The organism is Glutamicibacter sp. Je.9.36 (genome assembly GCF_051129975.1).
Lineage (GTDB): Bacteria > Actinomycetota > Actinomycetes > Actinomycetales > Micrococcaceae > Glutamicibacter.
This window is the reverse complement of the sequence record NZ_JBCPSN010000003.1, coordinates 173,015-230,077: the sequence shown is the minus strand read 5'-3', so window position 1 is coordinate 230,077 and position 57,063 is coordinate 173,015. Positions and strand designations below refer to the sequence as shown.

Here is a 57,063-nt window from a genome sequence, read left to right as displayed (position 1 = left end):
CTTCATCCAGGTACTGGGTGGTGAGCAGGATCGTGGTGCCGGACTCGGCCAAGTCGCGGATCACCTGCCAGGTCTCGCGGCGCGATTGGGGATCCAGTCCCGTGGTCGGCTCATCGAGCAGGAGCACCGGCGGGTTGCCGGCCAGTCCCATGGCGATATCAAGGCGCCTGCGCATCCCGCCGGAGTAGGTTCCTGCGGGCCGGTCCGCTGCGTCGCAGAGGTTGAAGCGCTCCAGCAAGCCGTTGGCGATGGACCGCGGATTCTCCAAGCGGAGCAGCCGCGCGATCAGCAGCAAGTTTTCGCGCCCGGTCAGGACCTCGTCCACTGCGGCGAATTGCCCGGTCATGCCCAGCGACCGGCGGACCTGGACCGGGTTCTCGCGCACTGCAGCTCCGCAGACCCGGGCGGTTCCCGCATCGGCGGGAAGGAGGGTAGCCAGGATCTGCACGAGCGTCGTCTTGCCGGCGCCATTGGAACCGAGCAAGGCGAAGATGCTGCCGGGCTGCACGGTGAAGTCCAGGCCGCGCAGCACGGGCAGCTTCTTGAATGACTTGGCCAATCCGGTGACCTCGATGGCCGGTTCCGGGGCCAATGCGGTATTCATGTCATTGCTCCTTCGATTCGTTCTCTGCTTCGGAAATGGTGTCGGCCAGGCGGGTGCGTTCCTTGTCGGTCCAGCGCTTGCCCCCGTAGGCCTGGGCGAAGTCATCGGCGAATTCCGCCGGGTCCTGGCCAAGCAGTTCGCGCAGCGCGGTGCCGTTGGCGGCTGCTCCTTCGAAGAGGTCGGCCAGGTCCGAATACATGGAGATCATCGTTTCGGCGTCGGTGACCCCGCTCTGGTTCAGCAGGTAGCGCTGCACTCCTGCAGCGGCCTTGGCATAGGGCTGGGGCAGGGCCTTGAGGCGTGCCATGCTCTGCTTGTACTGCTTCTTCTGCTCCAGTGAGCCGGTGAAAGATTCAATCCATTTGGCGACCATGATCAGTGCCCTTTCTGCGGGGTGCTCGGGTGGGGGAGGTTGTTGATGCGGGAGACGAGTAGGTTCCAGGTGGTCCAGAAGTCGTCGAGCTGCTGCTTGCCGCTGGGGTTGAGGGTGAAGACCTTGCGGGGAGGCCCTTTTTCGGACGGGACTTTCTCCACCGAGACGAGGCCTTTCTGCTCGATGCGCACCAGCAGCGCGTAGATGGTCCCCTCGGCCAGATCGGTGAAGCCGCGTTCGCGCAGTTCCGTGGTGATCTCGTATCCGTAGGCCGGGCGTTCGGCCAGGATCGCCAGGACGATCCCTTCCAAGGTGCCTTTGAGCATCTCGGTCATCTGTGTGGCCATGGTGCACCCCTCTCTACTTAGTGTCATTGAGTACAAGTAGATAGTAGAACTAAGTAGCGGTATTTAGCAATACTTAGTACCAAGATTTTCCAGATATTTTTCGGGGCCTCGGAGAACCGCCATTTGACCAGTGGCAAGATGGCGCAACCGGAAATCCGGTATGCTCCTGGAAGCTGAGCCGGTACTGGATCTATGGGGATGAGGCGCCATGAAGGATGCGAGATGGCATTGGGAGCTGGTCCATGCCGAGCGTGCGCGGTTGGCAGGATTGCTGGGCAGCTTGGCTCCGGAGCAATGGAACGCCCCATCGCTGTGCGCGAACTGGCAGATCCGCGATGTGGCGGCGCACCTGGCGGCCGCCGGATCCACCTCGACCGCCCGCTGGCTGGTGAATATGGCTCGTTCCGGATTCAATGCCGACCGGCACAACGAGCGGCTGCTGCGCTTGCAGCTCGGGGACGGCGCCCGGCAAACGCTGGAGAATTTCAACCGTTCTGCCAGCAAGTCCATTGCCCCGCTGAACTCGGTGACCGGTTTGCTGGGCGAAGTGGTAGTGCACGGGCAGGACATCGCCCAGGCACTCCATCTGATCCTGCAGCCTGAACCCACGGCACTGCGAGCGGCGGCAGGATTCTTCGCCTCCAAGGACTTCGCAATCAATAGCAGCACCCTGGTCAAGGGCTTGCGGATGTCGGCGGCGGACGACGCTTTCAGTTGCGGGAACGGTCCCGAGGTGCATGGCGAATTGCTGGATCTGGTCCTGGCGATGGCCGGAAGGGAACAGGTCCTCCCGCGGCTTCAGGGCGCAGGGGTCGGCGAGCTGGCACGCAGGATCACGGCACAGCCGCGGAAATAGCAAGCATCGCGCCGCACGATGACTGTACGGCGCGATGCTGGGGAAGCTGGCAAATCAGCCAGCGGGAATGAGGGCGGTGGCCAGCGGGTTCTCCAGATCGCCTGCGTAGAGCAGGCCTCCGGACTGGTCGGCGAGATCCAGCATCTGCTGGTTGTTGCGCAACTGCAGGCGGTTCAAGCACGACAGCGGGAAGCTCTGCGCGAAAAGTCCCAGCTGATCAAAGCGTTCAGCGAACTGCGGATGCTGCCCGCGATAATCCAGCAGCCGTTGAACTACGGTCTTCCAGAAATCTGCTTCGGAAAGCAGTTCTTCGGCATCCAGCAGCGGCGCGAGGAAGCGGAAGAACGAATCAAAGACATCCGTGAAGACCGACAAAACCGGATCTCCACCGGTGCGTACCCGGCGAATCTCCTCCGGGAGTTCCACCCGGTCCGAGAGCACGGCAATCTCTTCGCCCAGATCCTTGAGCAGGACCTTATTCACGGCACCGTTCTCAAGCACCATGATCACGTTTTCGCCATGCGGCATGAACACCAAATCATAGGCAGCCAGGCAATGCACCAGCGGAATGAGGTAGGCATCGAGGTAACGGCTTAGCCAGTCGGCCGGTGCTAGCCCGCTGCGGCGAATGAGGGCGCCGGCAAAGGACCTGCCGGACGCATCGACATGCAATAGGCTGGCCATCGTAGCCAACTTTTCTTCCGGGCCCAGCAGGCTGATCGGGGACTCCCGCCACAGCGCAGCCAGCATCTTCCGCTGCGGATCGCTCTTGCCGGTGGCTGCTTCGAACTGCGGGTTGCGGTAGCCTACGGCCGCAATTTCACGCAGCAGGGCGACCGGCTGGGTCGAGAGCACCGGGTCCTTTGCGAACAACTCGCCCAACCACTGGTTGATCGCGGGAGTCACCTTCATGTACTCGGCACTGAGCCCGCGCATGAAGCCCATATTCAAGATCGACATTGCCGTCTTGACGTAGTGGCGTTCCGGGTTGGACAGGTTGAAGAAGGTGCGGATCGACTGCTGCGCCTGGTACTCGTCAACGCTGGTGCCCAGCCAGATCAATTGCTTGCGGGCAATATCATTGGCGAACGTGATCGACAGGCGGTTCTCCCATTGCCAAGGGTGCACCGGAATGAAGATGTAGTCCCCGGCTGCATAGCCGGTGCCGAACAAGGAGGCCTCCAGGGCCGCATCCAAGCGCTGGCGCTCGGCCGGATCCAGCTCGGTGGCCAGCAGCCCTTCGTAATCCAGCGAATCCACGGCGTCGAATTGTGCTCGGGACTTGTGGGCGGCAGCCCAGCCAAGGTGCAGGGCGGAACCGGTTTCGGGGGCGTACCTCAGGTAGTCGGTGCGCCCGATGCCCATTCTTCCGTTGTTGGCTATGAAGCACGGGTGGCCCTCGGTCATGGAAGATTCGATGAGCTGGAAGGATTGTGCGGCTGTGCCGTCGAACCGGGCCAGCTGTGCTGAATTATGGGTTGCATGAACCTGCTTGTAGCAGTGGCTGGCCAGCGTGGATGAGAGCTCTTCAAGGTAGGTGGGCAGCTGAACCGGGGAAAGCGTGAGTTCCTGGCAGAAGTGGGTGATGAACTCAATGGCGTCCACCTCTGCCTGCTGCCAGCTGCCGTCAACGAAGTGGTGGTGTTCCACGGACTGCGGTGAAACCAACCAGTGGTTCAGCTGGTACCGCTGGGCGCTGAAGCTGTAGCGGTGGGCATCCTTCTGGACTGAGTAGCGGTTTTCTCCATGGCCGGCAGGCTCCAGGAGGCGCTCATGCGAAAATTCGCCCAGGGCTTTGGCCAAGACATGGCGATTGGCGATGTCCCAACGTGCAGGGGAGAGGAATGAGGATTCCAAGCCGCGGCCGGTAGCGGTTTCGAAGTCCTGGCGAGTGCAGATGGACAGCAGTGCCTGCTTGAATGAGCCGTCTGCCTCGGAAAGCTCCACTGGACGTATCGGGCGGAAGCCAACGCGGGCATTCAGGGCATGGATGGCTTTGTTGCGCAGGTCAGGTTCCACGATGATTCGTTCGGTTCCGGGCAGGGCGAAAGCCTGGACCATGGCCGAGGAGAGAGCTTCGAGGGTGAACCCAGGCTGCGGCTCGGTGGCTGCCGGAGCCAGGAAGTGCAGTCCACGGTCGCCGCGGACGCAGTTGTACGCATCGGCCAGTGGCGATGCTGCTGGGTCATAGAGCTCGACAAGGAATTTCTCGTCCCCTGATGCGTCAATGCCGAAGAGGACTTCGTAGCCTGGGGTGCCAAGCAATGTGCGGTATTCTGCTTCGATTTCCTTTTCGGTTGCGTTGGCCATGCCCCAGAAGGAGGCATGCGCGGTGGCAATCCACGAATGCAGCAGCGCAGTGTCCCCGGGCAACGTCACGGAACGGAAAGTGTAGTTGGTCATCGGAAGTTCCTTAGGCTCGTGCGCTGGCAGTGGCGGAAGTGGGCAAGCCGCTGAGTTCGGCGGCGCCGAATCGCTGGAAAGCGATCCGTCGCTCGACCGGGTAGACCTCGCGTCCAGCCAAGCGGTTGATAATTACTGAATTGCGGTAGGCTCCCATGCCCAGATCCGGAGCGGTGAAGCCGTGGGTGTGCAGTTCAGCGTTCTGCACGAAGATGTCCTGGTCCAACCCGATGGAATATTCGCGATCTACATTGAAGCGGCCATCGGGAAGGTAATCGATGCGTTGGCTGATGCCTTGCAAGAAGTCCGGAGTGCCTGCGCGGTAGCCGGTTGCCATGACAAGGTGGTCGGTGAGGAATTCCAGGTCTTCTCCGGTGCGTTCATGGCGCAAGCTGATGGCCAGGTGATCCGTGTCAGCGCCGATGCTCGTGGCCGCGCAGCCGGTACGCAGGTGCACATTCGCTGCGCCATTGACGCTTCGCTGGTAGAGCTCCTCGTGGATTTCGTTGATCAATTCCGCGTTGATCCCCTTGTAGAGCCCCTTTTGCTCTGCTGACAGGACATCCCGCTGATCCATGGGCAGGGCATGGAAGTGGTCGATGTATTCCGGAGATGTCATCTCCAAAGTGAGCTTGGTGTATTCCAGCGGGAAGTAGCGTTCTGAACGCGTTGCCCACACCAGATGATCCTCTTCTGGCAAGCTGCGCAGAAGATCCAAGAAGATTTCTGCGGCGCTCTGGCCGCTGCCGAGCACAGCAGTTACTTTCGGGCCGGAACTAGCGGTCCGGGAGGATAGGAGTTTCTCGCGGTGGAAGGCGTAGTCGCTTGAGTGCACCACGTTGCCGGTGGCTTGTGCTTCCGTGGTGAGAACCGGCGGCAGATAAGGCTGGGATCCGGTGCCCAGCACCAATTTGCCTGCGGTGAAGCGGGTCAGTCCTGCGGCAGTGAGCACCGACAACCGGTAGACCCCGTCGTGGTATTCGGCTTCGAGCACCCGGTGCCCGAATCGTACGCTTTGAATATTTTCTGCGGCCCACGCCAGGTAGTTGGAATACTCCTCGCGCAGCGCGTAGAAGTCTTCGCGGATATAGAACGGGTAAAGCCGCTGTTTTTCCTTGAGATAGTTCAAGAACGAATGCTTGCTGGTCGGGTCCGCCATGGTCACCAGATCTGCCATGAAGGGAACCTGGAGATGGGTTCCGGGAAGCATCATGCCAGGGTGCCAGACGAACTTCTCTCCGGCTTCCAGAACTGCAACGTGCAGATCATCCAATCCATCGGCCAAGGCGGCAAAACCCAGATTGAAAGGGCCAGCGCCAATAGCGATGACGTCAAAGTGCTCGGTAGGTTCAATCATTTCTTCTCTCCAAGGGTGCGTTCGGCCAGCAGTCCGGAACCAATCCGGCAGATAGCGTCGAGGATCTCGCTGATATCGGCCAGGGTCGTATTCGGATTGAGCAGCGTCAGTTTCAGCAGGCGTTTGCCTTTGACTGTGGTGGCGGCGATCATCGCTTCGCCGCTGGCATAGAGGCGTTGGCGGATCTGGTTGGCCAGGGCATTGTGCTCGTCCAGTTCCAGTGGGTGCTGTGGATCTTCAAAGGAGAAGACCAGCGTGCTCAGCTGCACGTCGGCTGCCATCCGAAGCTGGGCGCGCATGGCAACTTCCTGTTGAGCGTCTTCTGCCAAGGCGATGACCTGGTCGAACATGGCACCCAACCGGCTGGCCCCCAAAGAGCGCAACGTGACCCACAGCTTCAGCGCATCGAAGCGCCGTGTGGTCTGCAGGGACTTCGACACCTGGTTGGGGGTGGACTCGGCCTCCGCACGCGGGTTCAGGTACTCGGCATAGTGGGCGATGGATTCCATGGAGGCCGCCGAGCGGACCACCAAGGCGCTGGAGCCGATGGGCTGGAAGAAGGACTTGTGGTAATCCACGGTGACCGAGTCGGCCAATTCAATGCCGTCCAGCCGGTGGCGGTGGGAGTTGGAGACGAGCAGGCCGCAACCGTATGCGGCATCCACATGGAACCACGCGCCTACTTCTGTGGCGATAGCACGCAGCTCGGGCAACGGATCGATGGCCCCGAAGTCGGTATTCCCGCTGGTGGCGGAGATGGCCATGGGCACCAAACCGGCAGCGAGGTCTGCGTCCAGGCGCACGCGCAATGCATGCGCATCCATGCGGTGCTGGGCGTCCGTAGGGATCGCCACGGCCGCGTCGTAGCCCAAGCCAAGGAGCATCGCGGCGTTGCGAATCGAGAAGTGCGCATCTTCCGAGCAATAGATCCGCAGATTAGCCAGCCGTTCAGGCAAGCTGCCCCGCAGCTTTGCGGTAGCGGTGTTTCGTGCGATCAGCATGGCCTGAAGGTTGGATTGAGTTCCTCCAGAGGTAAAGATTCCGTCGGCCTGCCCGGTGCCGAAGCCGATCAGATCGGCGGTGAAATCGATGAGCTTGCGCTCGATCAGTGTTGCGCCAGCGCTCTGGTCAAAAGTGTCCATCGAGGTGTTGATGCTCGTGACGAAGTTCTCGGCGACCACCGCAGGGATCACGACGGGGCAGTTCAAGTGCGCCGCGTACTTCGGATCGTGGAAGTAGACCGCGTCGTTGAAATACAACTCATTCAGCTCGGTGAACGAGTCCTGGGTTGAACCCAATGGACTATGCAGGTCGACCAGGTCGATGCGTTCCTGCAACTGCTGCGGAGTCGGTCCGGTCGTCGGCGCGTTCACCGATGCCAATCGGTGGGCCACGAGTGAAATGGCTTCACGCGACTCGTTTTCGTAGACACGGGCGGTGTCTGCGCAGAGCAACGAATCATCGTAGATCGGCAATGGTAGATCAGGCATTTGCAGGGTAGGCAGTGAGGCACCCAAAAGCATGCTCCTCAGATAGAGACTATCAATAGTTGGTCAGGCTCACCTAACAAGAATCTATTAACAACACACTTCAATTAGTTAATGCAAGCCGAGTAATTCACTCTCTCCGCCGGGAGAAAAGTTTCTACATTTTCCTGCGGGTGGCGCCCGACTGTGATAAGTTACCCGCTGACCTGCATCTGAGCGGGGCTGAAGCTGGACCCCTGCGAGGTTGAAGTGGAGAGAACTTCTCGACTTCCAATGTCCCGGAATTATCACTAATCGTTTGATTGCACTTTCAAGCTAGAACTGTATGATCAAACAGTTAGAACAAGGGAGGGCAAGTGGTCACGGCAAGCCCAGGAAAAGTCCAGCGATCCCAGCGTCTGCTCCTCGGATCGAACGCAACGGACGCGGCAGGACGCTCACTTTCTGATATCACGATTGATCTGCTGTTCGTGGGTACCCTTGGCGCAACTGCCATGCAGATGGGAGTGCTCAATGCGCTTGGCTCCCTTTCCTTTGTGCTCGCGAGCATCCCCGCGGGCCATTTGGTCGACAAGTATTCCGCGTTGCGGGTCCTGCGTATCGGTCTCGGGGCCAAGCTTTTCCTGCTGGGGTGCCTAGCGGCACTGTCCTTCGCCGAGGAGCTAACGATCCCGCTGGGAATGCTGTTGTGCGCATTGCTCGGCTTCTGCAATGTTTTTTCCGAAACTTCCCAAACCACTGCCGTTCCGCAGCTCATCGGAGATGAGCCTGAAGTCCGAGCGGCGAGCATCAGCAAGCTGATCGCCTCGCTGGGAGCTGCGGACCAGTCAATGACCGTGATTGTCCCGGCCTTGGCGGGAACCGGCTTCGCGCTGTGGGGAGCGCCAGCGCTGCTGAGCATCTCGGCGGCACTGGGCCTGCTGGCAATGCTGATGGCGTTGCAGGTGCGTTCCTCTCGTCTGTCGCAAGGCCCTGGCCGCCGCCCCGGGCCGTCGACCGAAAAGGGCGGCATCCTGGCTGGCCTCAGGTATCTGGCCCGGCACCGCCTGCTCTTGGCAATTACCGTTGCAGTGATGTTCTCCAACTTGGGGCTGGCCATCGGGTCATCGGTGGAAGCGATCTTCATTATCAACGAGCTCGGCTTTGGCGAATTCGGGTACGGCCTTTTCGCCTCGGTGGGTGGCATTGGCGGGCTAATTGGAGCTGCTATCGCAGGAACGCTGGCTGGAAAATTCGCTCCGGCAACCTTGCTGATCTACACCGGTTCGATGCAGGCAGTTTTGGCGGGCTGCGTATTGGCCGCGGCTTATGCAACCGAAATGTGGTCCATGGTGCTGCTGGGAATTTTCGCGCTGGGATGGGGAATCGTCGTGCTGCTCTTCAATATTGCTGCCTCGTCCTGGATTGTGCAGATCGTTCCGGAGCAGCTGCTGGGCAGGGTCCTAAGCGCACGCCGGTTATTCACCTTTGGAGTAGTTCCCGTTGGCGGATTGGCGGGCGGCGCATTGGCCAGCGCGTGGGGGATTACCGCTGGACTGCTTGCCTGGGTCGTTGCCGCAACCCTCTCAGTTATTAGCTACCTAGTGATGCGCGGCCCCGCAAGCCGTTAGGCTGGAAAGCATACGCACCACGAAGTAAAGGCAACCGCGCACGTGAAACTAGTTATCGACGCTCGATACACCCGCATCACCCACCATGATGGCATTAGCCGGTATACCGCCGGGTTGATCGAGGCCGCCAGCAAGCTTGCCGAGGTCACGATGCTGGTCAACGACACCAGGCAGCTGGCAATGCTCCCCGATGTTCCGTATCTGAAGATTTCCGGGCCCACGAGCGTGCTCGAGCCATTCGTCGCCCTGCAGGTCAACAAGCTCAAGCCTGATGTCGTGTTCTCGCCGATGCAGACCATCGGATCGTTGGGGCGGAAATATCCCTTGGTCTTGACCTTGCATGATTTGATCTACTACTCGCATCCGCATGCACCGAAGTTCCTGCCTGCTCCGATTCGCGCTGGATGGTACTTGTTCCATCAGGTCTACTGGCCGCAGCGGATGCTCCTGAATCGTGCCGACGCGGTGGCTACCGTTTCCAACACCACAGCCGAACTCATGCGCAGGCATCGACTGACCAAGAAGCATATTGGACTGGTGTCCAACGCTCCCACCGGAAATTTTGCTCGTCGAGACCAAGCGAAGCGCCCAAAGAAGACCTTGGTCTATATGGGTTCCTTCATGGAATACAAGAACGTCGAGACACTCATCCGCGGTATGGCGCACCTGCCGGACTATGAGCTGCACCTGCTAAGCGGGATCAACGAGCAACGTCATGCTGAATTATCCAAGCTCATCCCCTCGCAATCCACAGTGGTATTCCACCGCGGTGTCAGCGATGAGGAATACGAGCAGCTGCTCAGCGAATGCACTGCCCTGGTAACCCTTTCGCGAGAAGAAGGCTACGGGCTTCCCCTGGTCGAAGCGATGAGCATGGGAACTCCGGTGATTGCCACCGATATGCCGATTTTCAGGGAAGTCGCGGATGACGCCGCGCTGTATGCTTCGGCAGATGATGCACAAGGCTTCGCGGACCAAGTACGCACTTTGGATGAGCAGGCTACCTGGAGACAGTATTCGCAACGCGCCGTGGAACGAGCCGGGCACTACTCATGGGAACAATCAGCCCAGCAGCTGCTGGAGTTGGCCAGATATGCGGCAGATCACAGAAAATAGTTTGCTGCTGCCTGGTGGATAAGCATCCGGTCTCGCCCGGAAAATGGCGGAAATTCGGGGCAGGGAACGCATGCTCCGCAACGGGAACTTCCGATTTGAAAACCGCACTTGGCCAGTGCTAAAGTATTACTCGTTGCATTCCTCCATAGCTCAATTGGCAGAGCATTCGACTGTTAATCGAAGGGTTACTGGTTCAAGTCCAGTTGGAGGAGCCAAAGAAACCTCCCAGCTCCGCAAGTAGCTGGGAGGTTTTGTTTTACCCAAAAGCGGTCGTTGCCATGCGCAAATTCAAAGCGAAAACCCAGCAACACCCGAACCACCTATAACCACAGGTGATTAGACGATAGACTTTCGAATCGTTAACAGTTACACCCACAGCATGAGATAAATGCAGTGGGTTTTACGCCTGAAGACTGAGTCGTATGCGGCAACCGGGGTGTTAGCGTTTGATGTACCGGTTGCTGAGCGATCGAGAATATGGAGAAACCATGTCTGAAGCTGAATCGACGCAAGCTGACGAAAGCCTTAAGTCGAGTGTCAAGAGTGCTAAGACGCAGGTTGATGGACTCAAGGAGCTTGTTCCACAACAGCTCTCGGACGAGATCAAACTCGCGACTACGGTACTCAAAGGCAAGGGAATCAGCATTGGCATGGCGGCGGCGCTCGCCGGAGCTGCACTGCTCGTAGTGCTGCTCTTCGTCATTGCTGTTGTCGTTACCCTGGTCAATGTATTGGCTCTCTGGTTGCCCGGTTGGGCAGCCGCATTGATCGTTGCAGGATTCTTCTTGCTGGTTGCTGCCATCTTGGGATTGGTTGGATATGCCAAGGTCAAGAAGGCACTGCCGCTGAAACCGGAAGCAGCTATTCGCGGACTCCGCCACGACTTGGGCGTGCTCAAGGACGGCAGCGCCTTCGATGTCAGCACTCTCGATGAGCCGCTGAAGAAGAAGTCGGCTGAGGATGACGAGAAGGCTGAAAAGAAGAAGGAACCGAAGCCTCCGGCACCGAGTGCCGATGAGCTGATCCTTCGCACCAAGCGTCGCCGCCGCCAGATCCAGGCTCTGCGTGACAACCTGGGCGAGAGCGTGCAAGCGCCACTGGCCAAGATCGACAAGATTCGTTCCTTCACCCAGGGAGCTGGGGAAAAGTTCTCCGGAGCAGCTGCCAAGGCGAAGGGATTCGTTCGCCCTTCCTCGTCTTCGTCGTCCGAAGACCAATCGGAGGCTGACAGAGCCGGCTCAAACCGCTTAGAGCAGGCACGACCGTATATCGTGATGGCAGGTTCCGGGCTGGCGCTGATGGCTGTAGTCCGCGCATTGTTCAAGCGCTCCTAGGTCTTTCGCCGACGGGGCCAGGCATTAGCCGTACCAAGCGTTCGCGTGCCCCGTCGTATGAAAACTTAGGCTAGAAAGGCACTGACATGGTTTGGATCGCTATTGCAGCGGCACTATGCAGTGCCTTTTGTCTTGCCTTTGGAGCGCACTTCCAATCGCAGGCAGTCCGCAGTGCTGTTGGCGGTCTGGACCTGACAATTAAGAATGTCGGGAAGCTGGCCCGCAACAAACGCTGGATGAGCGGACTGGGGCTGATGGCTCTTGGCATGGCCTTGAATGTTTTCGCGCTAGCCAGCGCGCCCTTGACGGTGGTGCAGCCAATTGGTGCCATTGCATTGGTGATCACTGCGATGGTCAATGCCAAGGAAACCGACCTGACGATGAATCGTCCCACCGTTTTGGCGATCATCAGCTGCATGGTGGGTTCGGTTGGCTTCGTGCTTCTGGCCGTCACTGCCACTAGCAGCAACCAGGAAGTAAACGACTACGAAGCGCACTTGATTGAAATGATCTTGGCGGTAGTCGTTGCCATCGTGGGATTGGCCACCATCTTCTTCCACAAGAAGCTCGGTGCGTTCTTCTTCATCCTCGGTGCTGGCGTCCTATTCGGATTCGTCGCCGTACTGGTTCGAACCATTGCAATCGCCGTGATGAATATCGGCGACGGCAGCTTTGTCCAGCTGCCTTGGCTGGCTGGCCTAGCGGTAGTTGTAGCTGGCCTTCTCGGCTCGTATTTTGTGCAAAAAGCCTACTCAAAGGGACCTCCTGACCTTGTCATCGCAGGGTTGACGGTGATTGACCCAATAATTGGCATTGCCATTGGAATCGGCATCCTCGGGGAGCTGCGTCCTGATGTTCCGGTACTGGTCACCGTGCTGATGCTGGTGGCTGCTGGTTTGGCTATCGTCGGTGTGACCGCACTGTCCAGACATCACCCGGATGTTATTGAACGCCGGAACCAGTCTGAAGCAGAAAAATCCATGCCTGATTCCAAATAGACTAAAGCTGCAGATTTTAATAGAAACTACAACGCGTGTGAACGCCGAAGGATGCTCGTGGCCAAGGAAAAACCGCTGACCATCGTCATTGCTGCTGACACTTATCCGCCAGACGTCAACGGTGCAGCGATGTTTTGCTACCGGTTGGCTACTGCGATGCATGCACGCGGCCACCGGGTGCATGTGCTGGCGGCCCGTGGAGATAAGGGCAAGACCTACACCGAGATCCGTGATGAAGCAATTGTGCATCGTCTGGAATCGCATTCGGTACCTACCCACGAGTACTTCCGCATCGTGTTCCCGTGGGAGGTCAATCGGCAGATCAGCAAGCTGCTCTCGGATATCAAGCCCGATGTAGTCCACGCCCAGAGCCACTATATGATTGGCCAGCGCACGATCGGATGGGCTCGCAAGAACAAGGTTCGTTCCATCGCCACGAACCACTTCATGCCGGAAAACCTTGACCCATTCCTGCCTTTCCCGCAGTGGTTCAAGCGAATTGTCGCGCAGAATTCGTGGAGAGACATGGGGAAGATCTTTGGGCGGGCAGACGCCGTCACGACCCCGACTCCACTGGCGGCCAAGGCAATGCGTGAGCGTGCCAAACTGAACCGGGTGCTTCCGCTGTCTAACGGGATCGAGATCGGCAACTACGAGCTGGCGGCAGGGGAAGAAATCATTAAAAACGAGTTCCCCACGATCTTGTTCGCAGGCCGTCTTGCCGTTGAGAAGAACATCAATGAACTCATCGAGGCATTGCCTTTAATGAGCCAGGTGCCGGATGCCATCATTGAAATTGTTGGCGGGGGAGAGCAACGCGCTCACTTGGAGAAGATCGCCGACGAATTGCAGCTGCGAGACCGTGTCCGTTTCCTTGGGCATGTAACTGATGAACAACTGCGCCAGGCCTACCTGCGTTGCGATGTGTTCTGCCAACCAGGCACCGCCGAACTGCAGTCATTGGTAACCCTGGAAGCTCTCTCGGCTTCCAAACCCGTCGTTCTGGCCAACGCGATGGCCCTGCCGCACCTAGTAGACGAAGGCATCAATGGTTACATGTTCACGCCGGGAGACCGGCAGGATCTGGCCAACAAGCTAGACCAGGTTCTGGTCCTGGATGAGCAGCGCCGTGCCAAGATGGGTGAAGCCGGGCATGAAAAGGTGAAGAACCACGCGCAGGAAAAGACGATGAACTCCTTCGAAGCCCTTTACCGCGGCCACGAAGTTTCCACCCATTAATAGGTTCATCGTCATCGGGTGCGTCAAATCGGTGTTTCGGCTAGTGATGCCCTAGAATATTTCGAGTGTGGTTACACCGCTTCGGCGATGGGCCCATGTGGGGAGTTAGCTCAGTTGGTTAGAGCAGGGGACTCATAATCCCTTGGTCATGGGTTCAAGTCCCATACTCCCTACCAAACAAGATCGTCCAGCAGCTTATGCAAAAAAGTTGCTGGACGATTTTTCGTTCCGGGGTCTGGAAACTGGAAGAAGCCAGTTCCCGGCCCATTGCGCGGTACCCACTTGCAACTCTCATGGCATCCAAGGAACAGGCTGCACGACTGGGCACGATCTCGCCAGGGGCTAGAACACGCAGAGGATCCGGTCTGCAAGACCCGCGACAGTAACCACAGCCCTTCATGGTGCAACGCCGGGAGCCTTCACGGTCATTCGTGCAGCGGCAAGAGAATTGATGGACGCATGTCGCGGATCAGCAACACCGGGTCAATATATTCGCCTTCGAGCCGCACGCCCCAGTGAATGCATCGGCCCGAGCAGTGCGCCCCGGTTGCTACCTGTCCCACCTTCGCGCCAGCCTCGACCCAATCGCCCACCGAGACTCCGGCGGCTACCGGTTCGATGCTGGTCTTGAATCCGGAACCGTGGTCGATGACCAGCACGGGTCGATCCACGATCACTGAAGCGTAGGCGACTTGGCCGCGCTGGGGCGCGAAGACCGAGTCTCCGGAGCTGGCAGCCAAATCCACGCCGCGATGACCGGGAAGCCAATTCTCCTCCGGCCTATCGAAGGGCTCCAGAATTTCCGGTTCGCCAGCTAGCGGCCAACGCCAGCCGTTGCCGGCGGCGAGTGCAGCTTGTGCTTGGACCGGTTGTGGCGCCGCAGTCAGGGGCGAGGCCGGAGGACCACTGAAGGCCAGCAGCAAAACCTGCAGCCCGGCGACTAGATACTTGGATTTCATCCTCTCAGGATGGACCCAATAGCCGGATCTTGAGCAGTTGGAAGAGCGAATTGTGGGCAAGCGAATGGGCTGCAGATCACCGATATCGCCGTGTAAAGCGTTGAGTTCTCTGTAGTACACTTGAAACAGCAGTGTCCTGTCACAGGTGTGTCCAAAACTGGGTGCGTCGGGCAGGGGATTGACTTCGCGTATGAGTATCCACAGCTTCATGAGCTGTGGCCTGAGGTTCCAGTGGTCCGAGAGAATCGGTGGACCGAAGGCGAGATGCCAAGCATCTATCGGTATTCATGCTAGGGCGGATATCCACAATGGCTATCTGCATCAACCCGAACAAACAAGAGCAGTTACCGCGGGCGCTTGCGCGCCCGGTCCGCCACTGCTGAAAGGAGTTGCGACATGCCAGTCGTAACCATGCGAGAGCTGCTTGACAGCGGCGTCCACTTCGGCCACCAGACCCGTCGCTGGAACCCGAAGATGAAGCGCTTCATTTTCACCGAGCGCAACGGCATCTACATCATCGACCTGCAGCAGTCGCTGTCGTTCATCGACCGCGCTTACGAGTTCGTCAAGCAGACCGTTGCCCACGGCGGCACCGTACTGTTCGTCGGTACCAAGAAGCAGGCTCAGGAATCGATCGCCGAGCAGGCTAACCGCGTTGGCCAGCCATACGTGAACCAGCGTTGGCTCGGCGGTATGCTGACCAACTTCCAGACCGTCTCCAAGCGCGTTCAGCGCATGAAGGAACTGGAAGAGATCAACTTCGAGGACGTTGCTGGCTCCGGTCACACCAAGAAGGAACTGCTGCTGCTGAAGCGCGAGCTGACCAAGCTGCAGAACAACCTCGGTGGTATCCGTAACCTGACCCGCACCCCTTCCGCTATCTGGATCGTTGACACCAAGAAGGAACACTTGGCTATCGACGAAGCACAGAAGCTGGGCATCCCAGTTGTGGCCATCCTGGACACCAACTGCGATCCGGACGAAGTTACCTACCCAATCCCAGGCAACGACGACGCAATCCGCTCCGTCAACCTGCTGACCCGCGTTGTTGCTGACGCTGTGGCCGAAGGCCTCATCGCCAAGAACAACAAGGCTGCCGGCAAGACCGAGGGTGCTGCTGAGCCAATGGCTGAGTGGGAGCGCGAGCTGCTTGAGGGCGAGAAGGCCAAGGCCGAAGCTCCAGCTGCAGAAGCTGCAACTGAAGCACCAGCTGCAGACGATGCAACTGAGGCACCAGAAGCCAAGTAGTCACCTCGGTGACTCCAGAAGTTTGCCTGGGCGCACTAGCGTGTAGCTCGGGGTGAACTTCACCAAGTCTTGTGGGACGGGCCGGAAATCCGACCCGTCCCATAAGCAAAATAAACTTGAAACTCCTAGCTGAATGGGATTGCACGTGGCAAACTACACCGCTGCTGATATCAAGGCACTGCGCGAGCGCACTGGCGCCGGCATGATGGACGTTAAGAAGGCACTGGACGAGGCTAACGGCGACGCCGAGAAGGCCATCGAGATCATCCGCGTCAAGGGCCTGAAGGGCGCTACCAAGCGCGAAGGCCGTTCGACCGCTGAAGGCCTGGTTGCTGCCAAGGTTGAAGGCAACGTCGGCGTCATGATCGAGATCAACTGCGAGACCGACTTCGTTGCCAAGAACGAGAAGTTCATCGCACTGGCCAACAAGGTCCTGGATGCCGCTGTGGCTTCCGGTGCTGCAGATGCAGAAGCACTGCTGGCTTACGAGCTGGACGGCAAGACCGTTGGCGACATCGTTATCGAAGAGGGCGCAATCCTCGGCGAGAAGGTTGTTGTACGCCGTGTTGCACGCATCGAGGGTGCCAAGGTTGCTTCGTACCTGCACAAGACCAGCAAGGACCTGCCAGCTCAGGTTGGCGTTCTGATGGCTGTTGACGCTGACAGCGAAGCTGCCGCAACCGTCGCACACGACGTTGCTGTCCACACCGCTGCAATGGCTCCTACCTTCCTGTCCCGCGAGGAGGTTCCAGCTGACAAGGTTGCCGACGAGCGCCGCATCGCAGACGAAACCGCTCGCGCGGAGGGCAAGCCAGAAGCTGCACTCACCAAGATCGTTGAAGGCCGCCTGACCGGTTTCTTCAAGGAAATCGTCTTGGTTGACCAGGCTTTCGCCAAGGACGCAAAGAAGTCCGTAGGCAAGGTCTTCGAAGAAGCTGGCACCAAGCCAGTTGCCTTCGCACGCTTCCGCGTTGGTGCCTAAGCTTTTACAGCTCTAAGCATTAGCCGTACGCATTAAGCGAACCGCGTTCAGGGCAACCTGAGTGCACAAGATCAAAGGGAGGTGAGCACCGAGAGAAAACTCGGTGACTCGCCTCCCTTTTCTTGAGCCCGGATCTCACGATAGCTTGGGATCTGGGAAGTAGTACCCCCAGCTTGATTCCGACCTCCAGGAGTAAGACACCTCATGCCAAGCACCCCAGAAACCAAACGACGCCGCGTACTGCTCAAGCTCTCCGGTGAAGTATTCGGCGGCGGCAAGATCGGCGTTGACCCGGATACCGTTCGCGGCATCGCCAAGCAGATCGCTGAAACCGTAGGCGAAGTAGAGGTCGCAATCGTGGTTGGCGGCGGCAATTTCTTCCGCGGCGCAGAACTCTCGGCCTCCGGCATGGACCGCTCGCGCGCAGACTACATGGGCATGCTTGGCACCGTCATGAACTGCCTGGCACTGCAGGACTTCCTGGAACAATGCGGCGTCGAAACCCGCGTCCAGTCGGCCATCGCCATGGCCCAGGTCGCAGAGAACTACATCCCACGCCGTGCCATCCGCCACATGGAAAAGGACCGCGTTGTCATCTTCGGCGCGGGCGCAGGCCTGCCGTACTTCTCCACCGACACCGTGGCCGCGCAGCGTGCCCTGGAAGTCGATGCTGACGAAGTTCTGATGGCCAAGTCGGGCGTCGATGGCGTGTACACCGCGGATCCGAAGAAGGATCCGACCGCCAAGAAGCTGGAGACCTTGACCTACAGCGACGCGCTGGTCAACGACATCCGCGTGATGGACCAGACCGCCATGACCATGTGCCAGGACAACAAGCTCAATATGCTGGTCTTCGGCATGGAAGGCGAAGGAAACGTGGCCGCGGCAATTCGCGGCGAGCGGATTGGCACCACCGTCACCGTCTAATCGGTGATCGTGGCTTAGGATTGAAGTAGATTTAATTTCCCGTAGCGGAAACACAGATGAAGTACTTGAGGAGTACCGGTGATTGACGAAACGCTGGCGGAAACCGCCGAAAAGATGGAACGCACCATTGAGGCCGCCAAGGAGGACTTCGCGACGATCCGTACCGGTCGCGCCCACCCAGGCATGTACTCGAAGGTCATGGTGGACTACTACGGTTCCCCGACCCCACTGCAGCAGTTGGCTTCCTTCGCAGTGCCAGAAGCACGCACCATCACCATCACCCCATTCGATGTGACCGCTATGCGCGCAATCGAAAAGGCTCTGGGCGATCCAGAAGTTGGGGCAAACCCATCTTCGGACGGAAAGATGATCCGCGTTGTCCTTCCAGTGCTGACCGAAGAACGCCGCAAGGAATACGTCAAGCTGGCCAAGGCCAAGGGCGAGGACGCCCGCGTTGCGCTGCGTAATCACCGCCGCAAGGCCAAGGACTCCATCGACAAGTTGGTCAAGGATGGCGAAATTGGCGAGGACGAGGGCACCCGTGCAGAAAAGGACCTCGACGCGCTGACCAAGAAGCACGTTGACGCAGTTGACGAGATCTTGAAGAAAAAAGAAGCAGAGCTGCTGGAAGTCTAATGCCAGGCTCGACAGACAACACTGAGGGCAACGCTTCGGCGGTGCCCTCAGTGGCATCCGGAGAATCCCAGCCCCTGACCCGACGTGAAGCTCGTGCCCAGCGCGAGGCTGCCGCCAAGGGGAAAAAACGCGGTTTCATGAAGAACCGCGCGGCCAGGGAAACTCCAGAACCTGCCACTGGAATCCAAGAAACGGTCGCGACTGAACCGGCCAATCCGGTAGCTGCTCCAATGGCCACGCCAGCACCGGCACCAGCCGTGGAGCAAGTTGCCGGCACCGATGGCGCTTTGCCGACCCCTCAGCCAGGGGCTGGCGCGAACCCGGCAGCCGAGACTTCCCCCAGCAAGGATGCAGCCGCTACGGCTGATACCGGGCAAGCGAAAGAGCGTGCCAAGGCAGCCTTCAAGGCCGATACGTCCAAGCCAGTGACGGCTCCGGGGCCGGTCGCTGCCCAGCAGGCCGGACCAGCCGAGGAACCGGCTGAGCCCGTGGAATCGGCGGAACCCGGCAAAGCCAAGATCTTAGCGGCCCCAGCTGCCCAGGGTGGTAAGCCAGCGAAGGGCGAAGCGACCAAACCGGACGCCGAATCAGCGGCGCAGAATCCAGCGCCTGCCGAGGGCAAGGTGCCTGCTCCACCGGTTTCCGACTCCACGGACCTGGCCGAGACCGGCCAGCCCGACGCGGCAGAAGCAGACATCCCTGCCGAACTGCTGGTAGGAACCCCGGAGCCGAAGAAATCGCGCGCAGGACGCAACCTGCCCGCGGCAATCGGCGTAGGCTTGCTGATGCTCGGCGTCGTCCTCGTTGGCCTGATGTGGTCGCAGCCGTTGCTGGTCATCGCGCTGATTGCGCTCAGCGGCATTGGCTGCTGGGAAGTTGCGAGAGCTACTACTCACGCCAAAACCGCGGTGCCTCAATTGCCGTTGTACCTGTCCTCGGTCTTGCTGCCGGTCAGTGCCATCTGGGGTGGGGTGGAAGCCCTTGGATTCAGCTACATTGCCTGTATCCTCATCGCTTTGCTCTTCCGGCTCATGGAAGGACTCAAGGGTGCTGTGGCCTCGGTGATGAGCAGCGTGTTCATCATCAGCTGGGTGCCGCTGCTGCTTTCCTTCGCCCTGCTGATTCTTGATTCCGAGAATGGCCAATGGCTCATTGCCACGCTTTTGCTGCTCGCGGTCGCCAACGACACCTTCGGCTACATCGTGGGTGTGCTAATAGGCAAGCATCCGATGGCGCCAAAGATTTCTCCGAAAAAGTCCTGGGAGGGCTTCGCCGGATCAATGATCGGTTCGATGGCTATTGGTGCTTGCGCAATGCACTTCTGGCTGGAAATGCCATGGTGGACGGGCGTCATCTTGGCGTTCTTCACCACCATTGCCGCGACCACTGGCGACTTCGCGGAATCCATGGTCAAACGTGAACTGGGCATCAAGGACATGAGCAACTTGCTGCCGGGCCATGGCGGAATCATGGATCGCTTGGACTCGATATTGTTTGTCATTCCTCTGGGCTACGTGATTTCGCATGTGCTGGCCTGGAGCGTCGAAGTCTTCTGACCGGTCCCGCCAGCGGGTGTGATCCTCTACTGGAATACACTGGCTGGTGTGGCCATTAAGCCAACTATTGGCCCAAGCCAATAGAATATGAGGGGTATCGCCTTACCGGGGTACCCAACTGATATCTCTCTAGAGAAAAAGGAACTGTCGTGTCGCAGCAGCAAGATGCTCCGTTTTCCCGCGTACCGGACTCGGAATTCGGCTACAACGCAAAGCAAGTTGATGCATTCCTGAGCCGTGCCCGCGCCACCTTCAACGGTGGAGGAAACGACGACAGTGTGGTCACCAGCCACCTGATCCGCCGCACCACTTTTGCGCCGCAGAAGGGCGGGTACCAGGCCCGCGAAGTCGATGGTGCGCTGGACCGCTTGGAAGATGTCTTTGCCAAGCGCGAGCGCGACGACTTGATTGCCCATCAGGGCGAGGAGGTCTGGCTGCAGCAGGTAGGCCGCCTGGCCGCGATCCTGCGTGGCCGCCTGCACCGTGCCAAGGGTGAGCGTTTCCGTCGCCCCTCGCGTTCCAACGCGTCGAGCTACAACATCGAAGACGTCGATCGCCTATGCGATCAGCTCATCGACTATTTCGAGAACGACGTGCCCATGGCCGTTGACACCGTACGCCGCGTGGAATTCCGCTCTTCACAGGGAACCGATGGCTACGAGGAATCGCAGGTCGATGCATTCCTTGACCGCGTGGTCGAGCTGATGGCTTCGATCGACTAGCAGCTGCCTCCAGCGCAAACGCATTGCCGCGCAGGGCAGTGGGAAATTCTTCCCGCTGCCCTGCGCGGCTTTTTGCATTCTTGGCGACGCGCTGGCCGATATGGCTAGGGCCGGGCTGGTTCATAGTGGGCCAACCAGTTTCGCAGCATTTCTTCGAGCACAGGACGATCAGCGGGGGACAGCTGGTCCACGAGGCGCTTTTCGTTGCGCATGTGGGCGGTAAACGCTTCATCGATTTTCTTCTTGCCGCTAGCCGTCAAGGAGATGCGGCGCCCACGCCGGTCATCACCGGATAGCGCGCGGGTGACCCAGCCGTTGCTGACCAGCTTGTCGAGCCGCTTGGTCATGGCTCCGGTGGTCACCATCGTCTGCTGTGCCAGCTCGCCGGGGGCCAGGGAGTGGGGTTCTCCTGCCCGCCGCAAGGCCGCGAGCACATCGAATTCGGCTTCGGTCAGCCCATGCTCTGCATAAACCGTGCAGAGCTCCTCGGTCAGGTGATTAGCCAAGCGATGCAGCCGGCCGATGATTCCCTGGGGAGCTGGGTCGAGATCCGGCCGTTGTTCTGCCCACTGCTGTTGAATGCGCGATACGTGGTCGTTTTGCTCCATGCCTTTATTATATCTTCCAAGGAAGCTAAAGTATCTTCCATGGAAGATACTTTGAATTCCGCGGGGCACCGGCTTCGAACGCTGGGCTGGGTAGCACTGACCGCGATAGCCCCGATCGCTTGGGGCTCCAATTACTATGTCACCAAGGAATTTCTTCCCGACGGCTCAGCACTCTGGGGTGCGGCGATCCGCGCATTGCCGGCGGGCTTGGTATTGCTGGGGCTAGCCAGGAAACTCCCGCACGGCAGCTGGTGGTGGAAATCCGCGGTTCTGGGAGTGCTGAATATCGGTGCCTTCTTTGCCCTGATCTACGTGGTGGCGCAACTGCTTCCATCGGGTGTCGCTGCTACGACCATGGCGATTTCTGCCGGTGTGCTCATGCTGTTCGCATGGCTATTGCTCGGTGAGCGTCCTGCACCTTGGCCTTTGGTTGGGGCCCTCTTGGGCTTCGTCGGCGTGGGCATCATGGTATTCGATGCACAGGCCGGCATCGATATCCTGGGGATCGCCTTGTCGCTGGTAGCAATGGTCCTGTCCAGTGCCGGGTTCATCTTGACCAAGCGATGGTCTGAAGGGATGCCGATTATCCGTGTCACCGCGTGGCAGCTGGTGGCCGGAGGGGCAGTACTGGTCCCGTGCGCGCTGTTCGTGCATGGAGCACCCCCGGAGCTTGACCTCCAGGCGATGGCGGGCTTCGGCTATGTCAGCCTCATTGCCACCGCGGCTGCCTATCTTGCCTGGTTCACCGGGCTGCGTCATCTCCCTGCATCGTCAGTTGGCCTCATTGGCCTGCTCAATCCAGTGACAGGGGTCCTGCTGGGAACATTGCTGGCAGCGGAAAGCCTCGGACTCCAAAGCCTGATCGGAATGGGCTTGGTTCTCGGCGGAGTCCTTCTGGGGCTGGCCAAGGGATCCCGGCGCAGATCAGCTTCGGCACGCGAAGCATCTGGCCGCGACGCGCCCGCCGGAGAATCCGTGGAGACTGGCTAGAACTTCGCCCGCCAGTCCGGGACATGGAGCAACGCCATGACGCGTTCAACGTTGGCGGGCACGCTCCGCTTGGTGCTGCGCGATACGAAGATCATCACCATGAAGGCCAAGGGAACGCTCCACGCCGCAGGCTGGCGCAAGAGGTGGATCCAGATCTCATCTTCCTGGGGCAGGAAGGCGCCGGTCATCAAGGCCAGCCCGCAGGAGATGCCGCCAGCCAGCAGGCCGGCAACAGCACCTCGTGCGGTCAGCGAACGCCACCAGATGCCCAAGAGCAGCAGCGGGCAGATGGTGGATGCAGTGAAGGCGAAGACGTTGCCAATGGCGCCCGCCAAGGCCAATGAATTGGTCACCACCGCGACCAGGACGGGCAGGGCGGTGGCCAGCACGGTAGAGATCCTGAAGCCACGCACGGTACCCGAGAAGAATTCCTGGGACAGCGCACCAGCCAGGGATACCACCAAACCGGAGGTGGTGGAGAGGAAAGCTGCGAATGCGCCACCGACGACAATTGCGGTCAAGGCATCGCCCAGGAATCCGTCGAAGAGGCGTCCGGGCAAGAGCAGGATGGTGGCATCGGTTTCATTGGTGGCACCGAGCTCCGGGGTGTAAAGCAAGCCCAGCACGCCCAAAGTCGTCGGCAAGAGGTAGAACGCGGAGAGCAGGCACAGCACAATCACCGTGGTGGTACGCGCAGCCTGGCCTGTGGGGTTCGTGTAGAAGCGCACCAGCACATGCGGCAACCCCAGGGTGCCGAAGAGCAATGCCAAGATGATGGATACCGTCTCGTAGAGGTTCATCGCGTTCACGGACTCCAGCTGCGCATACAGCGCCTGGGCATGCCCGGATGCCGAATGCTCGGGGATGGCCCGCCCCAGCAGGAAGATCGTGGGAATAACCAAGGCCGCCAGCTTGAACCAGTACTGGAAGGCCTGGACGAAGGTCACCGAGCGCATCCCGCCGGACAGCACCGTCACGCAGACAACCGCGGCGACAATGACCGGACCGGCCCAACTCGGGAATCCGGTAGCGATGGATAGGGTCAGGGCTGCTCCGTGCATTTGCGGAACGATATAGAGCCAGCAGATCACCACCACCAGATAGGTGGTGATTTTCCGCAGCATCGGCGAGCCTTCGAAACGGATCTGCGCGAAATCGGGAATGGTGTATGCCCGGGAACGTCGCAGGGGAGCGGCAACAAACAGGAGCAGCATCAAGTAGCCTGCGGTGTAGCCGATGGGGAACCACAAACCTGATTGCCCCGAGAGCACAATCAGCCCGGCAACGCCCAAGAACGAAGCCGCCGACAGATATTCGCCGCCAATCGCAGAGGCATTCCACCACGGGCGCACGGTGCGTGAAGCTACGTAGAAGTCGGAAGTTGTACGGGACAGGCGCAAGCCGTGGAAGGCAATCAGCATGGTGGTGAGGCAAACGATCACCAGGGAGGAAACGGACAGCAAGCTAGCCACGGCTGATGCTCCGATACCGTTCTTCATTGCGTCCCGCGGCCCTGTTGTAGAGCATTCCGGCCACGATGATCAGTGGATACATGCCGATGCCCAAAACCCACCATGGCAGGGGCAGGCCCAGCAGGTGGATGTCCTCGAAGACCGGCCAAAAGACGAGCAATGCACTGATGCCTACCAGCATCGCCAGCAGGCCCGCCGCCACGGCGCAGGCCAGCCGCAGCTGGGAGCGGATCAGCTGGCGGACATAGAATTCTTCTGCTGTGTGCTCGGGACGGTGGAGCGAGACAGTCAAGGATGCATCCTGCGGAGCCTGGACACGCACGCGTTTTGGACGCTGCTCAGCGAACCGTCCGGGCATGAGGGGCTCTCGCCGGCTGTTGTCTTGGGGAAGTCGCTCCACGGAAGGCCAGCAGCTTCCTACAGCGGGCGGACGCGGTTGGCAGCCAAGCGTTCGCGCAGGTATGGCAACGCGCGACGCGAAATCGGAAGTTCGGTGCTGTTGACCAGCACAGCGGCCTTGCCGGTCTGCAAGCGAACGGTTTCGATCTTATCCATGCACACCAGGTAGGAACGGTGGATCCGAACGAAACCGGACTCGCCCCACTGCTGTTCCAGATCATTGAGCGGAACCCGGATGAGATAGCTCGAATCCTTGGTATGCAGCCGGGCATAGTCTCCCTGGGCTTGCACGTAGGCGATATCCGCCCGAGGGATCAGCTTGGTGATGCCTCCCTGGTCCACCGTGATCATTTCCGGCTTGGCAGGGGTCTCCTCGACCAGCTCGCAGATGCGGCGAACGGATTCGGCCAGGCGCTGCGGGCGAATGGGCTTGAGCACATAGTCGATGGCGGCCAACTCGAATGCTTGCAGCGCTTGATCTTCATCGGCGGTGACAAAAACAATCAGTGGGGGATTGGTGAAGCGGGAGATGACGCGGGCAATGTCCAGGCCTGACAAAGCCGGCATGTGGATGTCGAGGAAAAGTGCGTCGACAGTATTTTCCTCCAGCGCCTTCAGCGCCGCGGCACCAGAGGTGGCGCGGTGAATTTTCCCGATGCGGGAATCCTGGCTGAGCAGAAAAGCGATTTCTTCTACCGCTGGAAGTTCATCATCGGCGACCACCACGTTAATCATGCGAAAATTCTACCGTTTATTGGATTTTTCTATGCATCCGAGTTGATCGTGTTGGGCGGACGGAACTTCGGGACACGCAAAGTGATCAGCGTTCCGGCCCCCGGCGCGGTCTCCACCACCAGTCCATTGGAATTGCCGTAGAGCTGGCGCATGCGCAGGTCGACGTTGCGCAGGCCTACGTGCATATTCGGGGTATCGCCAGCTAGCACACTGGACAGCTGCTCGGGATCCATGCCCATGCCGTCATCTTCCACGCTGATGACCGCGTGCATTCCGTCTTCGGTCGCCGTGATGGAGATGACTCCGCCATCTGGCCGGGCTTCGAGTCCATGGCGTACCGCGTTTTCAACCAGCGGCTGCAAAGCCAGGAAGGGAATTTGCGTGGGCAGCACCTCGGGAGCGATCTGCAAGGAGACCTTGATGCGCTCACCGAAACGGGCCTTTTCCAGCAACAGGTAGCGGTCAATCGCTTCCAGTTCTTCGGCCAGGGTGGTGAATTCACCGCGGCGGCGGAAAGAGTACCGGGTGAAGTCGGCGAATTCTATGACCAGCTCACGGGCTCGAGCGGGATCCGTATTGATGAACGAGGCGATCGCATTCAGTGAGTTGTAGATGAAGTGCGGGGAGATCTGAGCGCGCAAGGCACGCATCTGCGCTTCGAGCAGCATGGCCTTGGATTCATCGAGCTGGGCGGTGGACACCTGCGCGGATACAAAGACCGCCACCTCGGAAACTGCCCGAACGAAGCTGGCGCCGGCCCTGCGTGATAGCGCGGTCACCGTTCCCACGCTTTGATCTCCTACGGTGATCGGCGCGGAAACGAAGTCCATGCCGGAGGAACGTTCGACCTGGGTTTTGCCGGTTGCCAGCGCGCTTTTGGAAACCTTGGAGGCTGCTTCTTCGAGTTCCGCGGTGAAATCGGCCCCTGCATCGGTGGCCAGCACATGGGTGGTGTCGCTGATCAGCAATACCTGGCAGTTCAAGAGCCTGCGCAGCGCCTTGGCGCTTTTGGCCGCCCCGTCCTCAGTCAGGCCGCGCTCCAAATGGGGAACCGCAACGGACATGTGGTGCAACGTCTTGTAGGTGGCTTCCTCGACGTCGGTACCCATTTCCGTAGTGGAGCGGGAAATCCTGAAACCGATGTAGCCGACAAGAGCGATTCCGACCATCGCAATGGCGACGATCAGGGTGACTTGCAGCGCTGGAGACATGTATCCCATCTTAGGGCCCTGCCCGAACTGCCGACCGTTCAGCGCGCCACGCTGTGCCGTTGGGCGCAGAAAGCAGTCCGTTGAGCCACGAGCTGTGCAGGCCCCCTAGTCGCCAACGGGTTTATCGCCAATAGTGAACTTAGTCACAAAACCGATGTGCGCCCAGTCACATCATCAACTCGCTCAAGGAGGGCATCATGAGTGCCAACCCGGAACACGGCGTCGCTGCTGACGTTGATTTCGTCAAGGAGAGCCAATCCGAGGAATTCCAGGAACTGCGAAAGACCCACCGCAGTTTTGTTTTCCCGATGGCAGTCTTCTTCCTCGTCTGGTATTTCGCCTACGTGCTGCTAGCCGACTACTTCCACGACTTCATGTCCATCAAGGTTCTCGGCAATATCAACATGGGTATTGTTCTCGGGTTGCTGCAGTTCGTGTCGACCTTCGCGATCACCGCGGCCTACGTCAGTTTCTCGAATAAGAAGCTCGACCCCAAGGCAACCAAGATCCGTGAACGCCTAGAGCGCGAGGGAGTGAACTAAATGAACCAGCTCAGCATCCTGGCCCAGGCCGCGGGAGAGTCGACCCAGGTCGGCAACCCCTTGGTCAATATCGCCATCTTCCTGGCCTTCGTGGGCGTCACCATGGTGATCGTGCTCCGCGCCTCCAAGAACAACAAGACCGCTGCGGATTACTATGCGGGCGGCCGTTCCTTCACGGGAACGCAGAACGGCACCGCAATTGCCGGTGACTACCTCTCGGCAGCGTCCTTCCTGGGCATCGTTGGCGCTATCGCCATCCAGGGCTACGACGGCTTCCTCTACTCGATCGGCTTCCTGGTTGCTTGGCTGGTTGCCTTGCTGCTGGTTGCGGAGCTGCTGCGCAACACCGGCAAATTCACCATGGCCGATGTGCTGTCCTTCCGCCTCAAGCAGCGTCCGGTGCGCATCGCCGCGGCCATCTCCACGCTGGCAGTGTGCGTCTTCTACCTGCTGGCGCAGATGGCTGGCGCCGGTGCGCTGGTTTCCCTGTTGCTGGGTATTGACGAGAAGCTGGGCCAGTCGCTGGTGATCGTCATCGTTGGCGCGTTGATGATCCTCTATGTGCTGGTTGGCGGCATGAAGGGCACCACCTGGGTGCAGATCATCAAGGCCTGCCTGCTGATCGCCGGCGCGCTGATCATGACCGTGTGGACGCTGGCCATGTTCGGCTTCAACTTCTCCGACCTGCTGGGCAAGGCAGCTGAAGTAGCCGGCAACCCCGAGATCCTGAATCCGGGCATGAAGTACGGTGTTTCTGAAACTGCCAAGCTGGACTTCATCTCGCTGGCCCTGGCCTTGGTGCTTGGCACCGCCGGCCTGCCGCACGTGCTGATGCGCTTCTACACCGTTCCTACCGCGAAGGAAGCCCGCAAGTCCGTCGTCTGGGCTATCTGGCTGATCGGCGCCTTCTACCTGTTCACCCTGGTGCTGGGCTTCGGCGCCGGTGCACTGATTGGCCCGGATCGAATCCAGGCGGCTCCAGGCGGCGTGAACTCTGCGGCACCGCTGCTGGCCTACGAATTGGGCGGCACTGTGCTGCTGGGCCTGATCTCTGCAGTGGCCTTCGCAACCATCCTTGCTGTGGTGGCGGGCTTGACCATCACCGCGGCGGCATCCTTCGCCCATGACGTGTACGCGTCGGTGATTGCCAAGGGCAAGTCCACCCCGGAGAAGGAAATGAAGATTGCCCGCCGCACGGTCTTGGTTATCGGAGTCTTCGCTATCGCTGGCGGCATCGGTGCCCAGGGGCAGAACGTGGCCTTCCTGGTGGCATTGGCCTTCGCGGTGGCCGCTTCGGCTAACCTGCCAACCATCTTGTACTCGCTGTTCTGGAAGGGCTTCAAGACCCGCGGCGCAGTGTGGTCCATGTATGGCGGTCTGGGTTCGGCTTTGCTGCTGATCATCTTCTCGCCAGTGTTCTCGGGCTCGGAGACCGCAATGATCCCAAGCATCGATATGGTGATCTTCCCGCTGGCTAACCCGGGTATCGTCTCCATTCCGCTGGCCTTCTTCCTAGGCTGGCTGGGCTCGGTTACCGACAAGCGTGTCGAGGACATTACCAAGCAGGCGGAAATGGAAGTTCGTTCGCTGACCGGTGTCGGTGCCGAGAAGGCAGTCGACCACTAAAGCGAAGAATTCATAAAACTCAATAGCGAAGTTCCGGGAACCAGCCAGCAGGCTGGTTCCCGGAACTTTTTGCTGCCCTGTGCGCTACGCGTTATTGGCTAGCGAGTGCTGAAGCAAAGCGGTGGTGCGATAGGGGACGAGCTCGGCCATGGATAGTGCCGAGTCCGCACGATTCACTCCGTCTATATGCAGCAGCTGTCCATGGACCCGAAACAGCTCCTCGGCGTCTTTGGCCGCTACCCGCACCAAGATGTCGGCAGAGCCGGTGAGCCCGTGTGCTTCAAGCACCTCCGGGATGGCTTCGAGCTTGGCGGCGATGTCCCCGAGATGGCGTTGCTCAACATGCAGCTCGACAAAGGAAAGCAGCCCGTAGCCCAGCACTTCGGGCGGGATGCGGCGGTCAATGGAATCAAGAACTTCATTCTCCAGGCGGGTCATCCGCGTCTGCACGGTATTTCGCCCGAGGTTCAAAGCCGTGGCGATAGCCGAGCCGGTGCGCTTGGCTGCGGTGGAGAGGGCCAGCAGGATGCGCCGGTCGGTAGTGTCCAGAAGTTGCATAATGTGCACGTTAGCACTGACCGGTCCTCATAAACAGTGCGTTTTGCTCTAATTCCAAAAACACCATTGTGCATCCTGCCTTGCGTGAGTAGCATCACATTAAGCGGTGTTTGTGAATGAAAACCCGCAACCGACTACGTGAGAGTAAGGATGCCGATCGTGTCCACACAGCACATTGACGTAGCCGCCGGATGCCTACCCACGCATCAGCTGCTGAACGTCGACGGGAAACGAATCCCGGACGAAGAACTTGACCATTATCTGAAGGACCTCAAAGAAGCGGACCTTGCAGATTTCCTTCGCGACATGGTGGTCCTGCGCCGCATGGACAATGAAGCCACCGCATTGCAGCGCCAGGGCCAGCTAGGACTCTGGGCGCCGCTGCTCGGCCAGGAAGCCGCACAAATCGGCTCGGTCCGCGCCACCGAAGCGGATGACTTCATTTTCCCTTCCTATCGCGAGCATGGCGTCGCATGGGCCAGGGGAGTGAAAGCAGAAGATCTGCTCAGCGTGTGGCGCGGGGCCCAGGCCAGTGGCTGGGATCCGAATGAAGTTAATATTGCTTGCCAGCAGATTGTCATTGGCTCCCAGGCTTTGCACGCAGCCGGATACGGAATGGGAATCAAATTCGACGGGGGCAAGCAAGTTTCTGTGGCCTACTTTGGCGATGGCGCCACCAGCCAGGGCGACGTGAGCGAAGCCATGGTCTTCGCCGCCAGCTACCAGGCGCCAGTGCTGTTCTTCTGCCAGAACAACCAGTGGGCCATCTCCGAACCGGTCCACCTGCAAAGCCGCACCCAGATTGCCGACCGTGCCCACGGCTTCGGGCTGAAGACCTGGCGGGTGGATGGCAATGACATCCTTGCGGTCTACGCAGCCACCAAGGCCGCCCTGAATCACGCGCGCAACGGCCTGGGGCCAACCTTCATTGAAGCGGTCACCTATCGCATGGGGTCGCACACCACCGCCGATGATCCAACCCGCTACCGCAAGAGCGAGCAGCTCGAAGAGTGGAAAGCCAAGGATCCTATCGACCGCCTGGTGAAGTACCTGCATGAGATGGGTGCCGATGTGCAGTCCTACGAGCAGCGTGCCCAGAACGCAGCCGATGATCTGGCCGCGAAGCTTCGCGCCGCGATCACCACCATGGAGGACCCCAAGGTGGAAGAGCTGTTCACCAATGTATATGCCGAGAAGCACGAACCAACTGAACGCGCAGCCAAGAACTATCTGGACTACTTGGCAGATTTTGAAGGTGGAGAGTAACTGTGGCAACCACCATGCTCAAGGCGCTGAACAAGTCGCTGCACGATGCCCTGGACGAGGACGAGAAAGTCATCCTGCTTGGTGAAGACATCGGAACCCTCGGCGGCGTCTTCCGGGTCACCGATGGCCTGAAATCCAAATTCGGCGAGCACCGCGTCGTCGATACCCCCCTGGCAGAATCCGGCATTGTCGGCAGCGCCATCGGCCTGGCCTACCGAGGCTATCGCCCAGTAGTGGAGATCCAGTTTGACGGCTTCACCTACCCGGCCTTTGACCAGCTAGTTTCCCAGCTGGCTAAATTGCATTACCGTTCCCGGGGCCGTGTGAAGATGCCGGTGACAGTTCGAATTCCCTACGGCGGAGGAATTGGTTCACCGGAGCACCACTCCGAATCACCGGAAGCATATTTCGCCCACACCGCCGGTCTGCGCGTCTTCGCGCCTTCGAGTGTCGAAGATGCCTATGGCATGTTGCGCCAGGCCATCGATTGCGATGATCCGGTCATCTTCTTCGAGCCGAAGCGCCGCTACCACGAGAAAAGCACGGCTGAACTTCTGGCTCCAACGCCAGACGGATCGCCAAAGGCCAAGATCATCCGACCCGGTGAAGATGTCACCGTGGTCGGCTATGGCCCGACCACCTACACCCTGGTGGATGCGGCCAAGGCCGCAGAAGATGAAGGCACCAGCCTGGAGGTCATCGACCTGCGCACCTTGGATCCGTTGGATATCGACACCGTGGCCGAATCCGTCAAGCGCACCGGCAAGCTCGTCGTAGTCCATGAAGCCAGCCGCACCAGCGGTATCGGTGCAGAAATCTGTGCCGAAATCACCGAGCGCTGCTTCGACTATCTGGAGCACGCCCCATTGCGCGTCACCGGATTCGATATTCCGTATCCGCCATCGCGGCTCGAAAGCCACCACCTGCCCGATTTGGATCGAGTGATGCACGCGGTCGATACCGTGATGCGCCACCACGAGGCAACCGAAGGAGCTGCCAAGTGATGACCGCCCACACATTCAAACTCCCGGACCTCGGCGAAGGGCTCACCGAGTCCGAGGTGCTGAATTGGAAAATCAAGGTTGGCGAGCATGTTGCGCTCAACCAGATCATTGCCGAAGTTGAAACCGCCAAGGCAGTGGTTGAACTGCCCTCGCCGTATGCCGGCTTCGTTCAGGCTCTGCATGCCACCGAAGGTGAAACAGTGCAGGTTGGCGGACCGCTGGTCACTTTTGACCAGGAGCCAGGCGCTTCCGGCGGGCAGCCGCCAGCAGCAGGTCCCGGAAAACATGGGGAAAGTGCGGCCGTCGAGCGCACCCCAACCCTGGTTGGCTACGGTGCACCGGCAGACACCGGCAACCGTCCAACGCGAAAAGCTCGTGGCTCCCGCAACGGGGGAGCGGCGCAATTGGCGGAACCAGTTGCATCCGCACCGGATGCCGCGCCGGCCAGTCCTGAGCGTGAACAACATGAGACGACTCGATGCACACCGCCCGTACGCAAGCTGGCACGCGATCATGGAGTCGATATTTCGGCGCTCGCCGGCAGCGGCGAGGGTGGCCTGGTGCTGCGTAGGGATGTTCAGCAGGCCATCGATTCCGTAGGTACCAGCACCCCATCAGCAGGGGGAAATGAGCCAGCGTCCTCGCCGGATGTGGACCGCCATGTGAAGATCACCGCCGTCCGCAGAGCCACAGCCAAAGCGATGGTGCAGTCGGCGTTTACTGCACCGCATGCCACCGAGTTCCTCACTATTGACGTCACCGAATCCATGACGTTGGTGGAACGAATGCGTTCGCATCGCTTGCTGAAGGACCGGAAACTCAACATCACAACGTTGGCGGCACTCGTGGTGACGAGATTGCTGAAGACTTATCCTGCGCTGAACTCGACGTGGGATGAAAAGGCTGACGAAATCATTGAGTTCGGGTCAGTGAATCTGGGCATGGCTGTGGCAAGTGACCGCGGCTTGCTGGTTCCGGTGCTGAAAAATGCCCAAGCCAAGACGTTGCCCGTATTGGCAACTGAACTCAGCGAGATTATTCTCCAGGGCCGCGAAGGAACGTTGTCACCAGCCCAATTGACCGGTGGCACATTCTCCATTACCAATGTGGGGGTTTTCGGCGTGGATGCCGGCACCCCGATTCTTCCTCCGGGGCAGGCTGGAATCCTGGCATTAGGCCAAGTGAAACGAAGGCCTTGGGAATACCAAGACCAAGTTGCCCTTCGCCATACCATGACTTTGGCTTTGTCCTTCGATCACAGAGTGGTTGACGGCAAGGAAGCAAGCGAGTTCCTCGCAGGTGTCGGCTCGGTATTGGAAGACCCCGGAATGATGAATATTTTTATTTGAGCTTAAATAAAAACTGACCCGGCTGAAGTTATTTCAGCCGGGTGAGTAACCCGATTTCAAGCATTGCTTTCATGACTATTCATTGGTTGTTTCGCAATGTTTGATGTAATCTCATTCACTACGTGCTATAGCTCACGCTTGCCTGCACGGCTCTGCGAAATGCAGAAGCAGCAACGATCTGTTGAGGAGAAATAGGATGCGATACTCGCACGCATCTAAGGCTGTCGTTTTATCTGCAGCCTTGGCGCTGACCCTGTCCGCTTGTGGCGGCGGTTCCAATGAAACCGCCGGTGGCGAAGGTGACGGCTCGTACGTCGTCACCGCAAACACCACCGAACCGCAGAATGGCCTTCTGCCGGCTAACACCAACGAAGTTGGCGGCGGCCGCGTAATGGACCTGATCTTCACCGGTTTGGTCAGCTACGACGCAAAGGGCGCTCCGGTCAATGAACTCGCTGAGTCCATCGAAACCGAAGACTCCCAGAACTACACCATCAAGCTGAAGGCCGGACATACCTTCTCGGATGGATCCCCAGTAACTGCTGCTTCGTTCGTGGATGCCTGGAACTTCGGCGCCGCGGCAAAGAACGCACAGCTGAACTCGTACTTCTTCGAATCCATCAAGGGCTTCGATGAGGTCAACAAGGAAGGCTCCAAGAAGGAAGAGATGGAAGGCCTGAAGGTAGTGGATGACACCACCTTCACCGTCGAGCTGTCCCAGCCTGAGTCCGACTTCCCGCTGCGCCTGGGCTACACGGCGTTCATGCCGTTGCCTGAAGCGGCCTTCGAGGATCCAAAGGCCTTTGGCGAAAAGCCAGTCGGCAACGGCCCATACACGTTGACCGAGTGGAACCACGATGTGAACCTGAAGCTGGACGTCAACGAGAGCTACGACGGACCACGCAAGGCGGCTAACGCCGGCATCGACTTCAAGGTCTACCAGTCCACCGACTCGGCGTACAGCGATCTGCAGTCCAACAACTTGGACGTCCTCGACCAGATCCCGCCAAGCTCGCTGGCTTCCTACGAGACTGATCTGGGCGACCGCTCGATCAACTCGCCATACGCTGGCAACGCAACCATCACCATTCCGGGTTACCTGGAGCACTTCAAGCAGGGTGAAGAGGGCAACCTCCGCCGTGCAGCGATCTCCCGCGCCATTGACCGCCAGCTGATCATCGACAAGGTGTACAACGGCGGCAAGGTCAAGGCCGACGACTTCACCGCACCGGTACTTGAAGGCTATAACGCAGAGGTTCCAGGCAGTGAAGTCCTGGACTTCGACGGGGCTGAAGCCAAGAAGCTGTGGGAAGAGGCTGATGCAATCAGCAAGTGGGAGTCCGGCGATGAATTCTCGGTCGGCTACAACGTTGATGGCGCTGGCAACAAGGAATATGTCGAAGCTGTTGTCAACCAGTTGAAGAGCAACCTGGGCATCAACGCCGTGGCCAAGCCATTCAGCTCCTTCAAGGAATTGCGCGAGAAGGTCACCAGCTACGAGATGACCGGTGCATTCCGTACCGGTTGGCAGGCCGACTACCCATCGCTGTACAACTTCCTTGGTCCACTATTCGGTACCGGGGCTGGTTCGAATGACGGCAAGTACTCCAGCAAGGAATTCGACGCCAAGCTGACCGAGGGCCTGTCCGCCACGGATCCTGTTGAAGGTGCGAAGATCTTCAACGAAGCACAGGAAATCCTGTTCAAGGATCTTCCGGCTATCCCGCTGTGGTACCAGGCAGTTCAGGGTGGTTGGAGCGAAAACGTGGATAACGTTGAGTTCGGCTGGAACGGTGTTCCTATGTACCAGCAAATCACTGGCAAATAAGTTTCCTTCAGCATTCGGCCTAATCAGAGCGAATAGAAGCTGAAAACTCGTCAAGGGAGATCCGAGCAGCTCAGGGTCTCCCTTTGGCGTGTCCGTCCTGCCTCGCAAAAATAAACGTCGATTACTTTATCGACGGAAAGAGGATAAAAATGGCCTTGTGCCCTCATGTGTCTCGAGGTGAGATGCAAGCATGTTAAGTTTTACCCTGAAGCGAATCGTGCAGCTGATTCCAGTGTTCATCGGAGCTACGCTGCTGGTGTACTTCCTGGTTTTCGCAACACCGGGTAACCCCATCGCGGCACTTTCCGGCGGCAAGCCAATGAGCCCCGCTACCGAAGCGGCCCTGACCGCGCAATACAACTTGGATAAGCCTTTCTGGGTCCAATATGGCCTGTACTTGAAGAACCTGGTGACTTTGGACCTGGGAACCTCGTTCTCCGGCCAGGAAGTTCGAGACTTGCTGGCTCGGGCCTTCCCGGTCACCGCACGCCTGGCGATCCTCGCGTTGTTGATCGAAGCGGTATTCGGCATCATCCTCGGCGTCATCGCGGGCATGCGCAAGGGCAAGTTGTTCGATTCGACCGTCCTGATCGCATCGCTGCTGGTCATTGCAGTTCCAACCTTCGTTCTGGGCTTCCTGCTCCAGTTCGTGGTCGGAGTCAAGCTCGAATGGGCAAAGCCAACCGTTTCCGGTTCGGCAACCTGGGGCGAGCTGATCCTGCCGGCTTTGGTCCTGGGACTCGTTTCTCTGGCCTACGTTTTGCGACTGACGCGTACCTCCATCATTGAGAACAAGACCGCTGACTATGTGCGCACCGCAACTGCCAAGGGCCTGAGCCGCAACCGCGTTGTCACCGTGCACATCTTGCGCAACTCGCTGATTCCAGTGGTGACCTACCTTGGCGCCGACTTGGGCGCACTCATGGGCGGCGCCATTGTTACCGAGGGTATCTTCAATGTCCCCGGTGTCGGCCACTTGCTCTACCAGGCAATCCAGAAGGGCGAAACCCCGACGGTGGTTGCCGTTGTAGGCGTCTTGGTGATCGTCTTCGTGATCGCCAACCTGATCGTGGATATGCTGTACGCACTGCTTGACCCAAGGATCCGTTATGCCTGAGAACCAGAACTTTAATCCCGAAGACGGCCTTCCCATCCGAAACACCCGTGCCGGCAAAGTTTCCAAGTACAAAATTGAGCACTACGTGGCCCCATTGGAGGAGACTCCGCTGCAGGCGGTGGATTCTGTCAAGGAAACCGGCAAGCCATTGTCCATGTGGGCTGAAGCATGGCGTTCGCTGCGCAAGCAGCCGCTGTTCATCATCTCCACGCTTCTGATCATCGCCGTCGTGGTTGTCGCTGCGTTCCCGCAGCTGTTCACGTCCATTGATCCGACTGGCAACCAGGCATGCCTGCTGGAAAATTCCAATGAGCCAGCACGCCAGGGACATATCATGGGCTTCAACCTGCAGGGTTGCGACATCTACGCCCGTACGATCTACGGCACGCGTGCTTCGCTGCTCGTAGGCGTATTCACTACCCTCATCGTGGTGCTGCTCGGCGGTGCCATTGGCGCGCTGGCAGGCTACTACGGCGGCTGGATCGACACCATCCTGGCTCGTCTGGGCGATATCTTCTTCGCGCTGCCGCTGATCCTTGGCGCCATCATCGTGATGCAGCTTCCTGCCTTCCGTGAAAACCGAAGCGTTTGGACGGTTATCATCACCCTTGCGATCTTCGGCTGGCCGCAGCTGGCACGCATTACCCGCGGCGCAGTGATCGAGGCCCGCAACGCGGACTTCGTGAAGGCCTCGCGCGCGTTGGGCCTGTCCAAGTTCAGCGCTTTGGTCAAGCACGTCATCCCGAACTCGTTGGCACCGATCATTGTTGTTGCCACGGTGAACCTCGGCGTATACATCGTTGCCGAAGCCACGCTCTCCTTCCTGGGCGTCGGGCTTCCGCCAGACGTCATGAGCTGGGGCAACGATATTTCCTCCGCACGTACCCAGCTGCGCAATAACCCGACCATGCTGATGTGGCCAGCACTGTTCCTTTCGGTAACGGTATTGAGCTTCATCATGCTCGGCGATGCAGTGCGCGACGCACTGGATCCGAAGGCCCGGAAGGGAGCCTAAGCAATGACTCAGAGTGCAACTCCCAAGCCTCTGCTGGAAGTCAAGGACCTGGCGATCACTTTCTCCACTCCTGACGGTCCAGTGCACGCAGTGCGCGACGCCAACTTCACCGTGATGCCCGGGGAAACCGTGGCCATCGTGGGCGAGTCCGGTTCCGGCAAGTCGACTTCGGCACTGGCTGCTATCGGCCTGCTGGCCGGCAACGGCAAGGTCTCATCCGGCCAGATTCTTTTTGACGGCGAGGACATCGCCCAAGCGAGCGAAAAGCGATTCGTAGAGCTGCGCGGCAACCATATTGGCATGGTTCCGCAGGATCCGATGTCCAACTTGAACCCGGTCTGGAAGATCGGATTCCAGGTCAAGGAAACCCTGAAAGCCAACGGCTTGGCAGGGGATAACCCGAACAAGCGTGTAGCCCAGGTCTTGGCCGATGCAGGTTTGCCCGATCCGGAGACCCGTGCGAGGCAGTACCCGCACGAATTCTCCGGTGGCATGCGCCAGCGTGCGCTGATCGCCATTGGCCTGGCCTGCCGCCCGCGCCTGCTGATTGCCGATGAGCCAACCAGCGCACTGGACGTCACCGTGCAGCAGCAGATCCTGGACCATCTGGACACCATGACCAGTGAACTGGGCACCGCCGTGCTGCTGATTACCCACGACCTGGGTTTGGCAGCAGAGCGTGCCGAGAAGGTCGTTGTGATGTACAAGGGGCGTGTCGTCGAATATGGCCCAGCGCTGGAGATTCTGCGCAACCCCAAGCACCCGTACACCCAGCGCCTGATCAACTCGGCTCCATCGTTGTCAGCACAGCGTGGAGACAAGCACGAGGCGATTGTTGATGAGGTAATTCCGGGCAAGGCCGAGCCGTTGCTGAAGGTCAGCAACCTGACGAAGGTCTTCGATATCCGCAAGGGGTTCGGCAAGAAGGAGAAGTTCACCGCGGTGGACAACGTGTCCTTCGAGATCCCCAAGGGCACCACCACCGCCGTGGTAGGCGAGTCCGGTTCCGGCAAGTCCACCATCGCCCAGATGGTGCTCAACCTGCTGGATAAGACCGAGGGCGAGATCATCTTTGATGGCGAACAGATTGGCAACCTGAGCGAGAAGCACTTGTTCAAGTACCGCCGACGTGTCCAGCCGATTTTCCAGGATCCGTACGGATCCTTGGATCCGATGTACTCGATATTCCGAACCATCGAAGAGCCACTGCGCATTCACGGTATAGGTAACGCGGCATCACGGGAGAAGAAGGTCAAGGAACTGCTGGATCAGGTTTCCATGCCGGCATCCACGATGCACCGCTTCCCGAACGAGCTGTCCGGCGGACAGCGCCAGCGCATCGCGATCGCTCGTGCTCTGGCCTTGCAGCCGGAAATGATCGTTTGCGATGAGGCTGTTTCGGCGTTGGACGTACTGGTGCAGGCCCAGGTGCTGGAGCTGCTCGATGAGCTGCAACGCGAAATGGGCCTTACCTACCTGTTCATTACCCACGACCTGGCTGTAGTCCGCCAGATCGCGGACAACGTATGCGTGATGGAACACGGAAAGATCGTCGAACAGGGAACAACGGACGAGATTTTCGATGCGCCAAGGAGTGCATATACCCGCAACCTGCTGGCTGCGATCCCTGGAGCTTCGCTGATCTAGCAGCTCGGAAATCCGCTGAATGGGCCGGTGAAACCGTAAGGTTTCACCGGCCCATTTTGCGCTTAACCTGAGCTCAAGCAACGTCATATTCAACGAATATTTCAGATTTAATCAATCTGAAACAAACGTTGCAAAAATGTTATAAATCACTCCGCGAGTCAACATGCATGAAACAGTTGCCCGATTGATTTTTCCCAATCTGAAAGAAATCCTTGAAATCTCGGGGATGTGAGCTGGATCTCGTAAACCCGTGGGTAACAAGCGCGTTGCGAATGACTCTCAGGGGGAGAGTCGCGGCAATATCTGAAGCGCTTCTTTCTATATCCAAGCCAGAAAATTCGGGTTAGTCTATTGCTCAATGGATTGATCATGTGATCTGATCCACATTGGATCCACCGATCCAGCACTCGTATCGTTCAAGAACTCAAGGAGGCGAAATGCGGTTTCAGCGCGTTTCGAAAGCAGTAGCTGTAGGCGCAGCACTGGCCCTGGCCCTTTCGGCTTGTGCACCAGGCGGCGGAGACACAGGCGCCGATGCATCAAAGGATGCTGGCGCAGGTGGCGGCAACGGTTCGGCAGAAGCAGCAAACAGCGGCAAAGCCGATCTGGGTGATATCAAGACTGCCGAAGACAATATCAACGTCACCGTAGGTGCCCCGGAATTCCTGAGCTACAACGGCTTTACTCCGAACACCTATTCCACCTACAACTCGGCCATCGTGGACCGGATGTTCGCTGGGTTCAGCTACTTCGGTACTGACGGCACGCTGTACCCCAACGAGGCCTTGGGCAGCTATGAGAAGGTAAGCGACGATCCGCTCACCATCAAGTACACGATCAACGAAGAAGCCAAATGGTCCGATGGCACGCCGATCACCGTAGCCGACTCCGTGCTGGCATGGGCAGTGCAGAACCTGAACCTCAACGAAGGTGCCAAGGACAAGCCGCTGTTCAACTCGGTCTCTGTTGATCTCGGCGACACTGTTCCAGCTGGTCCGCAGGGCGACTGGGATGGCAAGGAATTCACTGTTGAATTCGCCGAGCCTGATCCGGACTGGGCCCTCCAGTCATGGATGCTCCACCCAGCACATGTGGTGGCCGAAGAGTCGGGCATGAGCACCGAAGAGCTCGTCAAAGCCATTCTCGGTGGGGAATCCGACAAGCTGAAGAAGGCTGCCGATTTCTGGAACGAAGGCTGGATGACTGACCCGGGCAAGCTGCCCGATGAGAAGATCTCGCCTGTATCCGGCCCCTACAAGCTGGGCAGCTGGAAAGCTGGAGAGTCCGTAACCCTGGTTGCCAATGAGAACTACTATGGCCCAGCGCCTGCAACCAAGGAACTGACCTTCCGCTTCCTTGAAGACGCAAGCATGGTCCAGGCATTGCAGAATAAAGACGTTGACGTCATTAACCCGCAGCCGACCGTTGATACGCTCGCGCAGCTGGAGAATCTTGGCGACGCTGTAGCAATCCAGAAGGGCGACACCCTGACCTGGGAGCACCTCGACTTCAACTTCGCCAAGGGCAACGCAATGACCAATCTGGAACTGCGCAAGGCCTTTGCCATGTGTGTTCCACGTCAGCAGATTGTTGACAACCTGATCAAGCCGCTGAACCCTGACGCCATCGTGATGAACTCCCGCGAAGTCTTCCCGTTCCAGGATAACTACCAGGAAGTAGTGGACGCATCCTACGACGGCCGCTACGACCAGGTTGATATCGAAGGCGCCAAGAAGATCCTCGAAGAGCAGGACGCTGTGGGTACCGAAGTACGCATCGGCTACTCGGCACCTAATGAACGCCGCGCCAACCAGGTCTCGGCCATCAAGTCCTCCTGCGATGAAGCGGGCTTCAAGATCGAGGACACCGGTTCCGCTGACTTCTTCTCGCCAAACGGTGCGCAAGACCGTGGCGACTACGAAGTAGCACTGTTCGCTTGGGCAGGTTCCGGCCAGATCAGTTCCGGCCAGAACATCTACGCCACCGGCAAGCCGCAGAACTTCGGCCAGTACTCGAACGCTGAAGTCGATGCAGCATGGGCGACCCTGGCAAGCTCGCTGGACCCGGCTGTCCATGCCGAGCAGACCAAGAAGATCGAGAAGCTGTTGTGGGATGACCTGTTCGGCATCCCGGTATTCGCCCACCCAGGCTTGAGCGCCTCGGGTTCGGATATCCAAAATGTCCGTCACACCGCAACGCAGGACCAGATCGTCTGGAACGCCGAGCAGTGGGTACGTGCTGAGTAATTGCCCCTAGGCAACGTACTTGCACAATGTGAGTGAGCACATGTGGGGCCCGATCAAAAATCGGGCCCCGCAGTGTGTTCAAAGGTCCCCAACCTCAAGGGCCGGCTCACTTCCGTGAGATGAAAGTAGGACATTAGAACCGTGTGGAAATTTATCGCCAAGAGACTAGGCTCAGCACTTGCCGTGCTGTTCGCCGCATCGCTCTTGCTCTACGTACTGGTTATCAATTCAGGTGACCCGCTCAAGGACCTGCGCGAAAGCAACGCGGATAACCGCGAGTACTTGATGGCCCAGCGTGTGGAATACATGAACCTGGATGCACCCTGGTACGGACGCTACTGGGACTGGCTGACCGGTGCCAGCAAATGCCTGATTGGCCAATGCGACCTGGGACAGAATATCAACGGCGTAGAGGTCTCCGGCTTGCTGGCCAACGCCGCATCGTCCACCTTGCGGCTGGTAGTGCTCGCTACGGTGATCGCCGCGGTTCTGGGTATCGCCGTTGGCGTTTTGACTGCAATCCGCCAGTACTCCGGCCTGGATTACATCGTTACCTTCATGACCTTCCTCTTCTTCTCGCTTCCCGTCTTCTGGGCAGCTGTGCTGCTCAAGGAGTACCTGGCGATCAGCTACAACGACTGGCTGGCGGATCCGCAGATATCCCTGGGGTCAGCCATAGCCATAGGCATCGTCGTCGGACTCGTCCTGCAGATGTTCCTCGGGGGCTCCTTGAAGCGCCGTGGCATCACCTTCATAGCTGCCGCTGTTTTCGTCCCGCTGGTGCTGCAGTACAGCATTTGGCTGAATTTCTACCGCTACCCGCAAATGGGTCCCGCAATCATCATCGTGCTGACGGCACTCGTGGCCTTGAGCGCCACTGCCATGAGCGTTGGCCTGAAGGAAAAGCGCGTGCTGTACCCGGCGCTGATTACCGTCGTGCTGGTTTTGGCCATGTACTACGCGACCTTCTACATGCTGCTGGAACCAAACGCATGGATCCTCTTGTTCGGACTGGTCCTCGCGGTAGCGATTCCGGCAGTAGTCGGGCGCTTCATGGGAGGCCGCTTGCGCAAAGCAGCGATGTCCGTCTCCGTAGCCACCGGTGTTGTCGGTGCAGGATTGACCGTTGTCGATCACATGTTCCGCGCTTGGCCTGGTTTCCTGGACGTCAAGGGACGCCCCATCGCTACCATCGGGTCGTCCACTGCTAACCTCGAAGGCGGTTTCTGGGATCACTTCCTGGATAACGGCACCCAGTTGCTGATGCCGACCATCCTGCTTGCAGTGATTTCTTTGGCTAGCTATTCGCGCTACACGCGTTCTTCCATGCTCGAAGTGCAGCGCCAGGACTACATCCGCACCGCCCGTTCCAAGGGATTGAGCGAACGCACCGTGATTTTCCGGCACGCGTTCCGCAACGCGATGATCCCCATCGCCACCATCGCAGCCTTCGACTTCGCCGGCCTGATCGGCGGCGCTGTGATCACCGAGCGCGTCTTCGGCTGGAAGGGCATGGGCGAAATGTTCGCAACCGGCCTGGATCATGTCGACCCGGCACCTGTGATGGCGTTCTTCCTGGTTACCGGTACCGCCGCAATCATTTTCAACTTGCTGGCGGATATCGTTTACGCCCTGCTTGACCCACGAATCCGAGTCTAGGAGGCATGGACCAATGAACATCCTTCATGCCTGCAACCCTAAGGACCAGCGATGAGCACCCCGAACAAGAACTTGAACGAGAACGAGCCGCAGAACCTGAATTCCGTGGCCGAGGTGGAAGACGCCAAGCTGGCCCAAATCCACGAAAAGCCGAAGAGCCAGGGACGCATTGTTCTCGAGCGCTTCGTCAGCCACAAGCCGGCGATGATTTCCGCAGTGATCCTGGTCGTCATCACCGTTTTCGCTTTCAGCTCCATTGGCTGGGGACCGATCCCCGGCTGGTGGGGACAGAACTTCTACCACGCTGGCGCCGTTGTGGATGGCGGCAAGCCGACCTTGAGCCTGGTCCCCACTTGGCTCGGCGGCGAAGGCATCCGCATCGGCGAGCACCCCTTCGGGCAGGACTCGGTCGGCAAGGACTACTTCGCCCTGGTCATGAACGGCACGCAGAAGTCCATCATTATCGGCGTTGTGGTCGGCTTGGTCGCCACTGTCCTGGGAACCGTCATCGGTGCTGTTGCCGGCTACTTCCGCGGATGGGTCGACGAAATCCTGATGCGCATCACTGACCTGTTCATCGTGATCCCATTGCTGGTCCTGGCCGCTGTTCTGGGCAAGATGGCTGGTGCATCAACCGGTTCCATCATCATCCTGGCCCTCGTGCTCGGCCTGGTGACCTGGACCGGCTTGGCCCGACTGGTGCGCGGTGAAATCCTTTCGCTGCGCGAACGCGAATACGTTGCTGCCGCCCAGGCCATGGGTTCGAAGACCAGCCGCGTGATCTTCAAGCACCTGATCCCCAACACCATGGGCGTGATCATCGTGAACGCAACCTTCGCGATCGCTGGCGCGATCCTGCTGGAGTCCTCGCTGTCCTACCTGGGCTTCGGCGTGAAGGCTCCAGAATCCTCGCTGGGCCTGCTGATCAGCCAGTACCAGAACGCCTTCACCACCCGCCCGTATTTGTTCTGGTGGCCAGGCATGATCATCGTTACCATCGCCCTGTCGGTGAATTTCTTGGGTGACGGCTTGCGCGATGCGTTCGACCCGCGCCAAATCGGAAAGAAGCGCCGCCGCCGCGCTGGCCTGTTCGCCCTTCCAACCCGCAAGGAGAAGCCATGAGCCACGCAGCACCAATGAACGAACAAGGCTCAGACGGCTACGCGCTGAGCTTCACCGACCTCAACGTCGTCTTTGCCACCGGTGGTGCAGACGTCCACGCAGTCAAGGGCTTGTCCTTGACTGTCCGCCCCGGGCAGGTCGTGGCGCTGGTTGGCGAGTCCGGTTCCGGCAAGTCCGTCACCTCAACTGCGGCGATGGGCCTGCTGCCGGAAAACGCCAATGTCTCAGGTGCCGCCAAGGTCGGCAACGTCAACGTGGTTGGCCTGGACGAAGGCAAGCTGCGCAAGATGCGTGCCACCGACATCGCGATGGTCTTCCAGGAGCCCATGACTGCGCTGAACCCGGTGCTGACCATTGAGCGGCAGTTGACTGAAGCGCTGGAACTGCACGACATCGCCTATGGCAAGGAAGCAACCGACCGGGCCATCGAGTTGCTGGACATGGTGGGCATCCCGGATCCCGCCAAGCGCGTCAAGCAGTACCCGCACCAGTTTTCCGGCGGCCAGCGCCAGCGTATCGTCATTGCCATGGCGATATCCTGCGATCCCAAGGTGATCATCGCCGATGAGCCAACTACCGCACTGGATGTGACGGTGCAGGCTGAAATTCTCGATCTGCTGCGCGAGCTGAAGGATCGACTGAATACCGGCATCTTGCTGATCACCCACAACATGGGTGTTGTCGCGGATATGGCCGATGAAGTGGCCGTGATGTTCCAGGGCAACCTCGTCGAGACCGGCACCGTGGAGCAAGTTCTGCTGCGCCCGGAACATCCATACACCCAGCGCCTGCTGGCCGCGGTACCGCGCTTGTCTGCTCCGGCTGTTACTACTGCGACGCCCCCGCACAGCTTAGAAACTGCGCCTCCCGGCCGCGAGCTGGTGCTGGAAGCCAAGGACCTCGTACTGGAATACGACATGCGGGGAAAGATCTTCCGCGCCGTGGAAGAGGTGAGCTTCGATATTGCCAAGGGCGAAGTCCTAGGCATTGTGGGCGAGTCCGGCTCTGGCAAATCCACCATCGCCAAGGCGGTGCTCGGCTTGTTGCCTGTGGCTAGCGGCAGCTTGTCGGTCCAGGGCCATGATCTGCCGAAACTTTCCCCGAAGGAAGCCCGTGCGGTTCGCAAGAAAATCGGCGTCATCTTCCAGGACCCGGCAGCATCCTTGAACCCGCGTTTCCCTATTGGCGATTGCATCACCGAACCAATGGTGGTTCACAAGGTTGGCAGCAAAGCAGGGCGCATCAAGCGTGCTGAAGAACTGCTCGATGCGGTGAAGCTGCCGCGCAACGTGATCAACCGATACCCCCACGAGCTCTCAGGCGGCCAGCGTCAACGTGTTTGCATTGCTCGCGCGTTGACCTTGAACCCCGAGCTGCTGATTGCCGATGAGCCAACTAGTGCTTTGGATGTTTCGGTTCAGGCAGTCGTATTGGAAATGCTGCAGGACCTGCAACGGGACTTCAACTTCGCGTGCCTCTTTGTCAGCCATGATTTGGCTGTCGTTGACATGCTGGCTGATGCGGTAGTAGTGATGCAGTCAGGCAGGGCGGTTGAGCAGGGCATGGTGGATACCGTGCTGCATGCCCCAACGCACGACTACACCAAACGCCTGTTGGCCGCGGCTCCGGTGCCGGATCCGCATGAGCAGGCAGTACGCCGTGAGGCTTGGCGCTTGCTGAACAGCACGAAGTAGATGCTGAGCTGAACGACGAATAAGGGGGCTCGTTTCCAGATCTTTCACTGGAAGCGGGCCCCTTTTCGTCTGCCCGGGAGAGCTGGACATGGCGAAAGCCGATTCCCCGGATCCGGCCTCGGTCCGGGAAAGCGATACAAGTACTTGCGGGCCTACGGGCTTACGAGCAGGTGCTGGGCGGCGGAACTTGGACCAGCTGAACGAGAGGGAATGCTTCGGGCTCAACGCTGATCGCTGCAGGAATCACAGGATGACCCGCACTGGCGTTCTTGCGCGGATCGGTGCAGCAGAAAATCAGTTCGGGCGGAACCCGCAGGCGCCTGCCTGGGGCTTTGCGCCGGGCGCGGAAAGATGCTGATCCAGGAAAAGGACCAAGGGAACCTCGGCGGTAGAGGCCCGTTAATAGGCAAAAGCTGGCTCTCTGCCGAGAGCCAGCTTTTGCTTATCTTTTGGAATCTAGTCCAGCTGCATGACGTTTTCGGTAACGACCTCTGCGCGGGCGTTGGAGAAGATCTGCTCGGTGCCAACGGTCTTGAACCCTCGGCGTTCCAGGACCTTGATGGAACCTAGATTGTCCTGGACCACATGCGCGGTCAATGGGCGCTTGGTGTATTCGGCGAGGAAGGTGTCTACCGCGCTGGTGGTCAGTCCCTTGCCCCAGTACTTGGTCGAAGTCCAGAAATTGATCTCTGGTACTTCGCCGTCGAAGACCAGAATGGATCCAACGACTTCGCCCTCATGCTCGATGGTGCGAACCAGAACATTCGGATCGTTCAGAATCGAGTTCCAGTGGTGGTCGAATACCGCGCGGTCGGCTGGGTTACGCGCTTGATAAGCGGCCATGAGGTTCGCCTCGGGTTCTTGCTGATGAGCGAAGAATGCGTCCAAGTCGGAAGGGCGGACTTCTCGTAGCTGCACGATAAAGGCCTTTCAATCGTGTGGGTCAGCGTGCCGGTATTGGCACACCAGTAAACAATGGCTTGAAACCTACACTACCGGGGAAGTGAGTGCGGCGAGTGCCATGTTGGACAATAACGGCTTCAGGCCGGACTTTTTAGTCCTCGGCGAGTGGGCGGAATGAGCAGTCGAGTTCAGCAAGCCGAAGACGGCGTGCGCGCGGAATCTGTGCGACTGCTTGCTTCCGATGGGATGCAATTTGGCCAGTTCCGTAGTCCAAAGCCCGATATAGGAGTTCTGGAGTTTGCGGACTAATGCCAGTTCGGCCTTCGGGAGCGATTTCAAATCGCGGTCCTGGACCTGCAAAATATCCGGGCGGGACAGCGAGAAGTCAGTGTGGAAATCAACCAGACGCGAAAGCACCTCCAGGGGAGTGCCGCCGGCTTCCGTGGCCGTGCAACCCCCGGCATAGATATCTTTGGACATATCTACTAGCAGAGCGATAAGCACCGCCTGCTTGCCGGCGAAATGCCGGTACACGGCCGGACCGGAGATGCCGCAGGCAGCGCCCAGATCTTCCAGCGAAACACCGGCGTAGCCATTCAAAGCGAACAGTCGAGTGGCTTCGCGCAAGAGTGCTTCTCGTCGTTCAGCTTTGGCGCGCTCACGCTCTGTCGGTTCATTGAGCGACTGGTATTTGCTCGCCAACACAATCAACTCCTTACGTTTGCCAAGCCTCGGTCTGGACAAGTGTGACCGCTGCCACTAATGTCAAAAATGTAGCTGTTTACCCACCCGTAGGCAGTAACCAGTTAATAAATATTAACCATACGCGTCGCGGCGTGTGCTTCCAAGAAACTCACGCACCTGGCGCAGAACATGACCGCCACCGGTTTATGCACACCCCGCAGCCGGTGCCGGTTCGTCCCTCAACGAAGAGAGAGCCTGATGATTGATCTCGAACTCGACGACCAGTATCAAGACCTGGTCGACATGGTCCGCGAATTCGCCCAGGAAGTCGTAGCCCCGCAGAGCGCGCAGAACGATGCCAACCATGCGTTCCCCTATGACATCGTCAAGCAGATGGGGCAGATGGGCCTCTTCGGGCTGCCAGTCTCCGAAGAATACGGCGGTTCCGGCGGCGACTACTTCCACCTCGCGCTGGCGCTCGAAGAACTGGGCAAGGTTGACCAGTCGGTAGCCATCACTCTCGAAGCCGGCGTCTCCCTGGGCGCGATGCCGATCTACCGCTTTGGCAGCGAGGGCCAGAAGCAGAAGTGGCTGCCAGCCCTGGCCGCCGGCGAACGCTTGGCCGGTTTTGGCCTGACCGAACCCGGGGCAGGCTCCGACGCCTCAGCTTCCTTGACCAAAGCGAAACTGGAAAATGGCGAATGGGTTATCGATGGCGCCAAAGAATTCATCACCAACTCCGGTACCGACATCACTTCCCTCGTCACGGCCACAGCTGTCACCGGTGTCGACGAAGCAACCGGCAAGAAGGAAATCTCGGCAATCATCGTGCCGACGGGAACCGAAGGATTCACCGCGGAGAAGGCCTACGACAAGGTGGGTTGGCGTGCCAGTGACACCCATCCGCTGAGCTTCAGCAGCGTGCGCGTTCCGGAGGAGAACCTGCTTGGCGAGCGCGGACGCGGATACGCCTACTTCTTGGAAATCCTCGATGAGGGACGTATCGCCATCGCGGCGTTGGCCACCGGAGCCGCCCAGGGTTGCCTCGACGAGGCGGTGAAGTATGCCAAGACCCGGACTTCCTTCGGCCAGGCCATCGGCCAGTACCAGGGCATCTCCTTCATGATCGCTCGCATGGCTTCGCGCGCCCACACGGCCCGTCTGGCCTACTACGCGGCGGCGGCGAAGATGCTCGCCGGCAAGGACTTCAAGATCGAAGCCGCGCATGCCAAGCTGATTGCCAGCGAAGCGGCGATGGATAACGCCCGTGATGCTACCCAGATCTTTGGCGGCTACGGATTCATGAATGAGTCATTGGTTGCACGGCACTACCGCGATTCGAAGATCCTGGAAATCGGCGAAGGAACCACGCAGGTCCAGCAGATGCTCATTGCCCGCAGCTTAGGTCTCTGATTCTTCCCAGAGGGGGCGCTGCATCCTGATTTTGGGGTGTGGCGCTCTTTGGGCGCTCACAGTAAAACGAACCATAATGGGTAGGGTGAGCTCCCAGAAAACTTTCATTCCAGCCGGACATCCCCGTCGCGTCAGCCTGATCGGTTCCACTGGTTCCATCGGCACGCAGGGACTGGACGTCATCGAAAACGCATCCGGACAATTCTCCGTGGCAGCGCTGTCCGGTGGGTACAACCTTGAATTACTGGCTCGCCAGGCAATTAAGCACCGCCCTGCGCTCGTTGGCAGCGCCGTGGAATCCAAAGAGGAGCTTGCCGCGGCCATTAAGCGAGCTGCAGAGGATGCATCGGTAACCGGATACACTCCCGAGCTGGTGGCCGGCGCGCATGCGGCAACCGAGGTTGCCGCTTTCGCCGAGGCCGACGTGGTGCTCAATGGCATCACCGGTGCCATTGGCCTAGCCCCGACCATTGCTGCCTTGGAAGCCGGCCACCTGCTGGCGCTGGCCAACAAGGAATCCCTGATCATCGGAGGCCAGGTAGTCAAGCGGATCGCGGCACCAGGCCAGATCTCGCCCGTTGATTCCGAGCACTCAGCCCTCGCCCAGGCCCTGCGCTCTGGCGCGCCCGAGGAAGTGGCCAAGCTGCTGGTGACTGCCTCTGGCGGTCCATTCTTCGGCTACAGCCATGAGCAGCTGCGCGATGTCACCCCCGCCCAGGCACTGGCTCATCCAACCTGGGACATGGGGCGCATGGTCACCACCAACTCGGCCACCATGGTCAACAAGGCTTTGGAAGTCATCGAAGCCCACCTGCTGTTCGACGTGCCACTGGAAAAGATCGAGCCTGTGGTGCATCGCCAGTCCATCATTCACTCGATGGTGGAGTTCATCGACGGTTCGGTGATCGCCCAGGCATCCCCGCCGGATATGCGCCTGCCGATCGCCTTGGGCATCAATTGGCCGCATCGGGTTGCCGGTGCCGCGAAGGCTTGCGATTTCTCCACCGCAGCAAGCTGGACCTTCGAACCACTGGATGAGGAGGTCTTCAGCGCTGTAAAGCTTGCCAAGCAGGCCGCAGCGTCCTCGGGAACGCATATGGCTGTCTATAACGCCGCCAACGAAATCGCAGTGGATGCCTTCCATGATGGAAAGATCCGCTTCACCGACATCGTTGAGACCGTGGAGCGGGCCTTGGACGAGTACACCCCGATGAGCGCAGCGCTATCGGTCGAAACAGTGCTGGAAACAGACCGTTGGGCCCGCGCCCATGCAACGAAGATCATCGAGGCCAAAGCATGAGTGCATTGCTGTTCATCGGCGGCGTCCTATTCATGGTGGTAGCCGTCGGGCTGTCCATTGCGCTGCATGAAATCGGGCACCTGGTACCCGCGAAACTGTTCAAGCTGCGCGTTCCGCAGTACATGATCGGTTTCGGCAAAACGCTGGTTTCCTTCAAGCGTGGCGAAACGCAATACGGCATCAAGGCCCTGCCCCTGGGCGGCTACATCTCGATGGTGGGCATGTACCCGCCACGCGACCAAGTCGTCTCGGATGCTTCCGGGAAGAAGCCGAATCTCTTCCAGAAGGTCTTCGGCCAGATGGTGGATGACGCACGCTCGCAGGCCAACGAGAACGTGCTGCCCAGCGATGAAGGCCGGCTGTTCTACCAGCTGCCGATCTACAAGCGCGTCATCATCATGCTCGGTGGCCCAATCATGAACTTGGTCATCGGGTTCGTGGTGATCGGCATCGTGCTGACCAGCTTCGGCCAGGCTACGCCAACCACCACAGTCTCCGAGGTGTACCAGTGCATCGCCAGCGCACAGAACGCAGAGCAGGCCGAATGCACCGACAAGGATGTCCCAGCGCCGGCTTACGAGGCAGGCCTCCTGCCAGGGGACACGATCACCGCGGTAAACGGCACCGCCGTTGCGGAAGCTGAATGGAATAAGCTCACCGATGTCATCCGCGATCATCCAGGAGAACCCGTCACCCTGGACTATGCCCGCGACGGGCAGATTCGCACCACCGAGCTGACTCCGTACCTGACCGAACGCCCGGCGACCGACGAAAATGGCTACGTGCTGCTCGATGAGCAGGGCGAATACATCATGACCAAGGTCGGTTTCGTCGGGATGGGCTCCTTGCAGCGGGACCTGACCCAGCCTCTGAGCGCGGTTCCCGGCGTGATCGGGGATCAGCTGCTGAGAATTGGCGATGTCATCTTGCACCTGCCCCAGCGCATGGTGGATGTCGCCCAAGCGGCTTTCGGCAATGAGGAACGCGACCCGAATGGGCCGGTGTCCATCGTGGGCGTTGGACGCATTGCCGGAGAGATCAGCGCGGAGGATTCCATCTCGGTAGCTGACAAATTCGCAACCTTGCTGTCATTGGTAGGCGGTTTGAACTTGGCCCTGTTCGCCTTCAACCTGATCCCGCTGCTGCCGCTGGATGGCGGCCACGTGGTGGGCGCGCTGTATGAGGGGCTGAAGCGCACAGTTGCCAGGATCTTCAGAATCAAGAAGGTACGGCCTGTCGACACGGTCAAGCTCTTGCCGCTGACTTATGTCGTGGTGGTAGCGATGCTGGTCATGGGCGGGCTCTTAATATATGCGGATATCTTCAAGCCGATACAGCTGTTCTAAGCAGGGAGAAATATGCTGTAGGCATGACTGTTTTTGCTGTTGAATACGCGTACGCCGAGAACTCCACCGAGCTGCGCAACGAACACCGTCCAGCACACCGCCAGTACCTTTGCGGCTTCCTCGGCGAAGGTGCGGTACGCCTTCTTGCTTCGGGGCCGACCCCGGTCAACGACGGCGCGCTATTGATCTTCGCGGCAGAATCGCAAGCTGCGCTGGACGAAGTGCTTTCCAATGATCCTTTCCAGAAGGTTGGCGGAGTCGGCGCGGCCACCGTCACCGAATGGAACCCGGTAATTGGCCTGCTGGAGGATTTCGCGTCCTAGGCGATAGGTACCTTGCACCAGCCTCCGCTGTTCTTTTCCGAGAACAGCGGAGGCTGCCTGCATTAAACGGCTTGGATGGCGCAGACTGGTAGGGGAGAGGAAGTGGAAAACATCATGGATGTGCAGATCACGTCAACGCTGGCGATCCCTGCAGCCGAGCTGAACTGGCATTTTTCCCGTTCCTCGGGCCCCGGCGGGCAGCATGTGAATACCTCGGACTCCCGGGTGGAACTCACCTGGGTAATTGGCGCTTCGCGGGCCTTGTCCGACTGGCAGCGTCAGCGCCTGCTGGCGAAGCTCGGACCTCGCTTGGTGGCCGGGGCCATCGTCGTGACTGCTTCCGAAGAGCGATCGCAATGGCGCAACCGCCAGCTCGCCCAAGAGAAGTTGGGGCGCATCGTGGAAAAAGCGCTGGCGCCGGATGCACCGGCACGCAAGGCAACGAAACCTACCCGCGGTTCTCACCGGCGCAGGCTGAGCGCCAAAGCTACTCGCTCAGCCACCAAGCAACTTCGCCGCAAACCAGGGATGGACTGATCCCAGCGATCGGCTACTGTGCTTCATGTCACTTTGCTGCACGGAATGGTTGGGGTGGGGAAACGGTTGAAAGTAGGTGAAGCGTCAGCTTTCTATTATTTCTGCCTTTAGGAGAACACCCTATGACCACCAAGGTCCTCACCCTCGTCGGTTCCCTGCGCAACGGTTCGACCAACCAGCAGCTGGCCGAAGCCACTTCGCACAACGCACCTGAAGGCATGGAAGTTTCCGTGTTCAGCGGCTTGGAGAACATTCCTTTCTACAACGAGGACCACGACGTGGAAGGTGGCGTTCCTGCCGCCGCCCAGGCCCTGCGCGACGCAGCCGGTGACGCCGATGCGCTGATGCTGGTCACTCCTGAGTACAACGGCACCATGCCAGCTGTCCTGAAGAACGCCATTGACTGGCTGTCCCGCCCCTTCGGTGCCGGTGCGCTCAAGGACATGCCAACCGTGGTCGTTGGCACCGCTTTCGGACAGTACGGTGGCGTCTGGGCGCAGGACGAAGCGCGCAAGGCACTGAACATCGCCGGCGCCAACGTGCTGGAAAACGTCAAGCTGGCTATCCCTAACTCGGTAGTACGCTTCGCTGAACTGCACCCGAAGGATGACGCTGAAGTTGTCGAGCAGGTCTCTGGCGTGCTCAGCAGCATCAAGGAAATCGCCGAAGCCAACTAGGTTTTCACGATCACCGGAAGCTCAATAGTGCAAGAAAGGCCACGGTAACCGTGGCCTTTCTCGCATGAGTACCCGCTCACCGCGATACGGTGACATACTTGGACTAGAGAAATACCCACAATCTATTCGGAGGCGTCCATTGACTTCGGTCAGCCTAGGCATGCCGGCAGGCCCACCGCCGGTACTCGCACCACGTCGCAAGACTCGCCAGTTCCAGGTTGGATCCGTAGGTGTCGGCTCCGACTCGCCGATTTCGGTTCAGTCGATGACTACCACCAAGACCCACGACATCAACGCCACCTTGCAGCAGATTGCCGAGCTGACCGCTGCCGGCTGCGACATCGTGCGTGTGGCCTGCCCAACGGATAAGGATGCGGAAGCACTGAAGATCATTGCGATGAAGTCGCAGATCCCGGTGATTGCCGATATCCACTTCCAGCCAAAGTACGTCTACGCTGCCATCGAAGCAGGCTGTGGCGCGGTGCGCGTGAATCCCGGCAATATCCGCCAGTTCGATGACCAGGTCAAGGAAATCGCGCAGGCCGCCAAGGACCACGGCACCTCCATTCGCATCGGTGTCAATGCTGGCTCGCTGGATCGCCGCTTGCTGCAGAAGTACGGCAAGGCCACCCCTGAAGCGCTGGTTGAATCAGCTGTTTGGGAAGCTTCCCTGTTTGAAGAGCACGGATTCCATGACTTCAAGATCTCGGTAAAGCACAACGACCCTGTGATCATGGTCCGCGCCTACGAGATGCTGGCTGAACGGGGGGACTGGCCACTGCACCTGGGCGTGACCGAAGCCGGTCCAGCGTTCCAGGGCACCATCAAGTCCGCCACCGCTTTCGGTGCACTGCTCTCCAAGGGCATTGGCGACACCATTCGCGTATCGCTGTCCGCTCCACCGGTAGAAGAGGTGAAGGTCGGCAACCAGATTCTGGAATCGCTGAACCTGCGCCCCCGCAAGCTGGACATCGTTTCTTGCCCGTCCTGCGGTCGTGCCCAGGTGGACGTCTACACCTTGGCCGAGCAGGTTACCGCTGGGCTCGAAGGCATGAAGGCTCCACTGCGCGTGGCCGTAATGGGCTGCGTTGTCAACGGACCGGGCGAAGCCCGCGACGCTGACCTCGGCGTTGCGTCCGGCAATGGCAAGGGGCAGATCTTCGTTAAGGGCGAAGTCATCAAGACCGTCCCGGAAGATCAAATTGTTGAGACTTTGATTGAAGAAGCCAACCGTTTGGCAGCAGAAATGGGACTGGACAATGACGAGAATCCTTCCTCGGGTTCTCCCATGGTCTCCGTCAGCTAGAACTAGCCGCCGGAGCGTCGAGGGAGAGCCGCGCATCTTGGGCCGTCGTGATACGACAGCCCTCATTGAGCTGCTCGATCGCGACCCCGTCGCCAATATATTCACCCGTTCGCAGGTGAGCATCCACCGGTCAGCGGTCCCAGACGGGTTTGCGCACATCGTTGGCTTGGACGGCAGCGAAGGTCTTGAATCGGCATGCTGGGTGGGCGCCAACATGGCGCCCACCGCCATGCCGGAGTCCGATGCCCAGAAGTACGCCATGCATGCCATCGATTCCCGACAGCGATTCGCCTCGGTATTCGGACCGGCAGAAACAGTTCTGGCCATGCATGACGTCTTGCGGGCTGGTCCGCAAGAAATTTTTGATGTCCGGGAAAATCAGCCGTTAATGGCCATCACCCAAATCCCGGAGAGAATTCGCCGCAACCGGATTCGGCCGGCTCAGGTTCAGGAATTCGACCTAGTCCTGCCTGCCAGCGCTGCCATGTTCGAAGAAGAACTTGGATATTCGCCGTTGGAAAACGGGGGAAGCTTCTACCGCAACCGTGTCCGCCAGTTAATTCGTGAGGGGCACACGCTCATGGACTGCGACCAGCGCGGCAACGTGATTTTCAAGGCTGATTTAGGCACCGTCACCGACGAAGTAGTGCAAATCCAAGGTGTTTGGGTGAACCCGATGTATCGCGGCCAAGGCTTAGCTGCCGGCTACATGGCCTCCACGGTGGACTACGCGATGCAGTTCGCTCCTGTAGTGAGCCTGTACGTCAACGACTACAACACCGCTGCAATCAAGACTTATCAGCGCATCGGCTTTGAACAGGTCGGCACCTTCGCAACGATCCTGTTCTAGCGTGCCGCTGGTTAAATGTCCCTGAGGCTTCTTAATGCGGGGCATGCGCATCCGAATCTCATACACTCGTAGGTGTTATAACCACGGACGGGGAGAATAGTGTCAGCAGCAATCACTATCAAGAAGATTCCGGCCGTGCTCGCCTTGCTGGCAATCCCGATGTTAGCATCGTGCTCCGGTGGAGGAGAAAGCTCTCCATCTCCGAACTCGCTGCCGCTGGTGCAAATGGATGCCCAGCAACTTGAGACCAGGCTTACCGAATTCGGAAACGGTTTGCCCAAGGCCAAAGTCTTCGATGACCGGGCGCTCCGCTCCAGCATTCCCGTAGCGCAAGAGTGGATGGAAAACATGGAAGTCAATCCCAGCAAATGCGGCGTGACTTTTGCAGCTCCGATTACAGAGCAATTGAAGAATTCCACGATGGGAGCCATCGAATATCAACATGGCTATTTGACCGTGGCCCTGTTCAACGACGAGGAAACCTTGAAGGAACAGTGGAAAGCCAAATTGGAAGAGAACGCCGGATGCTCCCGGTACACCGTGAAATCCGGCAATGAATCGCGGGCCTACCACCTGGCGAAGCAGCCGATCGATTCTCCAGCCGAAATGAATGAAAGCTATGTGGTAACCAGTAGCAACGGCTCGTCGACGGAACAGCAACTGATTGTCCGTTCGGCAACATCGAACGTGTTGATTGGCCTGCAAGAACCGACTTCGAAGGACTCGGCGGCCGAGCAGCTGACGGCGGCAACTGAGACCATACACGCGTTGCTGGAACAATTGAACTAGAGCGCCACGCTGATCTTCACACGCATGTGCCGGTCGGCAACGACAGGAAGAAAACTATGATTAAGCGTTCAGCCTTCTGGGCACTGCCTTTGGCCATTGCGATGGCTTTGACCAGCTGCTCTTCGGGATCGAGTCCGGAGCCCTCCGCTTCCCTGGAATCGCAAGCACCATCGGAGGATCCCAGCCAGCCAGCGGAGCAGTCCGTCGGGGATGCGCTGTCGGCAGAGGAAGTCGAGAGCATCGCCTCCAAGATTGTAGAAGACGACAAGGCTGTGCAGGTCATTGGCAACGAGCAAATGCAAAAGCAGTTGGCTGTTGCCAAGGATGCGAACTTGCCAAGCGGCATCAAGCCTGAAAAATGCGCCGACATGAATGCCGAATATACGGTCACGGATCTGACCGGCTCTGTCGCAGCCACTGCAACCAGTTCCTCGGAGGCAGTGGGCAAGGTGGTGCAGGTGTTTTCCCTGACCGATGAGGCGACGCGAAAGAGAGTAGCGCAGGCCTTGACGCTGGATGATCTCGAAGACTGCAAGACAGTCGCCATCGATCAAGGGGGCCAGGAGATCCAAGCCGAACGCCAGATCCTAGCACTGGATGTGCAAGCAGAGCAGTCGTTGACAATGTCCACTCAAATGGATGCCGGTGGCGGCCAGATTTTGACCTCGGTTGCCGTGCAGGCCTTGGACGGGAACGACTTCGTCCTGGTCACCTTGCAAACCGGCTCGCAACAGCCTGCAGAATTGGCTGGAGAGGCAGTAAACCTGGCGGATCGGGCATTCGCTGAGATCAAATCGGTGCAATAGGACTGCGCTGAAGGCACCCGCGTGATCCCATCCGCAGCAGCGTTGGTGCATCTTTTGCGTCGACTCGAGCCATGGTTTAAGAACCGGGTTCCAACGTGAGCGCAACATGCCCAGCGCAGACGCGGACTTTCCTGGCCGTGGCTACGCCATTGCCTTGCCGTGCGACATGGCAATGATTCTGCCCACCTGCCCGGGCGGAGTGGTTCGCAGATTTCCGAATCACCAATGCTGAGCAGAACCTGTAGCTTGTCCCTGGTCCATGCCCAATACTTTCGCGATACGTTCGTTTGCAGCCGCCGGGCGCTGACTGCCGCCCGCAGAGGGTGAGTGGCTTTGACGACGTGCCGTTCCGATCGTGCTACCGAGCTTTGCCAGTGCCGGCAACTGGGGTGATTACGTGCTCAAATCGAATCGCAGCATCGCCCCCCGAAAGTACTTTTATTTCCAACGTATTGTGAAATACTGAAGATGATCAATTGTCATCGACGTGAGGAAGTCACCATGAAGAAGCGCTCAATTTGGGTGTTGCCCGTAGCAATTGCCCTGGCTTTGACCGGATGCGCCAGTTCAGACACCGAAACCGGCGGCACTGCAGATTCCGCTGGAAGCAGTGAATCCGAGGGGGCATCCGGTACGGTTCTCGATGCCACGCAGGTCAAAGCCGTCATCGACAAGGTAATGGAGGGCCAAGACAGCGCCCAGGTGTTCGACAACGACACGCTGCAGCAGCAGCAAGAAGGCTTGGACGTTAGCGCCTTTGCTGAAAGCGTCTCTCCCAAGGAATGCGCCGATCTGCAGAAGGAGAACAGCTTCACGGATCTCAGCAAGGCCTATGCGGCAGCAGGCGTCGTGGCTGAATCTGCAGGCAGTACCACGGTGCAGTTGCTGTCCTTGAAGGACGATGCAACAAGTCAAACCATTGCTAGTCTGCTGGAGTTCGACGACTTCGGCAAATGCTCCACGATGCAAGTGGAGTCCGGAGGCCAGAAGCTCGATATTGAGTCCAAGGTGCTGGATGCCGATACGCAGGCTCCACATGAATTGGCCATTTCCACGACCACTTTAATGAGCGGAAAAGCAGTCCAGGACAGCGTGAATGTCCAGGCTTTGGACGGTTCGACCTATGTCCTGGTCAATGTCATCGGGCAGCCAGGCTCCGAAGGACTGCAAGAGCAGGCAACGCAATTGGCCGAGAAGACTCTGGCTGAAGCCAAGAACGCCCAATAATCAGTTTCGGCGCTGAGGCGTCGCTGATGAGGCCATGGGCCCCGGGAAGCTGATCCTGAA

The 57,063-nt window shown here is 59.0% G+C and carries 52 protein-coding genes and 2 tRNA genes (1 of these 54 running past the window's edge); 39 read left to right on the top strand and 15 right to left on the bottom strand.

What is annotated here, in order from left to right; translation table 11 throughout:
* The 3 genes in view from AAZQ98_RS09370 to AAZQ98_RS09360 are tightly spaced (at most 2 nt apart) and all read right to left on the bottom strand, a layout consistent with a single transcriptional unit that may run on beyond the window.
* Positions 1-604, bottom strand: the 5' portion of a protein-coding gene (locus AAZQ98_RS09370; RefSeq protein ID WP_434691625.1) for an ABC transporter ATP-binding protein. It extends 188 nt beyond the left edge of the window; the window shows 604 of its 792 coding nt (coding positions 1-604); the start codon lies at positions 602-604; its stop codon lies off the left edge, out of view.
* Position 605: 1 nt separating this feature from the next.
* Complete coding sequence (locus AAZQ98_RS09365; RefSeq protein ID WP_434691624.1) at positions 606-977, bottom strand: DUF1048 domain-containing protein; 372 nt, start codon at positions 975-977, stop codon at positions 606-608.
* A gap of 2 nt (positions 978-979) precedes the next feature.
* A complete protein-coding gene (locus AAZQ98_RS09360; RefSeq protein WP_105661795.1) occupies positions 980-1,324 on the bottom strand; it encodes a PadR family transcriptional regulator in 345 nt (114 codons plus the stop codon).
* 208 nt (positions 1,325-1,532) lie between these two features.
* Here AAZQ98_RS09360 and AAZQ98_RS09355 point away from each other — a divergent pair, with 208 nt between their 5' ends.
* Complete coding sequence (locus AAZQ98_RS09355; RefSeq protein WP_434691622.1) at positions 1,533-2,180, top strand: maleylpyruvate isomerase family mycothiol-dependent enzyme; 648 nt, start codon at positions 1,533-1,535, stop codon at positions 2,178-2,180.
* A gap of 54 nt (positions 2,181-2,234) precedes the next feature.
* Here AAZQ98_RS09355 and AAZQ98_RS09350 read toward each other — a convergent pair whose 3' ends face one another.
* The 3 genes from AAZQ98_RS09350 to AAZQ98_RS09340 are packed head-to-tail and all read right to left on the bottom strand — an operon-like array spanning position 2,235 to position 7,430.
* Positions 2,235-4,583 carry a GNAT family N-acetyltransferase gene (locus tag AAZQ98_RS09350; RefSeq protein WP_434691621.1) on the bottom strand — a complete coding sequence of 783 codons (2,349 nt, stop codon included), beginning with the start codon at positions 4,581-4,583 and terminating at the stop codon, positions 2,235-2,237.
* A gap of 10 nt (positions 4,584-4,593) precedes the next feature.
* The gene (locus tag AAZQ98_RS09345; RefSeq protein ID WP_434691620.1) at positions 4,594-5,940 is read right to left on the bottom strand and encodes a lysine N(6)-hydroxylase/L-ornithine N(5)-oxygenase family protein; all 1,347 of its coding nucleotides are present in this window, start codon (positions 5,938-5,940) and stop codon (positions 4,594-4,596) included.
* Complete coding sequence (locus tag AAZQ98_RS09340) at positions 5,937-7,430, bottom strand: pyridoxal phosphate-dependent decarboxylase family protein (RefSeq protein ID WP_434691617.1); 1,494 nt, start codon at positions 7,428-7,430, stop codon at positions 5,937-5,939. Before AAZQ98_RS09340 ends, AAZQ98_RS09345 begins: the two co-directional genes overlap by 4 nt.
* Positions 7,431-7,783: 353 nt before the next feature.
* On the opposite strand from AAZQ98_RS09340, the gene AAZQ98_RS09335 reads away from it, so the two are divergent.
* From AAZQ98_RS09335 to AAZQ98_RS09305, 7 genes are all read left to right on the top strand, one after another.
* Positions 7,784-9,037, top strand: a complete 1,254-nt coding sequence (locus AAZQ98_RS09335; protein ID WP_434691614.1) for an MFS transporter — start codon at positions 7,784-7,786, stop codon at positions 9,035-9,037.
* A gap of 42 nt (positions 9,038-9,079) precedes the next feature.
* Complete coding sequence (locus AAZQ98_RS09330; RefSeq protein WP_434691612.1) at positions 9,080-10,153, top strand: glycosyltransferase family 4 protein; 1,074 nt, start codon at positions 9,080-9,082, stop codon at positions 10,151-10,153.
* A gap of 139 nt (positions 10,154-10,292) precedes the next feature.
* Positions 10,293-10,368, top strand: a tRNA-Asn gene (locus AAZQ98_RS09325).
* Between the two features lie 273 nt (positions 10,369-10,641).
* Positions 10,642-11,487 (top strand): phage holin family protein, encoded by an 846-nt coding sequence (locus tag AAZQ98_RS09320; protein WP_181149034.1) that lies wholly within the window; start codon positions 10,642-10,644, stop codon positions 11,485-11,487.
* Between the two features lie 86 nt (positions 11,488-11,573).
* Entirely contained in the window at positions 11,574-12,485 is a 912-nt protein-coding gene (locus tag AAZQ98_RS09315; RefSeq protein ID WP_105657236.1) for a DMT family transporter, read from the top strand.
* 51 nt (positions 12,486-12,536) lie between these two features.
* Positions 12,537-13,724, top strand: a complete 1,188-nt coding sequence (locus AAZQ98_RS09310; protein WP_434691609.1) for a glycosyltransferase — start codon at positions 12,537-12,539, stop codon at positions 13,722-13,724.
* A 99-nt stretch (positions 13,725-13,823) separates the two neighbouring features.
* Positions 13,824-13,900, top strand: a tRNA-Ile gene (locus AAZQ98_RS09305).
* Positions 13,901-14,149: 249 nt separating this feature from the next.
* Here the strand turns inward: AAZQ98_RS09305 and AAZQ98_RS09300 are convergent.
* The gene (locus tag AAZQ98_RS09300) at positions 14,150-14,683 is read right to left on the bottom strand and encodes a M23 family metallopeptidase (RefSeq protein ID WP_434691607.1); all 534 of its coding nucleotides are present in this window, start codon (positions 14,681-14,683) and stop codon (positions 14,150-14,152) included.
* Between the two features lie 396 nt (positions 14,684-15,079).
* Between AAZQ98_RS09300 and rpsB the strand changes: the two genes are divergently transcribed.
* The 6 genes from rpsB to AAZQ98_RS09270 all read left to right on the top strand — a co-directional run bounded on the left by rpsB (position 15,080) and on the right by AAZQ98_RS09270 (position 20,754).
* Complete coding sequence (rpsB, locus tag AAZQ98_RS09295) at positions 15,080-15,931, top strand: 30S ribosomal protein S2 (protein ID WP_105661810.1); 852 nt, start codon at positions 15,080-15,082, stop codon at positions 15,929-15,931.
* A gap of 145 nt (positions 15,932-16,076) precedes the next feature.
* Positions 16,077-16,913 (top strand): translation elongation factor Ts, encoded by an 837-nt coding sequence (tsf, locus tag AAZQ98_RS09290; protein ID WP_105657303.1) that lies wholly within the window; start codon positions 16,077-16,079, stop codon positions 16,911-16,913.
* Between the two features lie 204 nt (positions 16,914-17,117).
* Positions 17,118-17,840, top strand: a complete 723-nt coding sequence (gene pyrH / locus AAZQ98_RS09285; protein ID WP_105657240.1) for a UMP kinase — start codon at positions 17,118-17,120, stop codon at positions 17,838-17,840.
* A 78-nt stretch (positions 17,841-17,918) separates the two neighbouring features.
* Positions 17,919-18,476: a ribosome recycling factor gene (gene frr / locus AAZQ98_RS09280; protein ID WP_105657241.1), complete on the top strand. Its 558-nt coding sequence runs from the start codon at positions 17,919-17,921 to the stop codon at positions 18,474-18,476.
* Positions 18,476-20,032: a phosphatidate cytidylyltransferase gene (locus AAZQ98_RS09275; protein WP_434691605.1), complete on the top strand. Its 1,557-nt coding sequence runs from the start codon at positions 18,476-18,478 to the stop codon at positions 20,030-20,032. The genes frr and AAZQ98_RS09275 overlap by 1 nt, the downstream gene beginning before the upstream one ends.
* Before the next feature lie 149 nt (positions 20,033-20,181).
* Positions 20,182-20,754 carry a DivIVA domain-containing protein gene (locus tag AAZQ98_RS09270; protein ID WP_105657242.1) on the top strand — a complete coding sequence of 191 codons (573 nt, stop codon included), beginning with the start codon at positions 20,182-20,184 and terminating at the stop codon, positions 20,752-20,754.
* 104 nt (positions 20,755-20,858) lie between these two features.
* Here the strand turns inward: AAZQ98_RS09270 and AAZQ98_RS09265 are convergent, their stop codons facing one another.
* A complete protein-coding gene (locus AAZQ98_RS09265) occupies positions 20,859-21,362 on the bottom strand; it encodes a MarR family winged helix-turn-helix transcriptional regulator (RefSeq protein ID WP_434691603.1) in 504 nt (167 codons plus the stop codon).
* A gap of 39 nt (positions 21,363-21,401) precedes the next feature.
* Here AAZQ98_RS09265 and AAZQ98_RS09260 point away from each other — a divergent pair, with 39 nt between their 5' ends.
* Complete coding sequence (locus tag AAZQ98_RS09260; RefSeq protein ID WP_434691601.1) at positions 21,402-22,352, top strand: DMT family transporter; 951 nt, start codon at positions 21,402-21,404, stop codon at positions 22,350-22,352.
* Here the strand turns inward: AAZQ98_RS09260 and AAZQ98_RS09255 are convergent.
* From AAZQ98_RS09255 to AAZQ98_RS09240, 4 genes are all read right to left on the bottom strand, one after another.
* Positions 22,349-23,824, bottom strand: coding sequence for a cation acetate symporter (locus AAZQ98_RS09255; RefSeq protein WP_388023966.1), 1,476 nt, complete (start codon positions 23,822-23,824; stop codon positions 22,349-22,351). The genes AAZQ98_RS09260 and AAZQ98_RS09255 overlap by 4 nt on opposite strands.
* Positions 23,817-24,116, bottom strand: coding sequence for a hypothetical protein (locus AAZQ98_RS09250; RefSeq protein WP_434691599.1), 300 nt, complete (start codon positions 24,114-24,116; stop codon positions 23,817-23,819). The genes AAZQ98_RS09255 and AAZQ98_RS09250 overlap by 8 nt, the downstream gene beginning before the upstream one ends.
* 125 nt (positions 24,117-24,241) lie before the next feature.
* Entirely contained in the window at positions 24,242-24,958 is a 717-nt protein-coding gene (locus AAZQ98_RS09245; protein ID WP_105657247.1) for a LytR/AlgR family response regulator transcription factor, read from the bottom strand.
* A gap of 29 nt (positions 24,959-24,987) precedes the next feature.
* Positions 24,988-26,169 carry a sensor histidine kinase gene (locus AAZQ98_RS09240; RefSeq protein ID WP_434691597.1) on the bottom strand — a complete coding sequence of 394 codons (1,182 nt, stop codon included), beginning with the start codon at positions 26,167-26,169 and terminating at the stop codon, positions 24,988-24,990.
* Positions 26,170-26,366: 197 nt separating this feature from the next.
* Between AAZQ98_RS09240 and AAZQ98_RS09235 the strand changes: the two genes are divergently transcribed.
* Both AAZQ98_RS09235 and AAZQ98_RS09230 read left to right on the top strand, forming a co-directional pair.
* Positions 26,367-26,711 (top strand): DUF485 domain-containing protein, encoded by a 345-nt coding sequence (locus tag AAZQ98_RS09235; RefSeq protein ID WP_434691595.1) that lies wholly within the window; start codon positions 26,367-26,369, stop codon positions 26,709-26,711.
* Complete coding sequence (locus AAZQ98_RS09230) at positions 26,712-28,337, top strand: solute symporter family protein (protein ID WP_105657249.1); 1,626 nt, start codon at positions 26,712-26,714, stop codon at positions 28,335-28,337.
* Between the two features lie 84 nt (positions 28,338-28,421).
* On the opposite strand, the gene AAZQ98_RS09225 is transcribed toward AAZQ98_RS09230, so the two are convergent.
* Positions 28,422-28,895: an Lrp/AsnC family transcriptional regulator gene (locus tag AAZQ98_RS09225; protein ID WP_105661916.1), complete on the bottom strand. Its 474-nt coding sequence runs from the start codon at positions 28,893-28,895 to the stop codon at positions 28,422-28,424.
* 150 nt (positions 28,896-29,045) lie between these two features.
* On the opposite strand from AAZQ98_RS09225, the gene pdhA reads away from it, so the two are divergent.
* The 11 genes from pdhA (at position 29,046) to AAZQ98_RS09170 (ending at position 44,842) form a co-directional block, all read left to right on the top strand.
* Complete coding sequence (gene pdhA / locus AAZQ98_RS09220; RefSeq protein WP_105661813.1) at positions 29,046-30,161, top strand: pyruvate dehydrogenase (acetyl-transferring) E1 component subunit alpha; 1,116 nt, start codon at positions 29,046-29,048, stop codon at positions 30,159-30,161.
* Positions 30,162-30,175: 14 nt separating this feature from the next.
* Entirely contained in the window at positions 30,176-31,165 is a 990-nt protein-coding gene (locus tag AAZQ98_RS09215; protein ID WP_434692138.1) for an alpha-ketoacid dehydrogenase subunit beta, read from the top strand.
* A complete protein-coding gene (locus AAZQ98_RS09210) occupies positions 31,165-32,514 on the top strand; it encodes a dihydrolipoamide acetyltransferase family protein (RefSeq protein ID WP_434691592.1) in 1,350 nt (449 codons plus the stop codon). The genes AAZQ98_RS09215 and AAZQ98_RS09210 overlap by 1 nt, the downstream gene beginning before the upstream one ends.
* 196 nt (positions 32,515-32,710) lie before the next feature.
* Complete coding sequence (locus tag AAZQ98_RS09205) at positions 32,711-34,342, top strand: peptide ABC transporter substrate-binding protein (protein ID WP_434691590.1); 1,632 nt, start codon at positions 32,711-32,713, stop codon at positions 34,340-34,342.
* A 190-nt stretch (positions 34,343-34,532) separates the two neighbouring features.
* Positions 34,533-35,459 carry an ABC transporter permease gene (locus AAZQ98_RS09200; protein WP_434691588.1) on the top strand — a complete coding sequence of 309 codons (927 nt, stop codon included), beginning with the start codon at positions 34,533-34,535 and terminating at the stop codon, positions 35,457-35,459.
* Positions 35,452-36,474, top strand: a complete 1,023-nt coding sequence (locus AAZQ98_RS09195) for an ABC transporter permease (RefSeq protein ID WP_286134154.1) — start codon at positions 35,452-35,454, stop codon at positions 36,472-36,474. Before AAZQ98_RS09200 ends, AAZQ98_RS09195 begins: the two co-directional genes overlap by 8 nt.
* 3 nt (positions 36,475-36,477) lie before the next feature.
* Positions 36,478-38,121 carry an ABC transporter ATP-binding protein gene (locus AAZQ98_RS09190; protein ID WP_434691586.1) on the top strand — a complete coding sequence of 548 codons (1,644 nt, stop codon included), beginning with the start codon at positions 36,478-36,480 and terminating at the stop codon, positions 38,119-38,121.
* Positions 38,122-38,558: 437 nt separating this feature from the next.
* Entirely contained in the window at positions 38,559-40,367 is a 1,809-nt protein-coding gene (locus AAZQ98_RS09185; RefSeq protein WP_434691585.1) for an ABC transporter family substrate-binding protein, read from the top strand.
* Between the two features lie 141 nt (positions 40,368-40,508).
* Complete coding sequence (locus AAZQ98_RS09180) at positions 40,509-42,026, top strand: ABC transporter permease (protein WP_434691584.1); 1,518 nt, start codon at positions 40,509-40,511, stop codon at positions 42,024-42,026.
* 51 nt (positions 42,027-42,077) lie between these two features.
* Complete coding sequence (locus AAZQ98_RS09175; RefSeq protein ID WP_434691582.1) at positions 42,078-43,148, top strand: ABC transporter permease; 1,071 nt, start codon at positions 42,078-42,080, stop codon at positions 43,146-43,148.
* Complete coding sequence (locus AAZQ98_RS09170; protein ID WP_434691581.1) at positions 43,145-44,842, top strand: ABC transporter ATP-binding protein; 1,698 nt, start codon at positions 43,145-43,147, stop codon at positions 44,840-44,842. Before AAZQ98_RS09175 ends, AAZQ98_RS09170 begins: the two co-directional genes overlap by 4 nt.
* Positions 44,843-45,298: 456 nt before the next feature.
* On the opposite strand, the gene AAZQ98_RS09165 is transcribed toward AAZQ98_RS09170, so the two are convergent.
* Together AAZQ98_RS09165 and AAZQ98_RS09160 are read right to left on the bottom strand one after the other, a co-directional pair.
* A complete protein-coding gene (locus AAZQ98_RS09165; protein WP_105657260.1) occupies positions 45,299-45,760 on the bottom strand; it encodes a GNAT family N-acetyltransferase in 462 nt (153 codons plus the stop codon).
* A gap of 69 nt (positions 45,761-45,829) precedes the next feature.
* Entirely contained in the window at positions 45,830-46,450 is a 621-nt protein-coding gene (locus AAZQ98_RS09160; protein WP_434691580.1) for a TetR/AcrR family transcriptional regulator, read from the bottom strand.
* 237 nt (positions 46,451-46,687) lie between these two features.
* Between AAZQ98_RS09160 and AAZQ98_RS09155 the strand changes: the two genes are divergently transcribed.
* The 11 genes from AAZQ98_RS09155 (at position 46,688) to AAZQ98_RS09105 (ending at position 57,003) form a co-directional block, all read left to right on the top strand.
* Entirely contained in the window at positions 46,688-47,842 is a 1,155-nt protein-coding gene (locus AAZQ98_RS09155; protein WP_105657262.1) for an acyl-CoA dehydrogenase family protein, read from the top strand.
* Between the two features lie 76 nt (positions 47,843-47,918).
* Complete coding sequence (gene dxr / locus AAZQ98_RS09150; protein ID WP_105661821.1) at positions 47,919-49,142, top strand: 1-deoxy-D-xylulose-5-phosphate reductoisomerase; 1,224 nt, start codon at positions 47,919-47,921, stop codon at positions 49,140-49,142.
* Entirely contained in the window at positions 49,139-50,488 is a 1,350-nt protein-coding gene (locus AAZQ98_RS09145; protein WP_434691578.1) for a M50 family metallopeptidase, read from the top strand. Before dxr ends, AAZQ98_RS09145 begins: the two co-directional genes overlap by 4 nt.
* A 23-nt stretch (positions 50,489-50,511) precedes the next feature.
* Positions 50,512-50,811 carry a YciI family protein gene (locus tag AAZQ98_RS09140; protein WP_400290364.1) on the top strand — a complete coding sequence of 100 codons (300 nt, stop codon included), beginning with the start codon at positions 50,512-50,514 and terminating at the stop codon, positions 50,809-50,811.
* Positions 50,812-50,925: 114 nt separating this feature from the next.
* Positions 50,926-51,348 carry an alternative ribosome rescue aminoacyl-tRNA hydrolase ArfB gene (arfB, locus tag AAZQ98_RS09135; RefSeq protein ID WP_105661823.1) on the top strand — a complete coding sequence of 141 codons (423 nt, stop codon included), beginning with the start codon at positions 50,926-50,928 and terminating at the stop codon, positions 51,346-51,348.
* Between the two features lie 122 nt (positions 51,349-51,470).
* Positions 51,471-52,025, top strand: coding sequence for an NAD(P)H-dependent oxidoreductase (locus AAZQ98_RS09130; RefSeq protein ID WP_105657266.1), 555 nt, complete (start codon positions 51,471-51,473; stop codon positions 52,023-52,025).
* Between the two features lie 139 nt (positions 52,026-52,164).
* The gene (gene ispG, locus AAZQ98_RS09125) at positions 52,165-53,331 is read left to right on the top strand and encodes a flavodoxin-dependent (E)-4-hydroxy-3-methylbut-2-enyl-diphosphate synthase (protein WP_105657267.1); all 1,167 of its coding nucleotides are present in this window, start codon (positions 52,165-52,167) and stop codon (positions 53,329-53,331) included.
* A 37-nt stretch (positions 53,332-53,368) separates the two neighbouring features.
* Entirely contained in the window at positions 53,369-54,181 is an 813-nt protein-coding gene (locus tag AAZQ98_RS09120) for a GNAT family N-acetyltransferase (protein WP_434691576.1), read from the top strand.
* A gap of 135 nt (positions 54,182-54,316) precedes the next feature.
* Complete coding sequence (locus AAZQ98_RS09115; RefSeq protein ID WP_434691575.1) at positions 54,317-54,970, top strand: hypothetical protein; 654 nt, start codon at positions 54,317-54,319, stop codon at positions 54,968-54,970.
* A 56-nt stretch (positions 54,971-55,026) separates the two neighbouring features.
* Positions 55,027-55,776, top strand: coding sequence for a hypothetical protein (locus AAZQ98_RS09110; RefSeq protein ID WP_434691574.1), 750 nt, complete (start codon positions 55,027-55,029; stop codon positions 55,774-55,776).
* 501 nt (positions 55,777-56,277) lie between these two features.
* Positions 56,278-57,003, top strand: a complete 726-nt coding sequence (locus tag AAZQ98_RS09105) for a hypothetical protein (RefSeq protein ID WP_434691572.1) — start codon at positions 56,278-56,280, stop codon at positions 57,001-57,003.
* The last annotated feature ends 60 nt before the right edge of the window (positions 57,004-57,063 follow it).

Excerpts from the sequence above, each read along its gene's own strand:
- AAZQ98_RS09365 (WP_434691624.1), bottom strand. The coding sequence starts at position 977 with ATGGTCGCCAAATGGATTGAATCTTTCACCGGCTCACTGGAGCAGAAG.
- AAZQ98_RS09360 (WP_105661795.1), bottom strand. The coding sequence starts at position 1,324 with ATGGCCACACAGATGACCGAGATGCTCAAAGGCACCTTGGAAGGGATC.
- AAZQ98_RS09355 (WP_434691622.1), top strand. The coding sequence starts at position 1,533 with ATGAAGGATGCGAGATGGCATTGGGAGCTGGTCCATGCCGAGCGTGCG.
- AAZQ98_RS09350 (WP_434691621.1), bottom strand. The coding sequence starts at position 4,583 with ATGACCAACTACACTTTCCGTTCCGTGACGTTGCCCGGGGACACTGCG.
- AAZQ98_RS09345 (WP_434691620.1), bottom strand. The coding sequence starts at position 5,940 with ATGATTGAACCTACCGAGCACTTTGACGTCATCGCTATTGGCGCTGGC.
- AAZQ98_RS09340 (WP_434691617.1), bottom strand. The coding sequence starts at position 7,430 with ATGCCTGATCTACCATTGCCGATCTACGATGATTCGTTGCTCTGCGCA.
- AAZQ98_RS09320 (WP_181149034.1), top strand. The coding sequence starts at position 10,642 with ATGTCTGAAGCTGAATCGACGCAAGCTGACGAAAGCCTTAAGTCGAGT.
- AAZQ98_RS09315 (WP_105657236.1), top strand. The coding sequence starts at position 11,574 with ATGGTTTGGATCGCTATTGCAGCGGCACTATGCAGTGCCTTTTGTCTT.
- AAZQ98_RS09310 (WP_434691609.1), top strand. The coding sequence starts at position 12,537 with ATGCTCGTGGCCAAGGAAAAACCGCTGACCATCGTCATTGCTGCTGAC.
- AAZQ98_RS09300 (WP_434691607.1), bottom strand. The coding sequence starts at position 14,683 with ATGAAATCCAAGTATCTAGTCGCCGGGCTGCAGGTTTTGCTGCTGGCC.
- rpsB (WP_105661810.1), top strand. The coding sequence starts at position 15,080 with ATGCCAGTCGTAACCATGCGAGAGCTGCTTGACAGCGGCGTCCACTTC.
- pyrH (WP_105657240.1), top strand. The coding sequence starts at position 17,118 with ATGCCAAGCACCCCAGAAACCAAACGACGCCGCGTACTGCTCAAGCTC.
- AAZQ98_RS09275 (WP_434691605.1), top strand. The coding sequence starts at position 18,476 with ATGCCAGGCTCGACAGACAACACTGAGGGCAACGCTTCGGCGGTGCCC.
- AAZQ98_RS09265 (WP_434691603.1), bottom strand. The coding sequence starts at position 21,362 with ATGGAGCAAAACGACCACGTATCGCGCATTCAACAGCAGTGGGCAGAA.
- AAZQ98_RS09260 (WP_434691601.1), top strand. The coding sequence starts at position 21,402 with ATGGAAGATACTTTGAATTCCGCGGGGCACCGGCTTCGAACGCTGGGC.
- AAZQ98_RS09245 (WP_105657247.1), bottom strand. The coding sequence starts at position 24,958 with ATGATTAACGTGGTGGTCGCCGATGATGAACTTCCAGCGGTAGAAGAA.
- AAZQ98_RS09240 (WP_434691597.1), bottom strand. The coding sequence starts at position 26,169 with ATGTCTCCAGCGCTGCAAGTCACCCTGATCGTCGCCATTGCGATGGTC.
- AAZQ98_RS09235 (WP_434691595.1), top strand. The coding sequence starts at position 26,367 with ATGAGTGCCAACCCGGAACACGGCGTCGCTGCTGACGTTGATTTCGTC.
- AAZQ98_RS09230 (WP_105657249.1), top strand. The coding sequence starts at position 26,712 with ATGAACCAGCTCAGCATCCTGGCCCAGGCCGCGGGAGAGTCGACCCAG.
- AAZQ98_RS09225 (WP_105661916.1), bottom strand. The coding sequence starts at position 28,895 with ATGCAACTTCTGGACACTACCGACCGGCGCATCCTGCTGGCCCTCTCC.
- pdhA (WP_105661813.1), top strand. The coding sequence starts at position 29,046 with ATGCCGATCGTGTCCACACAGCACATTGACGTAGCCGCCGGATGCCTA.
- AAZQ98_RS09215 (WP_434692138.1), top strand. The coding sequence starts at position 30,176 with ATGCTCAAGGCGCTGAACAAGTCGCTGCACGATGCCCTGGACGAGGAC.
- AAZQ98_RS09210 (WP_434691592.1), top strand. The coding sequence starts at position 31,165 with ATGACCGCCCACACATTCAAACTCCCGGACCTCGGCGAAGGGCTCACC.
- AAZQ98_RS09205 (WP_434691590.1), top strand. The coding sequence starts at position 32,711 with ATGCGATACTCGCACGCATCTAAGGCTGTCGTTTTATCTGCAGCCTTG.
- AAZQ98_RS09200 (WP_434691588.1), top strand. The coding sequence starts at position 34,533 with ATGTTAAGTTTTACCCTGAAGCGAATCGTGCAGCTGATTCCAGTGTTC.
- AAZQ98_RS09195 (WP_286134154.1), top strand. The coding sequence starts at position 35,452 with ATGCCTGAGAACCAGAACTTTAATCCCGAAGACGGCCTTCCCATCCGA.
- AAZQ98_RS09190 (WP_434691586.1), top strand. The coding sequence starts at position 36,478 with ATGACTCAGAGTGCAACTCCCAAGCCTCTGCTGGAAGTCAAGGACCTG.
- AAZQ98_RS09185 (WP_434691585.1), top strand. The coding sequence starts at position 38,559 with ATGCGGTTTCAGCGCGTTTCGAAAGCAGTAGCTGTAGGCGCAGCACTG.
- AAZQ98_RS09175 (WP_434691582.1), top strand. The coding sequence starts at position 42,078 with ATGAGCACCCCGAACAAGAACTTGAACGAGAACGAGCCGCAGAACCTG.
- AAZQ98_RS09170 (WP_434691581.1), top strand. The coding sequence starts at position 43,145 with ATGAGCCACGCAGCACCAATGAACGAACAAGGCTCAGACGGCTACGCG.
- AAZQ98_RS09155 (WP_105657262.1), top strand. The coding sequence starts at position 46,688 with ATGATTGATCTCGAACTCGACGACCAGTATCAAGACCTGGTCGACATG.
- dxr (WP_105661821.1), top strand. The coding sequence starts at position 47,919 with ATGGGTAGGGTGAGCTCCCAGAAAACTTTCATTCCAGCCGGACATCCC.
- AAZQ98_RS09145 (WP_434691578.1), top strand. The coding sequence starts at position 49,139 with ATGAGTGCATTGCTGTTCATCGGCGGCGTCCTATTCATGGTGGTAGCC.
- AAZQ98_RS09140 (WP_400290364.1), top strand. The coding sequence starts at position 50,512 with ATGACTGTTTTTGCTGTTGAATACGCGTACGCCGAGAACTCCACCGAG.
- arfB (WP_105661823.1), top strand. The coding sequence starts at position 50,926 with ATGGATGTGCAGATCACGTCAACGCTGGCGATCCCTGCAGCCGAGCTG.
- AAZQ98_RS09130 (WP_105657266.1), top strand. The coding sequence starts at position 51,471 with ATGACCACCAAGGTCCTCACCCTCGTCGGTTCCCTGCGCAACGGTTCG.
- AAZQ98_RS09110 (WP_434691574.1), top strand. The coding sequence starts at position 55,027 with ATGATTAAGCGTTCAGCCTTCTGGGCACTGCCTTTGGCCATTGCGATG.
- AAZQ98_RS09105 (WP_434691572.1), top strand. The coding sequence starts at position 56,278 with ATGAAGAAGCGCTCAATTTGGGTGTTGCCCGTAGCAATTGCCCTGGCT.